Annotated in this window: 53 protein-coding genes (1 of these 53 running past the window's edge); 30 read left to right on the top strand and 23 right to left on the bottom strand. The window is 51.7% G+C overall.

Going from position 1 to position 57,671, the window contains the following annotated elements; translation table 11 throughout:
- A protein-coding gene (locus BZJ18_RS08305; RefSeq protein ID WP_069586955.1) for an MATE family efflux transporter crosses the window boundary here: on the top strand, window positions 1-752 show its 3' portion. 598 nt of this gene lie to the left of the window's left edge; only the last 752 of its 1,350 coding nucleotides appear in the window; its start codon lies beyond the left edge, outside the window; its stop codon occupies window positions 750-752.
- Here the strand turns inward: BZJ18_RS08305 and BZJ18_RS08300 are convergent.
- Window positions 722-1,210, bottom strand: coding sequence for a MarR family winged helix-turn-helix transcriptional regulator (locus tag BZJ18_RS08300; protein WP_338013069.1), 489 nt, complete (start codon window positions 1,208-1,210; stop codon window positions 722-724). The two genes, BZJ18_RS08305 and BZJ18_RS08300, sit on opposite strands and share 31 nt — an antisense overlap.
- Window positions 1,211-1,442: 232 nt before the next feature.
- On the opposite strand from BZJ18_RS08300, the gene BZJ18_RS08295 reads away from it, so the two are divergent.
- The 4 genes from BZJ18_RS08295 to BZJ18_RS08280 are packed head-to-tail and all read left to right on the top strand — an operon-like array spanning window position 1,443 to window position 6,232.
- Window positions 1,443-2,582, top strand: a complete 1,140-nt coding sequence (locus BZJ18_RS08295; protein ID WP_077456078.1) for a homogentisate 1,2-dioxygenase — start codon at window positions 1,443-1,445, stop codon at window positions 2,580-2,582.
- A 14-nt stretch (window positions 2,583-2,596) separates the two neighbouring features.
- Window positions 2,597-3,583, top strand: a complete 987-nt coding sequence (locus tag BZJ18_RS08290) for a fumarylacetoacetate hydrolase family protein (RefSeq protein WP_077456077.1) — start codon at window positions 2,597-2,599, stop codon at window positions 3,581-3,583.
- A gap of 60 nt (window positions 3,584-3,643) precedes the next feature.
- Complete coding sequence (maiA, locus tag BZJ18_RS08285) at window positions 3,644-4,264, top strand: maleylacetoacetate isomerase (RefSeq protein ID WP_077456076.1); 621 nt, start codon at window positions 3,644-3,646, stop codon at window positions 4,262-4,264.
- Between the two features lie 9 nt (window positions 4,265-4,273).
- Window positions 4,274-6,232, top strand: a complete 1,959-nt coding sequence (locus BZJ18_RS08280; protein WP_077456075.1) for an acetoacetate--CoA ligase — start codon at window positions 4,274-4,276, stop codon at window positions 6,230-6,232.
- Window positions 6,233-6,301: 69 nt separating this feature from the next.
- Here BZJ18_RS08280 and BZJ18_RS08275 read toward each other — a convergent pair whose 3' ends face one another.
- Entirely contained in the window at window positions 6,302-6,817 is a 516-nt protein-coding gene (locus BZJ18_RS08275) for an FxsA family protein (RefSeq protein WP_077456074.1), read from the bottom strand.
- 306 nt (window positions 6,818-7,123) lie between these two features.
- Between BZJ18_RS08275 and aspA the strand changes: the two genes are divergently transcribed.
- Window positions 7,124-8,575, top strand: a complete 1,452-nt coding sequence (gene aspA, locus BZJ18_RS08270) for an aspartate ammonia-lyase (RefSeq protein ID WP_371414227.1) — start codon at window positions 7,124-7,126, stop codon at window positions 8,573-8,575.
- A 71-nt stretch (window positions 8,576-8,646) separates the two neighbouring features.
- On the opposite strand, the gene BZJ18_RS08265 is transcribed toward aspA, so the two are convergent.
- Entirely contained in the window at window positions 8,647-9,957 is a 1,311-nt protein-coding gene (locus tag BZJ18_RS08265) for an anaerobic C4-dicarboxylate transporter family protein (RefSeq protein WP_077456072.1), read from the bottom strand.
- A gap of 412 nt (window positions 9,958-10,369) precedes the next feature.
- Between BZJ18_RS08265 and BZJ18_RS08260 the strand changes: the two genes are divergently transcribed.
- Both BZJ18_RS08260 and ykgO read left to right on the top strand, forming a co-directional pair.
- The gene (locus BZJ18_RS08260) at window positions 10,370-10,639 is read left to right on the top strand and encodes a type B 50S ribosomal protein L31 (RefSeq protein ID WP_077456071.1); all 270 of its coding nucleotides are present in this window, start codon (window positions 10,370-10,372) and stop codon (window positions 10,637-10,639) included.
- Entirely contained in the window at window positions 10,636-10,779 is a 144-nt protein-coding gene (gene ykgO / locus BZJ18_RS08255) for a type B 50S ribosomal protein L36 (RefSeq protein WP_046074543.1), read from the top strand. The genes BZJ18_RS08260 and ykgO overlap by 4 nt, the downstream gene beginning before the upstream one ends.
- On the opposite strand, the gene BZJ18_RS08250 is transcribed toward ykgO, so the two are convergent.
- On the bottom strand, window positions 10,776-11,069 hold the full coding sequence (locus BZJ18_RS08250; RefSeq protein WP_077456070.1) for a DUF2218 domain-containing protein: 294 nt from the start codon (window positions 11,067-11,069) through the stop codon (window positions 10,776-10,778). The genes ykgO and BZJ18_RS08250 overlap by 4 nt on opposite strands.
- Window positions 11,070-11,112: 43 nt before the next feature.
- Complete coding sequence (locus tag BZJ18_RS08245; RefSeq protein WP_077456069.1) at window positions 11,113-13,125, bottom strand: TonB-dependent receptor domain-containing protein; 2,013 nt, start codon at window positions 13,123-13,125, stop codon at window positions 11,113-11,115.
- 184 nt (window positions 13,126-13,309) lie between these two features.
- Between BZJ18_RS08245 and BZJ18_RS08240 the strand changes: the two genes are divergently transcribed.
- The 7 genes from BZJ18_RS08240 (at window position 13,310) to BZJ18_RS08210 (ending at window position 19,019) form a co-directional block, all read left to right on the top strand.
- Window positions 13,310-14,284 (top strand): helix-turn-helix domain-containing protein, encoded by a 975-nt coding sequence (locus tag BZJ18_RS08240; protein WP_158011268.1) that lies wholly within the window; start codon window positions 13,310-13,312, stop codon window positions 14,282-14,284.
- A gap of 48 nt (window positions 14,285-14,332) precedes the next feature.
- The gene (locus BZJ18_RS08235; protein WP_077456067.1) at window positions 14,333-14,848 is read left to right on the top strand and encodes a thioredoxin fold domain-containing protein; all 516 of its coding nucleotides are present in this window, start codon (window positions 14,333-14,335) and stop codon (window positions 14,846-14,848) included.
- An 87-nt stretch (window positions 14,849-14,935) separates the two neighbouring features.
- Entirely contained in the window at window positions 14,936-15,568 is a 633-nt protein-coding gene (locus BZJ18_RS08230) for a response regulator transcription factor (protein WP_077456066.1), read from the top strand.
- A gap of 37 nt (window positions 15,569-15,605) precedes the next feature.
- The gene (locus tag BZJ18_RS08225; protein ID WP_077456065.1) at window positions 15,606-16,238 is read left to right on the top strand and encodes a MarC family protein; all 633 of its coding nucleotides are present in this window, start codon (window positions 15,606-15,608) and stop codon (window positions 16,236-16,238) included.
- A 180-nt stretch (window positions 16,239-16,418) separates the two neighbouring features.
- Window positions 16,419-16,685 carry a DUF4212 domain-containing protein gene (locus tag BZJ18_RS08220; RefSeq protein WP_069586971.1) on the top strand — a complete coding sequence of 89 codons (267 nt, stop codon included), beginning with the start codon at window positions 16,419-16,421 and terminating at the stop codon, window positions 16,683-16,685.
- A gap of 12 nt (window positions 16,686-16,697) precedes the next feature.
- Window positions 16,698-18,425, top strand: coding sequence for a sodium:solute symporter family protein (locus tag BZJ18_RS08215; RefSeq protein ID WP_077456064.1), 1,728 nt, complete (start codon window positions 16,698-16,700; stop codon window positions 18,423-18,425).
- A gap of 72 nt (window positions 18,426-18,497) precedes the next feature.
- Window positions 18,498-19,019 (top strand): hypothetical protein, encoded by a 522-nt coding sequence (locus BZJ18_RS08210; RefSeq protein ID WP_077456063.1) that lies wholly within the window; start codon window positions 18,498-18,500, stop codon window positions 19,017-19,019.
- Window positions 19,020-19,031: 12 nt separating this feature from the next.
- Here BZJ18_RS08210 and BZJ18_RS08205 read toward each other — a convergent pair whose 3' ends face one another.
- The 3 genes from BZJ18_RS08205 to BZJ18_RS08195 all read right to left on the bottom strand — a co-directional run bounded on the left by BZJ18_RS08205 (window position 19,032) and on the right by BZJ18_RS08195 (window position 23,987).
- Entirely contained in the window at window positions 19,032-19,256 is a 225-nt protein-coding gene (locus BZJ18_RS08205; protein WP_077456062.1) for a hypothetical protein, read from the bottom strand.
- Entirely contained in the window at window positions 19,256-22,702 is a 3,447-nt protein-coding gene (locus BZJ18_RS08200; protein ID WP_077456061.1) for a hybrid sensor histidine kinase/response regulator, read from the bottom strand. The genes BZJ18_RS08205 and BZJ18_RS08200 overlap by 1 nt, the downstream gene beginning before the upstream one ends.
- Before the next feature lie 103 nt (window positions 22,703-22,805).
- Window positions 22,806-23,987, bottom strand: coding sequence for a 3-phenylpropionate MFS transporter (locus tag BZJ18_RS08195; protein WP_077456060.1), 1,182 nt, complete (start codon window positions 23,985-23,987; stop codon window positions 22,806-22,808).
- Window positions 23,988-24,184: 197 nt separating this feature from the next.
- Here BZJ18_RS08195 and BZJ18_RS08190 point away from each other — a divergent pair, with 197 nt between their 5' ends.
- The 9 genes from BZJ18_RS08190 to fis all read left to right on the top strand — a co-directional run bounded on the left by BZJ18_RS08190 (window position 24,185) and on the right by fis (window position 33,970).
- Window positions 24,185-25,981 carry a DUF294 nucleotidyltransferase-like domain-containing protein gene (locus BZJ18_RS08190; protein WP_077456059.1) on the top strand — a complete coding sequence of 599 codons (1,797 nt, stop codon included), beginning with the start codon at window positions 24,185-24,187 and terminating at the stop codon, window positions 25,979-25,981.
- Window position 25,982: 1 nt separating this feature from the next.
- Window positions 25,983-26,606 (top strand): 3'-5' exonuclease, encoded by a 624-nt coding sequence (locus tag BZJ18_RS08185; RefSeq protein ID WP_069586978.1) that lies wholly within the window; start codon window positions 25,983-25,985, stop codon window positions 26,604-26,606.
- Between the two features lie 244 nt (window positions 26,607-26,850).
- A complete protein-coding gene (gene acs / locus BZJ18_RS08180) occupies window positions 26,851-28,800 on the top strand; it encodes an acetate--CoA ligase (protein ID WP_077456058.1) in 1,950 nt (649 codons plus the stop codon).
- A 347-nt stretch (window positions 28,801-29,147) separates the two neighbouring features.
- Entirely contained in the window at window positions 29,148-29,603 is a 456-nt protein-coding gene (gene aroQ / locus BZJ18_RS08175; protein ID WP_069586980.1) for a type II 3-dehydroquinate dehydratase, read from the top strand.
- 25 nt (window positions 29,604-29,628) lie between these two features.
- Window positions 29,629-30,090 carry an acetyl-CoA carboxylase biotin carboxyl carrier protein gene (gene accB, locus BZJ18_RS08170; RefSeq protein WP_077456057.1) on the top strand — a complete coding sequence of 154 codons (462 nt, stop codon included), beginning with the start codon at window positions 29,629-29,631 and terminating at the stop codon, window positions 30,088-30,090.
- 11 nt (window positions 30,091-30,101) lie between these two features.
- Entirely contained in the window at window positions 30,102-31,445 is a 1,344-nt protein-coding gene (gene accC / locus BZJ18_RS08165) for an acetyl-CoA carboxylase biotin carboxylase subunit (RefSeq protein WP_077456056.1), read from the top strand.
- A gap of 123 nt (window positions 31,446-31,568) precedes the next feature.
- Window positions 31,569-32,456 (top strand): 50S ribosomal protein L11 methyltransferase, encoded by an 888-nt coding sequence (gene prmA, locus BZJ18_RS08160; RefSeq protein WP_077456055.1) that lies wholly within the window; start codon window positions 31,569-31,571, stop codon window positions 32,454-32,456.
- A gap of 229 nt (window positions 32,457-32,685) precedes the next feature.
- Entirely contained in the window at window positions 32,686-33,651 is a 966-nt protein-coding gene (dusB, locus tag BZJ18_RS08155) for a tRNA dihydrouridine synthase DusB (RefSeq protein WP_069587013.1), read from the top strand.
- A 22-nt stretch (window positions 33,652-33,673) separates the two neighbouring features.
- Window positions 33,674-33,970: a DNA-binding transcriptional regulator Fis gene (gene fis, locus BZJ18_RS08150; protein ID WP_002542007.1), complete on the top strand. Its 297-nt coding sequence runs from the start codon at window positions 33,674-33,676 to the stop codon at window positions 33,968-33,970.
- A gap of 89 nt (window positions 33,971-34,059) precedes the next feature.
- Here fis and zntR read toward each other — a convergent pair whose 3' ends face one another.
- Window positions 34,060-34,485: a Zn(2+)-responsive transcriptional regulator gene (zntR, locus tag BZJ18_RS08145; protein ID WP_394329759.1), complete on the bottom strand. Its 426-nt coding sequence runs from the start codon at window positions 34,483-34,485 to the stop codon at window positions 34,060-34,062.
- 270 nt (window positions 34,486-34,755) lie between these two features.
- Here zntR and purH point away from each other — a divergent pair, with 270 nt between their 5' ends.
- Window positions 34,756-36,345, top strand: a complete 1,590-nt coding sequence (purH, locus tag BZJ18_RS08140) for a bifunctional phosphoribosylaminoimidazolecarboxamide formyltransferase/IMP cyclohydrolase (protein ID WP_077456052.1) — start codon at window positions 34,756-34,758, stop codon at window positions 36,343-36,345.
- A gap of 21 nt (window positions 36,346-36,366) precedes the next feature.
- Window positions 36,367-37,656: a phosphoribosylamine--glycine ligase gene (gene purD / locus BZJ18_RS08135; RefSeq protein ID WP_077456051.1), complete on the top strand. Its 1,290-nt coding sequence runs from the start codon at window positions 36,367-36,369 to the stop codon at window positions 37,654-37,656.
- A 50-nt stretch (window positions 37,657-37,706) separates the two neighbouring features.
- Here purD and BZJ18_RS08130 read toward each other — a convergent pair whose 3' ends face one another.
- Together BZJ18_RS08130 and hupA are read right to left on the bottom strand one after the other, a co-directional pair.
- Window positions 37,707-38,378, bottom strand: a complete 672-nt coding sequence (locus tag BZJ18_RS08130; RefSeq protein ID WP_077456050.1) for a DUF1481 domain-containing protein — start codon at window positions 38,376-38,378, stop codon at window positions 37,707-37,709.
- A gap of 62 nt (window positions 38,379-38,440) precedes the next feature.
- Window positions 38,441-38,713, bottom strand: a complete 273-nt coding sequence (gene hupA, locus BZJ18_RS08125) for a nucleoid-associated protein HU-alpha (protein ID WP_069586989.1) — start codon at window positions 38,711-38,713, stop codon at window positions 38,441-38,443.
- Between the two features lie 224 nt (window positions 38,714-38,937).
- On the opposite strand from hupA, the gene BZJ18_RS08120 reads away from it, so the two are divergent.
- Window positions 38,938-40,032, top strand: coding sequence for a CNNM domain-containing protein (locus tag BZJ18_RS08120; RefSeq protein ID WP_077456049.1), 1,095 nt, complete (start codon window positions 38,938-38,940; stop codon window positions 40,030-40,032).
- A 52-nt stretch (window positions 40,033-40,084) separates the two neighbouring features.
- Here BZJ18_RS08120 and BZJ18_RS08115 read toward each other — a convergent pair whose 3' ends face one another.
- Entirely contained in the window at window positions 40,085-40,672 is a 588-nt protein-coding gene (locus tag BZJ18_RS08115; RefSeq protein WP_077456048.1) for a YjaG family protein, read from the bottom strand.
- Between the two features lie 92 nt (window positions 40,673-40,764).
- Between BZJ18_RS08115 and BZJ18_RS08110 the strand changes: the two genes are divergently transcribed.
- Window positions 40,765-41,670, top strand: coding sequence for a D-2-hydroxyacid dehydrogenase (locus BZJ18_RS08110; RefSeq protein ID WP_077456047.1), 906 nt, complete (start codon window positions 40,765-40,767; stop codon window positions 41,668-41,670).
- A complete protein-coding gene (locus BZJ18_RS08105) occupies window positions 41,671-42,267 on the top strand; it encodes a uracil-DNA glycosylase family protein (protein ID WP_077456046.1) in 597 nt (198 codons plus the stop codon).
- Between the two features lie 31 nt (window positions 42,268-42,298).
- Here BZJ18_RS08105 and hemE read toward each other — a convergent pair whose 3' ends face one another.
- Together hemE and nudC are read right to left on the bottom strand one after the other, a co-directional pair.
- On the bottom strand, window positions 42,299-43,363 hold the full coding sequence (gene hemE / locus BZJ18_RS08100) for a uroporphyrinogen decarboxylase (RefSeq protein ID WP_077456045.1): 1,065 nt from the start codon (window positions 43,361-43,363) through the stop codon (window positions 42,299-42,301).
- 219 nt (window positions 43,364-43,582) lie between these two features.
- Window positions 43,583-44,353, bottom strand: a complete 771-nt coding sequence (gene nudC / locus BZJ18_RS08095; protein WP_077456044.1) for an NAD(+) diphosphatase — start codon at window positions 44,351-44,353, stop codon at window positions 43,583-43,585.
- 144 nt (window positions 44,354-44,497) lie between these two features.
- On the opposite strand from nudC, the gene BZJ18_RS08090 reads away from it, so the two are divergent.
- On the top strand, window positions 44,498-44,983 hold the full coding sequence (locus BZJ18_RS08090) for an Rsd/AlgQ family anti-sigma factor (protein ID WP_069586996.1): 486 nt from the start codon (window positions 44,498-44,500) through the stop codon (window positions 44,981-44,983).
- Window positions 44,984-45,092: 109 nt separating this feature from the next.
- On the opposite strand, the gene rpoC is transcribed toward BZJ18_RS08090, so the two are convergent.
- From rpoC to BZJ18_RS08045, 9 genes are all read right to left on the bottom strand, one after another.
- Window positions 45,093-49,307, bottom strand: a complete 4,215-nt coding sequence (gene rpoC, locus BZJ18_RS08085; protein ID WP_069586997.1) for a DNA-directed RNA polymerase subunit beta' — start codon at window positions 49,305-49,307, stop codon at window positions 45,093-45,095.
- Between the two features lie 84 nt (window positions 49,308-49,391).
- The gene (rpoB, locus tag BZJ18_RS08080) at window positions 49,392-53,417 is read right to left on the bottom strand and encodes a DNA-directed RNA polymerase subunit beta (RefSeq protein ID WP_077456043.1); all 4,026 of its coding nucleotides are present in this window, start codon (window positions 53,415-53,417) and stop codon (window positions 49,392-49,394) included.
- 229 nt (window positions 53,418-53,646) lie between these two features.
- Window positions 53,647-54,015: a 50S ribosomal protein L7/L12 gene (gene rplL / locus BZJ18_RS08075; RefSeq protein ID WP_069586999.1), complete on the bottom strand. Its 369-nt coding sequence runs from the start codon at window positions 54,013-54,015 to the stop codon at window positions 53,647-53,649.
- A 57-nt stretch (window positions 54,016-54,072) separates the two neighbouring features.
- Entirely contained in the window at window positions 54,073-54,561 is a 489-nt protein-coding gene (rplJ, locus tag BZJ18_RS08070) for a 50S ribosomal protein L10 (RefSeq protein ID WP_077456042.1), read from the bottom strand.
- A gap of 228 nt (window positions 54,562-54,789) precedes the next feature.
- Window positions 54,790-55,494, bottom strand: coding sequence for a 50S ribosomal protein L1 (rplA, locus tag BZJ18_RS08065; RefSeq protein ID WP_069587001.1), 705 nt, complete (start codon window positions 55,492-55,494; stop codon window positions 54,790-54,792).
- A gap of 4 nt (window positions 55,495-55,498) precedes the next feature.
- Window positions 55,499-55,927: a 50S ribosomal protein L11 gene (gene rplK / locus BZJ18_RS08060; protein ID WP_069587002.1), complete on the bottom strand. Its 429-nt coding sequence runs from the start codon at window positions 55,925-55,927 to the stop codon at window positions 55,499-55,501.
- Between the two features lie 122 nt (window positions 55,928-56,049).
- Window positions 56,050-56,595, bottom strand: a complete 546-nt coding sequence (gene nusG, locus BZJ18_RS08055; RefSeq protein ID WP_069587003.1) for a transcription termination/antitermination protein NusG — start codon at window positions 56,593-56,595, stop codon at window positions 56,050-56,052.
- An 11-nt stretch (window positions 56,596-56,606) separates the two neighbouring features.
- Complete coding sequence (secE, locus tag BZJ18_RS08050; protein ID WP_069587004.1) at window positions 56,607-56,978, bottom strand: preprotein translocase subunit SecE; 372 nt, start codon at window positions 56,976-56,978, stop codon at window positions 56,607-56,609.
- A gap of 232 nt (window positions 56,979-57,210) precedes the next feature.
- Window positions 57,211-57,671, bottom strand: a 461-nt coding sequence (locus BZJ18_RS08045; RefSeq protein ID WP_198532217.1) for an EF-Tu/IF-2/RF-3 family GTPase, incomplete at its 5' end; no start/stop codon positions are given.

The following is a 57,671-nucleotide window of genomic DNA, read 5'->3' as shown; positions in this document are numbered from 1 at the left end:
TCGCCAGTGCCGTCAGCTGGGCCGGCGCATTAATAGCCGCACTGAGTATACTAATTCGCCGTGAGCGACTGCTGATGGCGCCGCAATGGACCAAGCTAGCGACTGACGTGCGTCAGATCCTCAAAATTGGCATGCCGGCTGGAATGACCAATGCCTTAAACCCAGCCGCAGGCGCCATTTTAATGATGATGCTCGCCTCACAGGGAACAGAAAGCGTTGCCGCCTATGGCGCCGCTCAGCGTATTGAAGCCATTTTATTAATTGTGATGATGGCGATGACGTCATCGCTCACGCCCTTAATGTCGCAAAACTTTGGTGCGCAATACCATCAACGGGCCTTTCAAGCGCTGTTTAGCGCGATGCGCTTTGCCATCTTGTTTCAGTTTGCCTTGTACTTGTCGCTGTGGCCTTTTATCGATCTGATTGCGGATGTATTCAGTGACGATGTGCGGGTTCAACAAGAAATTGCCCACTATTTAATGGTGGTCCCGGCCAGTTACGGCTTACAAGGCACCTTGATGTTATTGGTCGGTGGCCTGAATGCCATGAAGCGTTCGCTACATTCGTTCGCCTGCAACCTAGTGCGTTTGTTTGTCTTCTTAGTGCCCTGTGCATGGCTGGGCGGCATGGTCAACGGCACCCATGGCCTGTTTGCGGGAATCGCCATTGCCAATCTACTGGCCGGTATTATGGCGTACCTGTATGCCGTGGTGCTGCGCCGTCAGACACTCGCGGCGTCACTGTCCGTCTGAGCCAGCTCATGAACGCGGTGCTGCAACGCATCTAACGCCTGATAAAGCGCTTGATACTGCGCCGCACTGAGTCCCTCGAGCATGGCTTTTTCCCACTCCAGCACCTTGGGAACAATGGTCTGATAATGGGTGCGGCCTTTGTCGGTCAAATGGACTAACGCGGCGCGCTGATCACCTTGGCACGCGCGTCGCTCTACCAACTGATGCCGCTCTAAACGAGTAAGCAAGCGCGACACTTTTACTTTATCCAACCGCGTTTCTGCGGCTAAATCTTTCGCCATCACGCCATCACGTGCGCCCAAAGAGGCCAGCACGCGCCATTCTGGACGCGACAATCCAAACTCTGCTTCATAACGTGCCGCAAGACTGTCGGCAACTAACTCCGCCGTGTGGACCAACTTATAAGGCAAAAAGCTATCGAGCGCTAAATGAGGAAGGGTCATATCAGTTAGTTTCAAATGAAATCATATAACCTACTTTACGAGAGGCTTCGATAAGATGCAAAGGTAGTGCTTTGTTTACACTTATGATTTTTAGGCGGCAAAAATACTGAACACATAAGGTAAAATATTTGTTAACAGAACGTTGCTTTTTCTCGTCTCTGATCGCTAGTATAAACGGATAGATTGTTTCTTTTGAAACTATTTGGCCGTCCCGGTGAGCACGGCCGCCCAGCACAAGGAGCGAGTTATGCGAAAGTGGTTTTCATTCCCCATTCGTGAAGGGGATGCCTCACGTCAAGCCCACTGCGACTTTCCCGAGGGAACCTACGAGCGCGAGTGTGGCAAGGAAGGCTTTTTTGGCCCGGCCAGTCATATGTATCACCGCCATCCCCCGACGGGCTGGAGCGAGTGGGAAGGCCCATTGCGACCGCATGCGTTTGACACCAACCGAGTTGAAACTCAAGGCACGTCGCCAATGGATGCCCCTGTGCTGTTATCCAATGCCAACGTTCAGGTTCGCTTATGGCGCACCGATACCGCCATGTCTTATCTGGTGCGCAACAGCGATGGCGACGATTGCTTGTTTGTCCATCAGGGCGAGGGCTCGCTGTATTGCGATTATGGCCACTTGCGCTACACCAAAGGCGATTATTTGATCGTTCCTCGCGCCACCAGCTGGCGCCTGGTGCCGGATGAGGCCACCACCTTGCTGATGATTGAAGCGACACATGGCTCCTACATGAGCGCCGAACGAGGCATTGTCGGCGAACATGCGGTGTTTGACCCTGCGGTGTTAGAACATGCACGCATTGACGATAGCTTTAAAGCCCAGCAATCCGATAACGAAAGCTGGCAGGTGATGATCAAATCGCGCCAACAGCTTAACCGCGTCACTTATCCTTATAACCCACTCGATGCTGTGGGCTGGAAGGGCAACCTCACTGTATTCCGACTCAACTGGCGAGATATCCGCCCGTTGATGAGCCATCGTTATCACTTACCGCCATCCGCACACACCACCTTTGTCGCGCAAGGTTTTGTGATTTGCACCTTTGTCCCCCGCCCAATCGAGTCGGATCCTGGCGCACTGAAGGTGCCTTTCTACCACAACAACGATGACTATGATGAGGTGCTTTTCTATCACCAAGGTGACTTTTTCAGCCGCGATAACATTGATGCCGGCATGGTGACCCTACACCCTTGTGGCTTCCCACATGGCCCTCACCCAAAAGCGTTCGCCGCGGGCAAAAAACATCAGAAAAAAGAGACCGATGAAGTGGCGGTGATGATCGATACCCGCATGCCTCTTGATATGGGCGACGCGGCGAAAGCCACCGAACTGACCGATTATGTTTACTCTTGGCGCACGCCAAGTGACGCAGAATAGCGAAGGAGAAAGCAATGAAACTGGCTTCACTCAAACACGGACGTGATGGCAAATTGATTTTGGTCTCTCGTGACCTTACTCGCGCCGTCCACGCCGACGATATTGCACCCACACTACAAGCGGCACTCGATCATTGGGCGACACTGGCGCCCAAACTGACTCAGCGCTACGACGCGCTCAATGACAACCAAGTCAGTGAGTCCTTTGCCTTTGACCCAAGCGTCTGCGACTCACCACTGCCCCGCGCCTATCAGTGGGCGGATGGTAGCGCCTACGTTAACCACGTTGAACTGGTGCGCAAAGCACGCGGCGCACAAATGCCTGAGAGTTTTTGGACTGACCCATTGATGTACCAAGGCATGTCTGATGGCTTTCTCGGCCCACGTGACGAGATTGAATTGGTCGATGATGCGTGGGGCTGTGACTTTGAAGCCGAGCTTGCCGTCGTCACCGATGATGTGCCCATGCACCTAAGCGCTGACAAAGCCGGCCAACACATTAAATTGCTGATGCTGGTCAACGATGTTTCTCTGCGCAACCTGATCCCCGGCGAGCTTGCCAAAGGGTTCGGTTTTTTCCAATCTAAGCCCGCCTCTGCATTTTCACCGGTGGCGGTTACCCCCGATGAGCTGGGCGATCACTGGCGCGACCATAAAGTCCACTTGCCGATGCATGTCACTCTGAATGGCGACTGGTTTGGCTCGCCCGACGCCGGTGTCGATATGACCTTTGATTTTGCCGAACTGGTCGCCCATGTAGCGAAAAGCCGTCATGTCAGTGCCGGGACCATTATTGGCTCCGGCACCGTGTCCAATACCGATCGCAGTAAAGGCTCTTGCTGCTTAGCCGAAAAGCGCATGCTGGAAATTATCGACCAAGGCGAGGCAAAAACCCCGTTTATGACCTTTGGCGATAGCGTCACCATCGATATGCGCGACAGCCAAGATGCGTCTATTTTCGGCGCCATTGAGCAAACCGTGACCCGTTACATCGCAGAATAACCTTGATGCGCGCCTAGTACCTCTAGGCGCGCGTGACGTTGATGCCGTCTAGGAGCTTGTATGCTGCTTTATGATTACAGTAAGTCGACCGCGGCCTACCGCGTCCGCATCGCCCTTGGCCTTAAAGGCCTCTCCTACCAACGAGAAACCGTGTCTTTGCTGGATAAACACCAGCACAGCGACGCCTATCGTTCGCTCAATCCCGCCGGTTTAGTGCCTACCTTGGTCGATGGCGATGTCACCTTGAGCCAATCGCTCGCCATTATCGAATACCTCGATGAGCGCTATCCGCAGGTAAAACTGCTCCCCAGTGATCCAGTGCAAAAAGCCCAGTGCCGATCTCTGGCGCTCGATATTGCCTGTGATGTGCATCCACTCAATAACTTACGGGTTCTGCAATACTTAACCGGCCCCTTTGGCCACAGTGATGATGACAAAATCACTTGGTATCACCATTGGCTAAAACAAGGGTTCGATGGCTTGGAAGCCAAACTACAGGGATTAGACAGCCCCTTTATCGGTGGAGAAGCGCCTAATTTGGCCGATATTTGTTTGGTCGCGCAGCTGTTTAATGCACGCCGATTTGCGTTTGATTTAACGGCCTACCCAACTTTGACGCGCATTGAAGCACAGTGCCAAACGCTGGATGCATTTATACAGGCACACCCTGATAAGAGCTAAGGAGAGAACATGAAAGACGGATTGTTGTGGGCGCCGGATAAGGAACGTCAAACCCATACGTTACTCGCCGCGTTTATCCGTGCCGTGAATCAGACTCACGACACCCAACTAAGTGGTTATGACGATCTTTATGCCTGGTCAGTACGTCAAAGCGGCGATTTTTGGCAACAGTTATGGCAATTTGCTGGCGTGATCGGCGATCCGGGCGATAGTGTGTGCGATATCGACCCCGAGCACCCTAATCGTGATAGCCACTGGTTTCCCTCCGCGCGCCTCAACTATGCCGAAAACCTGCTCAAGTACGCAGAGCAATATGCCGACCAACCGGCGATGATTTTTAGCGGTGAGCATGAGGTAGCACGAATCCTCACTTGGCGTGATCTCGTCGATCAGGTCGCGGCCATCCGTCACTACTTAGAGACGCAAGGTGTTCAGCCGGGCGATGTGGTTGCGGGCTATTTACCTAACCTGCCTGAAACCGTGATTGCGATGCTTGCCACCGCGGCGTTGGGCGCGATTTGGACCTCAACCTCACCGGACTTTGGCGTCGACAGTGTGTTGGACCGTTTTGGCCAAACCGAGCCCAAAGTGCTGTTTACCACCGATCATTACCACTACAACGGCAAAACCTATGACTGCCTGAATAAAGCACAGCAAGTAGTGGATAAGGTACCGGCCATTGAGCGCCTCGTGGTGATCCCTTTTGATGGCGAGCGACCTTCTTTACCCGCTGGCGTGGATAATTGGCAAGATTTATTAGCCCACGACGCGCCGCCGCTTCGCTTTACCCGCGTGGCGTTCAATGCCCCACTGTTTGTGCTGTACTCTTCCGGCACCACGGGCAAGCCCAAGTGCATTATCCATTCAGTGGGGGGAATATTGCTCAATCATTTGAAAGAGCATCAGCTCCATTCGGATGTGCGCCCCGGCGATCGCTTTTTCTACTTCACCACCTGCGGCTGGATGATGTGGAATTGGCAGGTCAGTGCCTTGGCAAGCGGCGCGACCTTGGTGCTTTATGATGGCTCGCCGTTTTATCCCGATGCGGGGGTACTTTGGCGACTGGCCGAGCAGCACCAGCTCACCCTTTTTGGTACGGCGGCGAAATACTTAGAAGCATTGGAAAAACAAGGGGTGGCACCGAAAGATGATTACTCGCTGACGTCGCTACGCGTCCTGTGTTCGACCGGCTCGGTACTTGCGCCCGAACAGTTTGATTATGTCTATCAAAAAATAAAGTCTGATCTGCAATTAAGCTCGATTGCGGGTGGCACCGACATTTGTGGCTGTTTTGTTCTTGGCAGCCCACTATCACCGGTTTATCGCGGTGAAAGCCAAAAGCGGGGCTTGGCGCTGGATGTGCAAGTGTTTAACGCCCAAGGCCAAGCGGTCGAGGAGCAGAAAGGGGAGCTGGTGTGTTGTAATAGCTTCCCCAACCAGCCGGTTGGCTTTTGGCACGATACCGATGGCAGTCGCTATCACAACGCCTATTGGAACAAGATTGATGATATCTGGTTTCATGGTGACTATGTGCGCCTGACCGCACAAGGTGGCATGGTGTTTTATGGTCGGTCTGATGCGGTATTGAATCCAGGCGGGGTGCGAATTGGCACGGCAGAAATCTATCGCCATGTGAATCAGCTTAGCGAGATCATGGATTCAGTGGTCATCGGCCAGCAATGGCAAAATGATGTCCGCGTGGTGCTATTCGTCAAACTCGCCGCCGGCGTGACACTGGATGAGCCACTCAAGCAAGCCATCAAAAAAACCATCCGTACCCAGTGCACGCCGCGTCATGTTCCCGCCGTGATTGCCGAGGTGAGCGATATTCCACGCACAAAGTCAGGGAAACTGGCTGAGCTGGCGGTGCGCGATGTGGTTCATGGCCAAGACGTGGCACAGTTAAGCGCACTGGATAACCCAGCATCACTCGACCAATACCGTCAGCGCCCCGAGCTCAGCGAGTAAGCTGACGCCATGATCGAAAAAGGCCGCATCTTCATGCGGCCTTTTGGCTGGGCTTAATCCCGAAATGGCTTAGCGCAGGCGATGGTCATCATCGTCATCTTTGCGCTCATATTCCCCCTCAAAGGTATTGCCATCCTCACCACGGCCTCCGCGACGGAAAGGATCCTCACCAAAAGGACCTTGCGCATTGCCCCCTTGATGGAAGCTACCTTGGCTAAAGCCTGCTTGAGACACAGTGACGCGCTTCATCACTTGTTTGGCGAGCGCGGCTCGCGGCCCAGGTAAAAGCACCAACATCCCCATCGCATCGGTCATAAAACCTGGCGTTAACAGCAGCACGCCAGCGACAGCCAACATCACGCCTTCAAGGATTTGCTGAGCGGGTAATTCCCCTCGGTTGAGCCTGTCTTGCACCGAAGCCAAGGTCATAATGCCTTGGCTTCGCACCAAAGACGCACCGACAAACGCGGTAATCAAAACCAGTGCCAGTGTGGGCCACAGCCCCAGCCAGCCACCAACCTGAATAAACAGGCCAATTTCGATCACTGGCACCAAAATAAATAGCAGTAATAAAACTGGAAACACGGTTCACCTCGCACTGGAAATTCACTTTTCATCCTAACATCAAAATCACGCAAAAGCCGAATCGGGAAAGTGGATTTACTGCTTGAATCTCGCGGCAAGAAAGCGCATTTTGTTATCACCTCCTCTTAGTGCTGTGACCGGTGTCAGCCCTTTTCACCGCATCATATGCTCTAATAGCGGCGAAAGGATGTAAGAGACGATACATCCAGCCAAAATCTCTGAGGAATGGATTCTACAGCAAAATTTGTGGCGACGTTTTAATCATTATAATAACTTTGATGTTAAGGCCAACACATGTCTCAGACGATTATTACACCCAATGATACCCCTACGCTGACTACTGCAACCCGCCTTGAAGAAGACTTACTCGGTCAACGCGCTGTTCCAGCCGATGCGTATTACGGTATTCACACCTTGCGCGCCATTGAGAACTTTACTATCTCAAGTACCCGTATTTCAGACATTCCCGATTTCGTACGCGGCATGGTTTACACCAAAAAAGCCGCCGCGATGGCAAACCAAGAACTCGGCGTGATCCCCTCTGATGTCGGTGACTACATTATCAAAGCCTGTGACCAGATTTTGGAAACGGGTAAATGCATGGATCAGTTCCCTTCGGATGTCTTCCAAGGCGGCGCAGGCACCTCAGTGAACATGAATGCTAACGAGGTGATTGCCAACCTTGCGCTTGAACTAATGGGGCATGAGAAAGGTGACTATGATGTGATTAACCCCAACGATCACGTCAATAAGAGCCAATCGACCAACTGTGCGTACCCCACCGGCTTCCGAATTGCAGTCTACAACAGCATTCTCAAATTGATGGATGCGATTGATTATCTGCAAAACGAATTCAACAAAAAAGCGGAGACTTACTCTCACGTACTGAAGATGGGCCGCACCCAGCTGCAAGACGCAGTACCGATGACGGTCGGACAAGAGTTCAAAGCCTTTTCGGTACTACTGCGTGAAGAGATTAAAAACATCAAATATACCGCCGCACTGCTGCTCGAAGTTAACCTCGGCGCGACCGCGATTGGCACCAAGTTGAATGCCGCAGAAGGCTATCAGCAATTGGCGGTAAAACACCTAGCTGAGATCACAGGTCTGCCATGTATCCCGGCCGAAGATTTGATTGAAGCCACCTCAGACTGTGGCGCGTACGTCATGGTCCATGGCGCGCTGAAACGCTTGGCGGTGAAACTATCGAAGATCTGCAACGACTTGCGCCTGCTCTCCTCGGGCCCACGTGCGGGACTCAATGAGATTAACCTACCAGAAATGCAGGCAGGTTCATCCATCATGCCCGCCAAGGTTAACCCAGTGATCCCCGAGGTAGTCAACCAAGTGTGCTTTAAGGTGATGGGCAACGATACCACCATTACGTTTGCCGCCGAAGCCGGCCAACTTCAGCTTAACGTGATGGAGCCCGTGATTGGGCAGGCACTGTTTGAGTCTATTTCCATTCTGGCGAATGGCTGCCGGAACTTGGGTGAGAAGTGCGTGAGCGGGATTACCGTCAACCAAGACGTGTGCGAGCACTATGTGCACAACTCGATTGGCATTATCACTTATCTCAACCCCTTTATCGGCCACCACGAGGGCGATATTGTCGGCAAGATTTGTGCTGAGACAGGAAAGAGCGTGAAAGAAGTAGTGCTAGAACGCGGGTTAATGACCGAAGAAGAACTTGAAGACATCTTCTCCGTCGACAACCTGATGCATCCCAAGTATCGCGGTAAACGCTTTAACGCCTAAGAGGATAACGGTTATCTGATCAACAAGGGCGCTCAATGCGCCCTTTTTTATTCGCCTGTCTTTCTATTGGCTTACAGCACCTGAGTGAGTAACAAACCGCAGGCAATACTGAAGACCATACTGAGCAACCCCGGCACCATAAAGCTGTGGTTGAACACATATTTACCAATCTGAGTTGTCCCTGTTCGGTCAAAATCAATAGAAGCAATGATAGGGCCATAATTGGGGATAAAGAAGTAACCATTTACCGCCACAAAGGTCGCGATGATAATTGAGGGTGGCAGACCCAGTGTAATCGCTACTGGCACCAGCACAGCCGTTGTTGCACCTTGGCTATTCACCATGACCGATAACGCAAACAAGGCAAAGGCGAACGTCCAAGGCGCCACCTCAACCAAGCCAGACACGGCGTCTTTTACCATATCCGCATGCCCACCAATCAAGGTATCACCCAGCCACGCAATACCAAAGATAGCGACAATGGCACGCATACCCGCATGAAACACCGAACCTTGGCTAATCGCATTTCCATCCGGTTTACAGGTCAAGATGATCAGTGCACCGACTGACAGCATCACAATTTCAATGGTATGCGCCATGCCAAGAGGCACACCATCAAAGGCTGGGCGCAACGAAGGAAACGCCCCCATTAGCACCACGGTAATGGCCCCGAGTAAAAATAAGGTCACCGATTTTTTCGCTTCCGGCGTCACCTCGACCTCTTCCACGGTCGACGATGCTTCCATTTCTGCGCGAAATGCGGGGTCTTGAAGGCGGCGTTGGTACTCAGGATCGTCTTTAAGCTCTTTGCCAAGCTTATTGACGATCACACACGCAAGCGCAAGACCAATGAAGGTACTGGGAATGGTCACTGACAGCACATCGGTGAGCGTAATCCCTTGTGGCTCTAAAAAGGCCACGCAGGCCACCACAGCAGCAGCGATGGGGCTGGCCACAATCGCAAATTGCGAGGCGATAACCGCCATACTTAATGGGCGTGCTGGGCGAATGCCACTACGGCGGCTCACTTCCGCAATCACAGGCAACACGGAATAAGCAACGTGTCCTGTCCCCGCCATCATGGTAAAGACATAGGTCACTAAGGGGGCAATAAAGGTAATGTGACGCGGGTTTTTACGCAAAATGCCCGTGGCAATTTTAATCAGAAAATCGAGACCACCGGCTGCCTGCATACTGGCCGCAGCGGCAACAACAGCCATGATCATCAGCATGACATCAATCGGTGGGTGCGTGGGTTGCATACCAAACCCAAAACTTAATATCGCGAGGCCAACCCCGCCCATCACACCTAAACCAATGCCGCCAATTCGGGCACCAATCAAGATGCAGCTGAGTACTACTAAAAACTCAACCAAAAACATAACGCTCTCCTACTCTGGATAGTTGGGCCCAATTTCCTTACTAGCCAACGCCATGATCGTCTGTCATTTCGCCCTAATGTCGCCAACGTTAACCAGTGTTATTGGGATATGAGTGTCGAGACGGTTCCTTGTCTGTGCATCATCATGATGTTTGCCTTCCGTGAAGGGGATGTGCACGCATGCGCAGCATCATGGATGACAGGCTATCCGTGAGCAGTAACACGCGTGTTGATATAAGTAATAAAAACTAACACTTTTGCGTCCTTCATAACAAAAAGTTCGTAAAATGAGATCTTTAACGCAGATTGTTTCGCCAATGCCTGTTGGGTTATTGATCAATTCACCGCTTCCTCACATTTAATTGTTATGATATAACATAACAATTAAATACAACGACAAGAGGCACTCCACGGTGAAAAAAGATATCCACCCTCCGTATCAACAAGTCGTGTTTCATGACACCAGTGTCGATACCTATTTTATGGTTGGTTCAACCTTGCAAACATCACGTACCATCGAATGGCACGACGGTAAAACCTATCCCTATTTTCCACTCGACGTCTCCAGTGCATCGCATCCGGTGTTCACGGGTAAACAGCGGGTCACAAACAAAGAAGGACGCGCGGCACACTTCGCCCGCAAGTTTGGCCAAGTGGGTCGCAGTCAAAAGGAATCGTCATGAAGGTCGTGAACTCACTGAAAAGCGCCCGCCAGCGTCACCCTGATTGTCAGGTTGTCCGTCGTCGCGGGCGCATGTTTGTTATTTGCAAAACCAATCCACGTTTTAAAGCCGTGCAGGGGCGGGCAAAAAAACGCAGCTAAGCGTCGGCGACGCACTGCCACTGATGGGGCAGTGCTTCTCGGCGGGCAAACATCTCGATGTGGCTACTGACCGTTTCAGTCACTAAGGTTAAGTTCGCCTCATCGTCGGCATGGCATGTAACACGCAACTGGGTCCCTTGTACCTGCATATCGCACACACCCGCAGGGAAATGCACGCGTCCTGTTTGCTCATCCCAGCTCGCCTCGACTTTGCGACCAAAGTGACGACACAAGGTTTGCAAGTAACGCGGGGCATGCTCGGACTCAATCATCGTTGTCATACTAGGCATACGTTCTCCTTGGTAGGCTGGCATGAATGCCAGCCTCATCGCGTTAAAATTGATAAGACGCCGTCAATTTAATATTGCGGCCGGGCTCGTAATCGAGGATTTCTGCGCCTCGTTCACCTGAGGTTGACGCATGCGAGCGATAGCGACTGTCAAACAAGTTGTCGACCCCAGCCGTCAAAGTGAACCCGTCTACCGCCATCGGTTGCCACTGAGCGAACACGTTGTGTACTGTGTAGCCCGGTTTGGTCAAGTTGCTATCAGGAACAGTGGTCGAGCGCTGAATTTGGGTGTTCCACCCCAGCAGCACATCCCAGCTGTTCAACGCGTAATCCGCATTCAAGGCAAGGGTATCGCCGAGGTGGCGAGCGCGACCAAAAATTTGATCCAGTTGATACGCCTCTGAATAACTCACATCCGTGCGACTGTAACTGGCTGACGCCGTCCACTGCTGCCATGCCCAATAGGTACTGGCCTCAAAGCCACGATAGGTGGCATCGCCACGGTTGGTGGTTTCATAAGCCCAGTTACCACTGCCATCTTTGTAACTACTTACCACAATTTCATCATCGAGCTCAGTGCGAAATATCGTCAGATTGGCGGTTAACAAGTAGTCTTTTTGCGCCGCTGCGTTTGAGAGGCGCACACCAATTTCATCGGTCCGGCCATGCTCGGCTTTCAAGTCTTTATCCGCGCTTTCGCTTAGTGCTGTGGTGGTGAATGATTCATTCAACGGCGGCGCTTTGTGCAGCTCTCGACTGTTGGCAAACAGGGTGAGATAGTCGTTAGCGACAAACTCAGCACCCAACGCCAGCGACACATCATCGTAACGCTGACTCGAGCTGGTCGCTCGACGATCAAAGCTGTCATAACGTACCGCTGGCGTCACAGAAAAGCGTGAGGTCAGCGCTATCTTGTCTTCCACATACAGCGCAATCTTGTCGGCCGACTCCAAAATCTGTACACCCGGTTTGGCAAATTGGGTGTCGTTGTCTTGGTTTTCATAGTGCGCACCGTACGCGAGCTGATGATCGCCAATACGCTGCGACACACTGAGTTTTACCCCAATATTCGTGTCTTCTGCCACGTTGACGCCTTTGCGATCAGCCAGAAATGGGTGGGTCGCAAATTCGGTTTCATCACGGGTGAGTGACAGCTGGTTATAATAGGCCAGCGCTTTTAATTCGATGGTTTGTGACGGCGTGTATTCATAGTTGATCGTCGCGGTATCACGATCGTAGGTCACTGGCAGCGTCATTTCGCCCGTGCGATTGCGGTTGAAGCTCACGCCCATATCAGGACGCGGCAGGTAATCGCCCTTATCGCGGTACTTGTCATAACTGACTTCAAAGCGATGCCCACTCTCAGGCTCCCAACCTAGTTTCACTAAGCCATTAGTGACCTCACCTTCACCGCCGAAGGTACGATGCCCATTGCCGTCTTTAAAGTTGTCGCGATCAAAACGGCTGATATAAGCCATCGCATCCCATTCATCACTCAACAACCCATAAACGGTCAACGAGCCTTGCTGGTAATCGTTACTGCCCCAGCCCCCACTTAGGCGTGCCCCAAATGTCTCATTCGCACGCAAGAGATCGTACGGATCTTTGGTTTCAAACGCGACCGCGCCCCCCAGCTCGCTGGTGAGAATCGACGATGCGCCCACCGCGACATCAACACGCTGCAAAATGTCAGGATTTAAAGTGAGGTTGCTGATGTGATGGAACATTTTACCGCCTTGTGAGGCGCCATCGACGGTGATATCCAGATCTTGTTCGGTAAAGCCACGGATATTAATGCGCTGGGTGAGCGAGTGCGTGCCGCCCACATCCACACCGGGAATATCACGCAATAAGTCAGAGAGGTGATCGGGCTGCTTCACGGTAAGATCGGCCTCCCCCAGGTAACGGGAGGAGCTAGACACTTTTGTGCCCCACACGGACACCGTTTCTATGCGTTCACCTTCGGGGCTATCAGCCATCGCAGAGGGACACAAAGCACTGGCAATGCTCAGCGCAAGCAAAGCCGGACGCGCCTTGGCGGGAAGTAACAACGTCATAATTCATTTCCTTCTTGGGTAACCCAAATAACTAAATGATACTAATTCGCATTTATGTTACTGTTTAAGTGGTTTTCAGGAAGAAAAAAGAGTTATGCGCGTGCATCAAGCTTTTATGCGCAGAGCTTTTATGTGCAGAGTTTTTATGCATAACGCGTTGATGCAGCAGTTAAGGGGGAACACTATGGCAGCACCCGTGTCTGTTGTTTGCACACAACGAGAATCCAGCACAGAGGGTCACGCCGAGATCATGGCTAACCACTCGCAACGGACGCAATCTCTGGTGCGAGGGCAGTTCTCACATACCTTATGCCCGGGAGGGTTGCATATCGATGGCGGGATCACCGATGAGTTATGTGATGCCAATGTGCTCCACCGTGCCCATCTGGGGATCACGCTAGTGATAGTCCTCGAAGGCATGCTGGAGTTTGCCTACGATGGCCACACCTATCGGTGTGATGCACGCCACCAGCCCCAAGCGCTTGCCGTCTCCGTGGGTCGTGATAGCACCTTTCGCCGTCGCTTAATTGAAGGTAACCACCTGAAAAAAGTGAATATACTGCTGTCACCTGAATGGCTTAATGGCTATGCAGACGAGCAAGCCTTGCCACTGCTTAGTGGCTTGCATCGCCATCATTTAGGCAGTGTACGCTGGCAACCGAGTCCCTCCATACTTGACTCCATTCGCGCCTTATTGCCCAGTATTAATCGGCAACATGAGGCTGATCCCCTGACCCAGCATCTACATGCACTCACCATCATCAAGCATCTGTGTGACCAAGCCGCTCACCTGATCATTGAGCCTGTTGTCGAACACATCCCTACCACCCATGAACCACAAGTCGCAAAAGCCGTCGCGTATATTGAGACCAGACTGCATACCGCATTGACCTTATCGACCATCTCTCAGGCGTGCGGCCTGAGTCGCAGCACACTGCAGCGTCGTTTTCGTACCCATCTGGGCGTGCCCGTGTCTGATTACATTCGGCGCCGCCGGCTCGCGGTGGTCAAAGAAAAGTTACTGCATGAGGCAATGTCAATTGGCGAAGCGGCTTACTGGGCGGGCTACCATCATCCCTCTAATTTCGTCACCGCATTTAAGCGTCAGTTTGGTATGACGCCCGGTCAGTTGATCCAGTCGCACACCCATGCGGTGTGATCATGGTATTTGTGTATACTCATCCTATTAGCATGAAAAGGAAAAAGTATGAGACAGGGTCGCCGCTTCGCACTGACGGCTGGGGCGTTGATTGCCGCATTAGGCGCCAGTGCGCTTTATATTGTTCACTCGCAGCAAGCCACCACTCCTGCAAACGCATCGCATACCGTCGCGGCGCCAACGTTTGTGACCGTCAACAGCCAAACAGCGCTTGATGCAGAGCTCGCCAACGCAGCCGCGAGTCAGAAAATCGCCTTTGTCGATTACTACGCCGATTGGTGCATTCCGTGTAAGCAGTTCGCCACACAAACCTTTACCGATCCCGACGTGGCCCAGCAACTTAACCGCATGCACCGGATTAAAGTGAACCTTAGCCATAATCGTCCTGAAGATTTTGCCCTTATGCGTCGCCAAAATGTGGCGGGTTTGCCCACCCTCGACTTTTGGTTACCCAGTGGTGAACGGGATGAAACCGCACGCGTTACCGGCTTTTTACCTCCCGAGACATTTCTTTCCCATCTTTCTGAACACGGACTCATGGTTCGGGATAAAAGCGAGGAATGATCAATCTCTTAGTTCCTTTGTTACAAAATTGATAAACCGCACACCCAGTGGTAGCGTTGAAAGAAACACGGGAGCGGCATAAACACCATGGAAGCGCAACATACCATTGTGATCGCTGACGACCATCCGCTGTTTCGAAATGCCTTATTTCAATCAGTGCATATGGCGGTCAGCGGCGCGAATCTACTCGAAGCAGATAGTCTGGATAGTTTAAACGATCTGTTGGCACGGGATGCCGAGGTCGATTTAGTGCTACTGGATCTAAAAATGCCGGGCGCCAATGGCATGTCGGGGTTGATTGCCCTGCGTCACCAATACCCGACGCTGCCGATTGTGGTGGTCTCCGCCAGTGAAGAGCCCAGCGTGATCCGCCAAGTCCGCTCCCATGGCGCATTTGGTTTTATCCCAAAATCCAGCGATATGCGTACGCTGGTGCAATCGTTAACCCAAGTCCTTGAGGGCACTCCTTGCTTTCCTGATGACTTAGGTGACGATGACGACAGTGAATGCTTGTCGAGCAAATTAGCCGCCTTAACGCCGCAACAATACAAAGTACTACGTATGCTTTGCGATGGCTTGCTGAATAAGCAGATCGCTTACGACTTGGTAGTCTCCGAGGCCACCATCAAAGCACACATGACAGCGATTTTTCGCAAGCTCGGGGTAAAAAATCGTACTCAAGCAGTGATTTTATTGCAGCAATCGAATATCGAACTTTGATACGCTAGCGCCACATCTCGACCTTGGAGCGCCGCTTATGTTAAGTATTCTTGCTACGCAATTCGTGATTTTATGGGCCGTGATCGATCCTATCGGTAGCGTGCCCATCTATCTGTCGCAAACCAGCCACATGACCCCCAAACAAAAGCGCCGCGTGGCAGTGAAAGCGGTAGCGATCGCTTTCGCGATTTTATTGTTCTTCTTAATTGTCGGCCAGATTTTACTCGAAGCCATGCAAATCCCTTTGCCCGCCTTTCAAGCGGCAGGCGGGCTGGTATTGCTGTTATTTTCTTTAACCATGATTTTCGGCGAAGGCAAGCCTAGTCAAGAAGCCAAAATGCTCAGCGAAAACGTGGATAAGGCCGAGATAGCCGCAACTGCGGTGTATCCCTTAGCAGTGCCGTCTATCGCCTCACCCGGCGCGATGATGGCCATTGTCATGCTCACGGATAACAATCGCTATGCCATTGCTGAGCAAGCCATTACAGCCGGAGTGATGCTCTTAGTCTTAGTCGCGACCTTGGTCTTACTCCTCGGGGCCAATGTAATACACAAAGTGATCGGTAATGTCGGCGCCTCGATTGTCAGTCGTGTCATGGGGCTAATCCTCGCCTCCGTCGCCGTTGCTAATTTGCTCGAAGGGATCCAAAAGTTTTATCACCTGACTTAGACCTTTGGCGCAAGTCGTGGCTAGCTCAACCCGAGCTAGCCCAACCTAGCTCACAAAAATCCTGTCTTTTCGCCATATTGGCGCGCTTGTGGCTCGACTAAAGTTGCAATGTCGCTTTGCCCATCCACTGCTATCGTCTTCATGTAACATTCCATTAACGTGTTAAACAAGGAGATGGCGATGGCGTTTCAAAGCAAGGAACACGCGAAAGCCTACTGGGAGAGAAACGTAAAACTGATGATCAGCTTGCTGATTGTCTGGTTTGTTGTCTCATTCGGTTTTGGGATCTTATTCGTGGATGCCCTCAACACGATTCAAATCGCAGGCTATAAGTTGGGATTTTGGTTCGCTCAACAAGGGTCAATTTATACCTTCCTTGGCATCATTTTTGTGTATGCCAAACAGATGCGCAAACTCGATCGCGAGTTCGGTGTAGACGACGAGTAAGAGGACACACGCATGGATTTAAGAACCATTACTTACATTGTTGTCGGGTTCACGTTCGCCCTCTATATCGGGATTGCGATCTGGGCTCGAGCAGGGTCAACCAAAGAGTTTTATGTGGCTGGCGGTGGGGTTAACCCCGTTGCAAACGGGATGGCAACCGCTGCCGACTGGATGTCAGCGGCCTCCTTCATCTCCATGGCCGGTTTGATTGCCTTTATGGGGTATGGCGGCTCGGTCTTTTTGATGGGCTGGACCGGTGGCTTTGTGCTGCTCGCCCTACTCCTCGCGCCTTACCTGCGTAAATTTGGCAAGTTTACCGTCCCCGAGTTTGTCGGTGAGCGCTTTTATTCGAAAACCGCGCGTATCGTGGCGGTGGTTTGCTTGATTATCGCTTCGGTCACTTATGTTATCGGTCAGATGAAAGGGGTTGGGGTCGCATTTGGACGCTTCTTGGAAGTCGATTACTCCACCGGGCTGTTAATCGGTATGGTGATTGTCTTCATGTATTCCGTGATGGGCGGGATGAAAGGCATTACTTATACCCAAATTGCTCAGTATTGCGTGCTTATTTTGGCGTATACGATCCCTGCTATTTTTATCTCGCTAAAGCTCACCGGCAACCCGTTCCCGCAGTTAGGTCTGGGTAGCACCATGGCAGGTACGGATCAGTATTTGCTCGATCGGCTCGACCAAGTGGTCACTGAGCTCGGTTTTGTCGAATACACTACCGCGGTGCGTGGCAGTACGCTCAATATGTTTGCCTACACCATGTCACTGATGATCGGTACCGCAGGTCTACCTCACGTTATTATCCGCTTTTTCACCGTCCCTAAGGTGCGCGATGCGCGAACCTCTGCTGGCTGGGCACTCTTTTTTATCGCGATTTTGTATACCTCAGCACCTGCCGTCGCTGCGATGGCTCGCTTAAACTTGATGGATACCGTCAATCTACCTAATGGTGATAATTTGCTGTACGACGAGCGTCCGGACTGGTTTAAAAACTGGGAAACCACTGGCCTGCTCGGTTTTGAAGACAAAAACGGTGACCAGAAAATTCAGTACACCTCTGACCCAGAGACCAATGAGCTGCGTGTTGACCGCGATATCATGGTGCTCGCCAACCCCGAAATTGCCAAGCTACCTAACTGGGTCATTGCACTAGTGGCTGCCGGTGGTCTTGCTGCGGCACTGTCGACTGCTGCGGGATTGTTGCTTGCGATATCGTCAGCAATATCCCACGACTTAATCAAAGGGGTCGTTAACCCGAATATCAGTGAAAAAGGCGAACTCATGGCGAGCCGGATATCCATGGCATTAGCCATCGCCGGTGCTGGCTATTTGGGACTGAATCCACCTGGCTTCGCCGCTGGGACAGTGGCACTGGCCTTCGGTCTCGCCGCCTCATCAATCTTCCCAGTCCTGATGATGGGGATCTTTACCAAGACCATCAACAAGGAAGGCGCGATCGCCGGGATGGTTGCAGGGATCAGTGTCACCCTATTCTATGTGTTCCAACACAAAGGGATCCTATTTATCCCTGAATGGACATACCTAGAAGGCCTTGGCAGCAACTGGATCTTGGGGATTGAACCCAATGCCTTTGGTGCCGTCGGTGCAATCTGTAACTTTGTGGTAGCCATCCTCGTTTCTCGCGTGACTAAAGAAACCCCACAAGAGGTACAAGATTTGGTCGAACACGTTCGCATGCCATCGGGCGCAGGCGATGCGCAATCACACTAATACGGTATTAACCTATCAAGCCCCTACGGGGGCTTTTATACTGTTGGTTACTTCCAGCCAAGGAGAGGCCTGATGTCAACGGTCACACGATTATTAACGAACAAGCATGTCGTCATTGCGATGCTGGTTGCACCAGTTTTAGCCATCATCGCCTATTTTTCGGTCGATGCCAGTGTGTCTGAGCCTCCTCAAGCGGCCCAGTCAGGACAAAGTTACCCGCTTGCGGTGCGCTCAAATTGTCGCTACACCAGTGGCTTTTGTCAGCTTGAAAATGGCGATATAAAGCTAAAATTAGAGTCTGACGGCGTGCAGAATGATAGGCTAACATTGCGTTTAGCAAGCGCGTTACCCCTCGAAGGCGCGAGGATCAGCATGGCGCATACAGGCACTGAGCCTCAGCCACAGTCAATGCAAGCAACAGATGAAACCGGCACGGCTTGGCAGGTGTCGCTTCCCGCCCCCACCGATGCGCAAGCGCAAATTCGTCTCGCGGTGAGTGTGGATGGCAGCTACTACTTTGCTGAGGCACCGACCACCTTTATTGAGCATAAAACATTCTACAGCGAGCATCAGAAAACACAGGACGCGTCCTAACCTTTACCTTTGCTACGCATCACTTCCGATTAAGTAGCCACGAATGGCGTGCAAGATCGTGGCGACTTTATGCTCATAAGCCTGCTCTGTCAGCCAATGGTTCACGTCCGCCCAACCATGACTGTCCAAATGGGCAAGATCGTCGATGTCGATATGTCCATCCACGGGATTAAACCGACCGTCCACTCGGACCGTGCCAATGTCTGTGTCGAGACGAGAAATACTAAATGGATCCATTACTGTCCTCGTTGTTGTAATAAGGCGCGAAGTTTGAGTGGTTTGACTGGCTTGGAAATGTAAGCAAACCCCAGTCCAGTGACCGACTGTTGAATGTCAGCACTGCGATCTGCGCTGATAATCGCGCCACGGAAACAGCGCCCTAAACGCAACTGACATTGTTGTAAGACCTGCAATCCCGTTTGTTGATTAGCTAAATGGTAGTCACTAAGCACAAACTCTGGGTGCCAATCATCATCAATTTGTTGCATGGCACCACTGACATCAGGCGCACAACGCACATCACACCCCCAGCGCGATAACAACTGTGCCATACCGGTTAGAATATCGGTTTCATTATCCACACACAGCACGCGGCATCCTTTTAGCGCACTCGCCGAAACAGCACTGGGTGAACGCGGCTCGGCAGACACCACGGCCTCGGGCGTGCCTTGATCTACCGAGATAGAAAAAACCGTGCCTTTGCCGGGCCAAGAGCGCAACCCAAGCGGCTGCTGCAAGATCTGGCTGATCCCCCTCGCTATCGCAAGTCCCAGCCCTAACCCTTGCTCTGTACCTTGACGGTCAAGGCGAGTAAATTCTTGGAAAATATCTTGCTGACGATCATGCGGGATCCCGTCACCATCATCCCACACTTCAATACGGTATCGGTTTTCTTCGCGACGTACTCCCAATAACACCCGTCCTCTCGGGTTATAGCGAAAGGCATTGGTCAAAAAGTTTTGCAGTACGCGACGGAGCAGTTTTTTATCTGAACGTACCCAGCCTTGACAGTGTTGAACATCAAAGCGCATGCCTTGTTGGTTGGCCAATACGCCAAACTCTGCTTCTAATGCCGTGAGTACATCATTCAATGCAAAGTGTTCAATCCGCGCTTTCATCTTGCCCGACTCTAATCGCGAGATATCCAGCAAGTCACCAATCAAATCCTCCGCCCCTTCCAGTGCGCTTTCGATGTGGCCAGCAATCCGTTGCGTGTCGGCATTATGGGCAATCTCCGATAGCGAGGAGGCAAATAAGCGTGCCGCATTCAAAGGCTGCATCAAATCGTGACTGACCGCCGCGAGAAAACGGCTTTTCGACTGTGAGGCGGATTCAGCCTTGCGGGTGGCATCAATCAGCCGGCTATTGAGGGATTCAAGCTCACGGGTGCGCTCCGTCACTCGTGCTTCCAAGGTTTCATTGGATTGCTTAAGCGCCGCCTCCGCTTGGCGAAACGCAGTAATATCGGTGAAGGTCATCACGAAGCCACCGCCGGGCATGGGGTTACCTTGGAGCTCAATGACCCGTCCATCAGGGTGCACACGTGAGGAGGTATGCGGCTGACGACGCGTTAAATGATGGACTCGTTTCTCGACATGCTCTTCCGGATCGCCCGGTCCACAGAGTCCGCGTTGGGCATTAAAGCGAATCAAATCAGCGACCGGGCGTCCCACCTGAATCAATCCGGGTGGAAACTGAAACATATCAATATAACGCTGATTCCACGCCACCAGCCGTAGCTGTTTGTCGACCACCGAGATCCCTTGATTGATATGTTCAATCGCGCCTTGGAGCAAACCGCGCGAGAAATCGAACAACTCAGACGCTTCATCAACAATGGTGGCAATTTCTTCCAATTGCATATTTCGCCCTTGTAAGGCAGACGATAGCACCAACCGCGCAGACGATGCCCCGAACACCCCCGCCAACACGCGTTCGGTATGGCGAATCAAGGGAGCACTCGCCTGCTGTTGCGGGATCAAGTCTTCACCACGTTGATCGGCAAATTGGCTAAATGCCTGACGCATCCGCCGCCGGCCGACAAAACGGGCCGCGAGCATTTCCAGCTCTGCCACCGTGACTCGGCTTTGGTATAGGCGTGCATCTTCACTTTCTGGTAGCGGCATGCCTACAAACGCGGCGGCTTGCAATCGCTCACTCAAAGACGGTCGGGTTAACAGTGACACGGCCACAAAACTGGCAGCGTTCATTAACACACTAAATGCCAAGCCCCAATCGATGGGATCTAGCGTTGCAATAGGCGCAATCGCCGGTGGTGTGATCACCCAAATCAACAGGTTGCTCTGCCCATCGCCGGCAAGCATCCCGGTTTGCGTCATCATGGTGATCAGCCACAAGCTAAACCCCACCGCCAAGCCGGCATACACGCCTTTCTTATTACCTTGGCGCCAATACAAGGCACCGATCATCGCGGGGGCAAACTGCGCAATGGCCGCAAAAGAGAGAAAGCCAATTTCTGATAATGTTGGCACCGTTAAAATCAGGTGGTAAAAGCCCCAAGCGGCAATAAGAATAAGAAAAATTAAGGCGCGACGGACGTTGAGCAAAAGGCCAGAGAACTGCGTGAAATTACGCGACGTCATCTTCATCCGCCGCAGCAAAAGGGGTAACACCAGATCATTCGAAACCATAATAGCCAGCGCAATGGTCGAGACAATGACCATACCACTCGCCGCTGATGCGCCCCCCATGAAAGCCAATAACGCCATGCCTTCGGCACCCACCGATAAGGGCAAACGAATCACATACGTATCCGCTGGGGCATCCGGGATCAGCATTTGTCCGGCGTACGCGAGCGGCAAAACGAATACCAACATCAGCAACAAATAGGTCGGGAACACTTTGCGGGCAGTATTGAGGTCGCTGGCACGGGTATTCTCCACCACCATGGTATGAAACTGACGAGGTAAACAAATAATGGCTGCAGCCGTCAGTAAGGTGTGAATGATTAAATTGCCTATATCTGGCCGCCCGATCACTCCGGACTCTTCGAGACTCATGGGCAAACTCGGCGCTTGAAACAAGAGCACCACCACAAATACGCCAATGCCCAAAAACGCGACCAGTTTGATCACCGATTCAAACGCAATCGCCATCATCATACCGCGATGGTGCTCGGTGCTATCGATATGGCGTGTGCCGAATAACACGGTGAACATCGCGAGCGAGATGCATACCAACCATGCTATTTGGGGCTGCTCTAAGCCAATGCTGGCTCCGAGCTCAGGCGAAAGCACATCTAACCCCATGGCGATACCGCGTAGCTGCAGCGCGATGTAAGGCAGAACACCGATGACTGCAATCAAAGTGACGGCTACCGCCAATCCTTGTGATTTGCCATAACGTGCCGCGATAAAGTCGGCAATCGAAGTGATGTGCTCTCGTTTGGCAATTAAGATCATGCGGGCGAGAAAGCGCCATCCCAGCGTGAACACTAAAATGGGCGCTAAATAGATAGGTAAAAACGACCACGGCGAGCTAGAGGCTTGACCGACCGTACCGAAGAAAGTCCACGAGGTACAATAGACCGCGATAGAAAGGCTATAGATCCAAGGGCGCCACGTTCGTAGCCAACGCGGGCGGCTGTCGCCATACCATGCGATGGCAAACAGCGTCCCCATGTACAATAGTGAAACCGAGACAATTACCCAGCCTTGTGTCATGACTCCCTTCCTGACCCCTGCGTATTTTTCGTCCGCCTAGAAGGGTGTAACACGCGACAGACACCGGCTCAATCTTCCTGTCTCGGCTTTGTGGGCCTCGTGGCTAACTTTGCTGCAAGCGGGCCTTTCTTGCTTGTTGGTACTGAGGTTCATGCAAAGGCAGTAACAGCGCCGGCAGTGCCAGCAACGCCATCGCATAGAAGGTCCACGCTGGAGAAAAGTCATACACCCAACCGCTAGCTGCCGTCAGCGCCGCAACCACCGCGCCCATGGGGAGGGCGTTATAGGCGGCTTGTACCGCGACAAGGCGCGTCCCACATTCGCGCTGAATGTATTGCATGGCACCCAAATGGGCGGCGGCAAAGGTGATCCCGTGGAGCAGTTGCACCATTATCACTGGCGCCAAGGCTGTCGTCGAGCCAGTGATCCCCCATCGCACTAACACGCCGAGCGCGGCAAGACGGAACAAGGCTTTGGCAGACCACCCACCAAAAAGACGTGCGCCCAGCGCAAAAACCGCCACTTCCGAGACCACACCCAGACTCCACAAATAGCCCACGATACTCTCGCTGTAACCGGCATGCTTCCAATAGATAGCGCTAAAACTGTAATACGCGGCATGACTGCCTTGTAGCAAGGAGGCGATCAGCAGGAATACCACGATGTGAGGGTCACGAAAAAGTTGGCGCATCGACACCTTACTGTGGGCCGCGTCATGCTCACTTTCCGGCATCACTGTCGGGCGACGTAAGGTTAACAGCAAGCAAGCCGACAAGCCTCCAATCGCAACCCAAGGGATAATCGCGGCGGTTTCCTCGGTCACCAGCCATCCCGTCAAACTTGATCCGACAATAAAAGCAATCGATCCCCACAAGCGTGTTCGACCATAGTCGATAATCTGATGGCGCGCATAATAGTTCGCTAACGCGTCGGACAAAGGCACCGATGGCCCAATCGCCAGATTAAAGAGCACAGTCACCAACGCGAGCCACGCAATGTTCGCACCCATCACAGGATGCAACGCACAGGTCAACAACGCCATTAAGGTTAAGCCACGCAGTGCAGGCAGTAACGACTCCACCCGCTGCACTTTGGGAGTAAACACTAAGTTGGCCACACAACGGGTCGCAAAGCCCAAGCCAATCAGCGTACCAATCACCCCGGCATGCAACCCCATGTAATCAAACCAAACCGCCCAAAACGGCAAGTAGACACCGTAAGAGAAAAAGAAACCGCCAAAGTACTCTGACAGCCAACGAAAAGGAGAACAGTGGGACAAGCTCATTTCATTACTTCACATCAAGATAGATTCGCGGCTAAGTGTCTCAACTCTTTGACATGAAAAAAAGCCCTACTCAGCGAATATCCTCATCACTTCGTTGATCTCCGCCTAGGTTTCGTCGCAACTGGCTAGACTAAAGTCGGCTAGCCGGAACAGATAACGTGCGACACACTAGAAATATTATTGTGGGGAGTGCGATTATGCCTGAACCGTTTGACACCTCTCATGCACCGTTTGATTGCCTGACGGCGTCCCAAGTCAAACAATGCCGCCAAGCCATAGACGTTGCCTACTTCCGACGTGGTGATACGCTGCTCGCCGCCGGTGATAGTGGCGATCAGCTCTTTATCATTATCAAAGGCAGTGTGGAAGAGGTGTCGGAAGACGGCAAAGAAACCTTTTCGCACTACACCACGGATGATCTATTTGATGTCCCAGCGATATTAAACGGTACCGCCAAGCACCAATATCGCGCCCTAGAAGATACCTTATGTCACTTACTGCCGGCCGACGTGTTCCTCGCCATTTATCATACCAATCAAGATTTTAGTGCTTACTTTGATACTAACTTGCAGCGTCGTCAGCAGTTAATCGCACAGGCTCGCCAGCAACAGAACTTAGCCGAGTTCATGCTCACTCGCATTGACGACACCAATATTCAACCGGCGCTGCGTGTGACCCCCGATGTTCCTCTTAGGGACGCCACCGCAAAAATGAAAGCACAACGCTGTGATTGCGCCTTGGTCGATTACGAGGACGGAAGTTGCGGCATTATTACCCGCACCAATCTGCTGCATGCCTTGGTACTCGACGGCCATGATCAATCGGTCCCGGTGGGAAATATCGCTACCCGCCCTGTGATCAGTGTCGAGCGAGGTGACTTTCTCTTTCATGCCATGATCACCATGACGCGTCAGCGAGTGAAGCGTGTCCGTGTCGTCGATGATCAGGAACAGACCGTCGGCACGCTCGACCTGCCGCAAGTATTGAGCTTATTCTCCACCCATTCTCATGTGCTCAACTTACGCATTGCGCGCGCACAAACCGTCGATGAACTGGTGTTAGCGGCAAATAGCCAAAGCAAATTGGTTCATACCCTGTTTAACAACGGTATTCACACCCGCTTTGTGATGAAGCTCATCGCGACCGTGAATGAACAAATCATGGAAAAAGCGTTTCGCCTCATCGTGCCCGAGCCCTATCAGCAGCAATGCTGTTTGGTGGTGATGGGCTCGGAAGGGCGCGGCGAGCAAGTACTTAAAACCGATCAAGATAACGCACTCATTTTGGCCAATGATCTCACCTGGCCCGAGTGCCAAACCGTGATGGAGGCCTTTTCACATACCTTAAATCTACTCGGCTATCCGCCCTGCCCTGGGCAGGTGATGGTCAGCAATCCCAAGTGGGTGAAAAGCGCGTCTCAATGGCAACAAACCATTCGTAACTTAGCGCAAAGTGCTAATCATCAAAGCGTGATGGATTTAGCCATTCTCGCCGATGCGCATCCTGTTGCGGGCGACAGCCAGCTTATCGACGCGATTCAAACGCCACTTAAAGCCTCGCTCACCGATAATATGCTGACCTTAAATACCTTTGTGCGCCCGGCATTAGCGTTCAAAGTCCCTTTGACGGTGTTTGGCTCATTAAAGAGTGGTAAAGAAGGGCTCGACATCAAAAAAGGCGGCATCTTTCCGATTGTGCACGGCATTCGCACCATGAGCCTAGAAAAAGGGGTCAGCGAAACCAATACCTTTGAGCGGATTGAGAGGCTGGCTAACATAGGGACACTGGCCGAAGAAACGGCAGAGAATCTCGCCGAGGCGCTGAAGCTATTTATCCGACTGCGGTTACGCCAACAATTAAGTGGTGAGCAACAGAGTAACTATATCGATGTCTCTGCGCTTCCTTCCAGCGAGCGAGATCTTTTACGCCACGGCCTCCACGTGGTAAAAAAATTCAAAGAATCCCTCGCCTACCACTACCATGTGAGGGACTAGAGTGAACTGGTTGTCACGTCAATGGTACCGCTACCGATTGCGGACATCGTCCTACCGCGCGCTCTTCTTACCCTCGGATCGCAGCACAGTGATCTCGCTCGACTGCGAAACCACCAGCTTAGATCCAGAGCGTGCAGAACTCGTTACTATCGCCGCCACTCCAATTCAAGGGAATCGAATACTCACCAGCCAAGCGCTCACCTTGACCTTAGTGGCGCCAAAAAGCTTGAACGCTGGCTCGGTTCGTATTCATCAGTTGCGCCATCAAGATCTTGAACAGGGTGTCAGCGCTGAGCAAGCCATGACGACGTTAATCGCCTTCATCCATAACCATCCTTTGGTTGGCTATCATATTCGCTACGACAAAACGATCTTAGATCGCTACGCACGGCGTTTTTTAGGCTTTCCGTTACCCAATCCCGTGATTGAAGTTAGCGATATTTATCAACGTCAATTAGAGCGTTTACTGCCCAATGCCTACCATGACATCAGTATGGAAGCGATCAGTCGCCATTTAGACCTCCCTTTGCCTGCCCGTCATGATGCACTGGACGATACCATCGCCGCCGCTTTGATTTACGTGCGCTTGCAATATGGCGACATGCCTATGCTACGTTCGCAATAGCCAACAGCGATCCTGCCTTACGACACGTATTGCACAAAAAGTGAGATCAATCCCCCAATCTATGGTCCAATAAGCGCACAAACCACTTATAAATCAATGGCCTCATCCTAAAGTCTAATTGCCGGATCCCACGAACTATCACACCTTTAAGGGCATGGTTTTCATTTGCCAGGCAGCGGTACAGCCTGACATCTCACGACATGGAAGCGCCGCATGAGATTACGCGGACACGAGGAGAAACAGGATGAGCGATAGTCACGTATACCCCGTCATGCCTTCAATTGCACAAAAGGCACACGCGGATGAAGCCACCTACCAAGCGCTTTATCAGCAATCAGTGACCGACCCCGAAGGCTTTTGGCGCGAACACGGGCAAATTCTTGATTGGATCAAACCCTATACCAAGGTGAAACATACCTCTTTCGATACCGGCCACGTCGATATTCGTTGGTTTGAAGATGGTACCTTGAATGTGGCCGCCAACTGTATCGATCGTCATCTGCAAGACAAAGGCGATCAGGTTGCCTTAATTTGGGAAGGAGACGATCCAAAGGACGATGCCATGCTGACCTACAAGCAGCTCCACCAACAGGTGTGCCAATTTGCTAATGCGCTTAAAGACAATGGGGTCAAAAAAGGCGATGTAGTCTGTCTTTATATGCCGATGGTCATGGAAGCCGCGGTCGCGATGCTCGCTTGTGCCCGTATTGGCGCTGTGCACACAGTGGTATTTGGCGGTTTCTCACCTGAAGCGCTGGCAGGACGTATTATCGACTCCAACGCTAAAGTCGTGGTTACCGCGGATGAAGGCGTTCGTGGCGGCCGTGCAGTGCCATTGAAAAAGAACGTCGATGAAGCCCTTGCCAACAGCAAAGTCACGTCAGTCAATAACGTGCTGGTTTTCAAACGCACAGGGGGACAAGTTGATTGGCACGAAGGTCGCGACGTGTGGTGGCATGAAGCCACCGCAAACGCATCAACCGATTGCCCTCCCGAAGAAATGAATGCCGAAGACCCTTTATTTATCCTCTATACATCTGGCTCAACCGGGACGCCAAAAGGGGTACTACATACCACAGGCGGCTACCTCGTGTATGCCGCGATGACCTTCAAATACGTTTTTGATTATCAAGACGGCGAGGTGTTCTGGTGTACCGCCGATGTGGGTTGGATCACCGGCCACAGCTATCTCATTTATGGCCCGCTAGCTAATGGCGCGAAGACGATTTTATTTGAAGGCGTGCCCACCTACCCATCCACTGCACGTATGAGCGAAGTGGTTGATAAACACCAAGTGAATATTTTATACACCGCACCGACCGCCATCCGCGCGTTGATGGCCAAAGGCAATGAAGCCGTTGAGGGAACGACACGTAGCTCGCTGCGCATTATGGGCTCGGTGGGTGAACCCATTAACCCGGAAGCCTGGGAGTGGTACTACACCACCATTGGTAATCGGAAAAGCCCGATTGTGGATACGTGGTGGCAAACAGAAACCGGCGGCATATTGATCACCCCCTTGCCCGGCGCGACCGCCCTCAAACCCGGTTCTGCCACCCGACCCTTCTTTGGCGTACAACCTGCATTGGTCGATAACGTCGGCAACATTGTCGACGGTGCGGCTGAAGGGAATTTGGTGATGTTGGACTCGTGGCCGGGACAAATGCGTACCGTGTTTGGCGACCACGACCGCTTTGAGCAAACGTATTTCTCAACCTTCAAGGGCATGTACTTTACCGGTGACGGCGCGCGTCGCGATGAGGACGGCTACTACTGGATTACAGGTCGTGTCGATGATGTCCTTAACGTATCCGGCCACCGAATGGGGACAGCAGAAATCGAATCCGCGTTAGTGGCCTTTGATAAAATTGCCGAAGCCGCCATCGTGGGTGTGCCACACGACATCAAAGGCCAAGCGATTTATGCCTACATCACTCTGAACGCCGGTGAGGTGCCCAGCGCCGAGCTGCATAAAGAGGTGAAAGAGTGGGTACGCAAAGAGATTGGCCCTATTGCGACGCCCGATTTTATCCATTGGACCGACGCCTTACCCAAAACTCGCTCTGGAAAAATCATGCGCCGTATTCTGCGCAAAATCGCCACCGGTGATACCGGTAGCCTTGGCGACACCTCAACGCTGGCCGATCCGAGTGTGGTCGATAAGCTCATTGCCGAGAAAGAAAACGTGGTATAGCGCAATGACACGATTGCTTAGCAACCTTTGCCGCCTACGGGCGGCTTTTTTTGTTTTTATGATCTGTACCACTGAACTGTCTGGGCACACACCACTCCTATCCTTATTGTCGATAAAAAACACACAACCTTGACAGTGCAGCAATCGACAATCGCGACAGTTTTTGCTACACCATAAAGGGAAAGTGTGCTGATTAGACCAGTATTTTGCTGCGATTTGCGGTGAATTCTCTATAATTGAGCCCGCTAAGGACAAATCGGCGTGCTTGAAGCCCATTCAGCATGCCATCAGGCTGGAATCCACAAAATGCTGCTCATTGACAGCAAATAGGAGAAGTAAGCGTCAAGATGTCTACAAATAACCGTGTTTTAGTCTTAAATGGCCCAAACCTCAATTTGCTAGGCCAACGTGAACCCGATCATTACGGTAGCCAAACGCTCGATCAAATCGTCGCCGCGTTGCATGCCCAAGCGGCAACCTTAGGGCTTCACCTTGAGCACTTACAATCCAACAGTGAAGCCAACCTGATCGATGCCATTCACCAAGCCATGGGTGAGGTGGATTTTATCATTATCAATCCTGCCGCTTTTACGCACACCTCCGTCGCCCTGCGCGACGCGTTGCTCGGTGTTGGGATCCCGTTTATCGAGGTGCACCTTTCCAATGTGCATGCTCGAGAACCCTTCCGTCATCATTCCTACCTCTCTGACAAGGCTGTCGGTGTAATTTGTGGGTTGGGAGCAGATGGCTACGAATTCGCATTAACGGCAGCTGCGCGCCATTTGGCGTTTGCAGCTCAGTAAAACAAACACAAGAAGAGACGACACCATGGATATCCGTAAAATCAAAAAATTGATCGAACTGGTTGAAGAGTCAGGCATTGCTGAGCTCGAAATTTCTGAGGGCGAAGAGTCGGTACGTATCAGCCGTTCGTCACCTGCCGCGCCTCAGTTTGCTGCACCACAGTATGCCATGCCAGCCCCTGCGCCTGCCGCTCCAGCAGCAACGGCCGCAGAAGCGCCAGCCGCAGCGCCGGCAAGCGCACCAGAGCCGACGGGTCACCAAGTTCTTTCGCCAATGGTGGGTACTTTCTATCGCGCGCCAAGCCCAGATGCAGCACCGTTTGTTGAAGTTGGCAGCCAAGTCAATGCAGGTGATGCCTTGTGTATCGTTGAAGCAATGAAGATGATGAACCAGATCCAAGCAGATAAGAGCGGTGTGGTAAAAGCGATTCTGTGTGAAGACGGCCAGCCAGTTGAGTTCGACGAACCACTCGTAATCATCGAATAAGCGAGGGCCGTATGTTAGATAAAATTGTTATCGCCAACCGCGGTGAAATCGCGCTGCGGATCTTGCGTGCTTGTAAAGAACTCGGCATTAAAACGGTGGCGGTACACTCCACTGCAGACCGCGATTTAAAGCACGTCCTGTTAGCGGATGAAACGGTTTGTATCGGCCCAGCGCCGAGCAACCAAAGCTACCTAAATATTCCTCGTATCATCAGCGCCGCTGAAATCACCGGCGCGGTGGCGATTCACCCAGGTTATGGCTTCCTGTCGGAAAACGCCGATTTTGCTGAGCAAGTAGAGCGCTCTGGCTTTGTCTTTGTCGGCCCCAAAGCCGAAACTATTCGTCTGATGGGTGACAAGGTCTCTGCAATCGAAGCGATGAAAAAAGCAGGCGTCCCTTGTGTCCCTGGCTCTGACGGCCCATTGGGTAGCGATCAGGAAAAGAACAAAACCATCGCCAAACGTATTGGCTACCCGGTGATCATCAAAGCGTCAGGCGGCGGCGGTGGCCGTGGTATGCGTGTGGTTCGCTCTGAAGCCGAACTGGTGGATGCCATTGCGATGACCCGCGCCGAAGCCAAAGCCGCGTTTAGCAACGACATGGTGTACATGGAGAAATTCCTTGAGAACCCACGCCACGTCGAAGTGCAAGTCTTGGCGGACGGCCAAGGTGGCGCCATTCATCTCGGTGAGCGTGATTGCTCGATGCAACGCCGTCATCAAAAGGTGGTTGAAGAAGCGCCAGCGCCGGGTATTACCGCTGAAATGCGTAAGTTTATCGGCGAGCGTTGCTGCCGTGCCTGTATCGAAATCGGTTATCGCGGCGCAGGTACCTTTGAATTCTTGTACGAAAACGGCGAGTTCTTCTTTATCGAGATGAACACCCGTATCCAAGTTGAACACCCTGTCACCGAAATGGTTACCGGTGTTGATCTGGTCAAAGAGCAACTGCGCATTGCAGCGGGTCAGCCTCTGTCGTTTACCCAAGATGACATTCGTATTCGCGGCCATGCCGTCGAATGTCGTATTAATGCCGAAGACCCAGAGCGCTTTATTCCAAGCCCGGGTAAAATCGAGCGTTTCCACTCACCAGGCGGTATGGGTGTGCGTTGGGAGTCACATGTTTATGCGGGCTACCGTGTTCCCTCTCACTATGACTCCATGATTGGTAAGCTGATTTGTTACGGTGAGAATCGCGATGTTGCTATTGCTCGCATGCGCAATGCGCTGGCCGAAACCGTGATTGATGGCATTAAAACCAATATCCCGCTGCAAATCGATATTATGAACGATGAGCACTTCCAACACGGTGGTGCCAACATTCACTATCTCGAGAAGAAACTCGGATTGTCTTAATCTGCTTTTGAAAACGGATAGACGTAAAACGACCTACATCCTCGTAGGTCGTTTTTGTTTACGGCATACACAACACGGATCTGATAAAATCATCGTCATTCGTTGATCAACTCGAGATTCACCATGCCTTGGATCCAATTAAAACTAAATGCAACTGCTGAAAATGCAGAAGCCATTGGCGACCTACTAATGGAAGAAGCGGGCGCCCTTTCCGTCACCTTTTTAGATGCCAAAGACACGCCTGTTTTTGAACCTTTGCCTGGTGAAACCCGTCTGTGGGGCGAAACCGACATCATGGCGTTATACGACGCCCAAGCGGACATGTCGACCGTGTTGGCAGTGTTAAACGCAAGCCCATTGTTGGCGGACAACTTTGCCCACAAGATCGAACAGCTTGAGGATAAAGACTGGGAACGCGCTTGGATGGATAACTTCAAGCCAATGCAGTTTGGTGAGCGCTTATGGATCTGCCCAACTTGGTGTGAAGTCCCTGATGATAATGCCGTCAACGTGATGCTCGACCCAGGCCTCGCCTTTGGCACAGGATCACACCCGACCACCGCGCTTTGCCTCGAGTGGCTCGACGGACTCGACCTCAGCGGTAAAACGGTAATCGACTTCGGTTGTGGCTCTGGGATCCTTGCGATTGCTGCCATCAAACTCGGTGCCGAGCGTGTGATTGGCATTGATATCGATCCTCAAGCTCTACTGGCGTCCAAAGATAACGCAGAGCGCAACAGTGTCGCCGACCAACTGCACTTGTATTTGCCTAAAGACCAACCGGCCGATCTCCAAGCCGATGTGGTGGTGGCCAATATTCTGGCCGGTCCACTCCGTGAGCTGTCTGGCGTGATCAAAGGACTCATCAAACCTGGCGGCCAATTAGCGATGTCTGGTGTCCTCGATACCCAAGCTGAAGACGTTGCCAATCACTACCGCGACAGCCTCACTATCGACCCGATCGTAGTGCGTGAAGAATGGTGCCGAATTAGCGGTCAGTTACCCGCTTAATCGTTCACATCGTCGTACAAACAGCTTACCGTACCCTTAACAAGGTCGGTAAGTCATTGTTGACGTGCTACTCGAAATGCTTGATTAATCAGCGAAACGCGACTGATACAAAAAGTGCTGTAAAAATCAAGCCATCAATGCTCAAATATTGTCCTTTTCAGACGCGTCAAAAATGCGTAAAATGCGCGCCCTTGCTGACTCAGAGCGGCTGACAGAGGATTTAGAGCTTTTGCGTATCGGACCTTATAACCTGGATGTCCCGTTGATCGTTGCCCCAATGGCAGGTGTCACGGACCGACCTTTTCGTGAGTTATGTCTTGCGCACGGCGCAGGCATGGCTGTCAGTGAAATGATGTCGTCTAATCCAGCCTTATGGCGAACGAACAAATCGCAAAAGCGCATGGTTCATATTGACGAGTCTGGCCTTCGTTCGGTTCAGATCGCCGGTGCCGAGCCAGAGCTAATGGCCGAGGCGGCCCGCTTTTGTGTCGAAAACGGGGCACAAGTCATCGACATCAACATGGGTTGCCCAGTGAAAAAGGTCAATAAGAAGTTAGCCGGCTCTGCCTTGCTAACGCGACCGGACCTCATTGAGCAAATCCTCAAAGCCACGGTAAACGCGGTGGATGTGCCGGTGACATTGAAAACCCGTACAGGTTGGGACCCGGACAATAAGAACTGTGTAGAGATCGCCCGGATGGCGGAAGATTGTGGTATCCAAGCCCTTGCCCTGCATGGCCGCACGCGCGCCTGTATGTACAAAGGGGAAGCGGAGTACGACAGCATTAAAGCAGCCAAAGCGGCTGTGTCGATCCCGGTGATAGCCAATGGCGACATTGATTCTCCGGAAAAAGCACGTTATGTGCTGGATTACACAGGTGCTGATGCATTGATGATTGGTCGTCCTGCTCAAGGACGCCCGTGGATTTTTCGCGAAATCCACCACTATCTCACCACTGGTGAGTACCTGCCTGCCCCTTCACTAGAAGAGGTTAGGACGATTTTGTTGGGTCATGTTCAAGAGCTTCATCACTTTTATGGGGAGCTCAAAGGATTACGTATCGCCCGTAAGCACGTGGGTTGGTACCTGAAAGAGCATGATCAAATTGGCGATTTTCGCCGAACCTTCAACGCAATCGAAGATGCACAACAGCAGATCGATGCGCTGCAAGGCTACTTCGACAACGTTGCATAAATACGAGAAGAGCTGACAGAATATGTTCGAACAAAACCTGACTTCCGAAGCATTGACAGTAACGACTGTAACTTCACAAGATCAAATTACGCAAAAGCCACTTCGTGACTCTGTAAAAGCATCCCTGAAGAACTACCTAGCGCAATTGAATGGCCAGGAAGTCAACGATCTGTATGAGCTTGTCCTCGCAGAAGTTGAGCAGCCACTGCTGGATACCATCATGCAATACACCCGCGGTAACCAAACCCGCGCAGCCACCATGATGGGCATCAACCGCGGTACATTGCGTAAGAAACTGAAAAAATACGGCATGAACTAATCAATCATTGGTTTGGCTGTTATAAAACGGGCTAGCCGTCAATCGGTTAGCCCGTTTTTGTTTTCTCTGATGGTGCAACGCACCTTCCCTTAACAGCATGAGTTGGAATCTTCGCTGTCCGCTAGGGTTTCTAATATTGAGCAATGGGTCGCGTCATCGTCGTCCATACCGCAGCAGGCGGCATTTAAACGTGTCAGTGCATGCTTGACCCGCTCAAGTGCGGCTATCTTCTCTGAGACCTCATTCAGGCGCCGCTGGGTGATCCCTTTGACTTCTGCACAGGTGTGTAACGTCGCTTCTTCGCGAATGTCAGACAGCTCGTGAATTTCATCAAGCGATAACCCCATTTCTTTACCGCGCAAAATGAACATTACTTGGCTGATGGCATCATCAGCATAAAGCCGGTATCCACCCTCTGTGCGCGCACTCGGTGCTAGCAAGCCTGATTTTTCATAAAAACGCAGCGTATCGGTGGAGACACCACAGTGCTTGGCAAGCTCACCGATTTGCAGCAACTTGGTCATCACCGCTCCTTTTCATGTTGGATGAACCTTCTTTTTGTAGCAAAGGCGAGCTCTTATGACCAGCGTTGCATGAAGGCGAGCAACAGCAGCCGGACAAAAACAATAAAAATGTCGCCATCAGCAAATAGCAATCGATTGCGCAAACAAAATCAGATAGAATGTCGCCGCTTTGACAATTGGCGGTTTAATAAAGCTCATCCGTGTTAATAGACACGATGGGCTTTGATAAGCATTCAATCTGTCAGTGAAGAGAACTAAGCCATGGAAAATCTGCGTCCTATTCGTCGCGCGTTAATCAGCGTGTCTGATAAAACCGGTGTGGTCGAGTTTGCCCAAGCACTCGCCCAACGCGGTGTCGAACTGCTATCGACCGGCGGTACTGCCCGTTTACTCGCAGAAAACGGCCTCGCGGTCACCGAAGTCTCCGAGCATACCGGCTTCCCAGAAATGATGGATGGCCGCGTGAAAACCCTCCACCCGAAAATTCACGGCGGCATTTTGGGCCGACGCGGTCAAGACGATGCGGTGATGGAACAGCATCAAATCGCACCGATTGATATGGTGGTGGTGAATCTCTACCCGTTCGCACAAACCGTTGCTAACCCAGATTGCACACGCGAGCAAGCCATCGAGAATATCGATATCGGCGGCCCAACCATGGTGCGCTCAGCGGCGAAAAACCATGCCGACGTCACCATTGTGGTGAACAGCCAAGATTATGATCGCGTGCTTACCGAGATGGATCAGCACCAGCAGTCTTTGACACATGCCACGCGCTTTGATTTAGCCATTGCCGCGTTTGAGCACACCGCAGCCTACGATGCCATGATTGCGAATTACTTTGGTACCCAAGTGCCTGCCTATCATCAGGCAGAAGAGAGCCAAGACTCGCCATTCCCACGCACCCTGACCCAACATTGGGTTAAAAAGCAAGACATGCGCTACGGCGAAAACAGCCACCAGGCGGGCGCGTTTTACACCGAAGTCCAACCGCAAGAAGCCTCGGTGGCAACGGCGACCCAACTACAGGGCAAAGCGCTGTCTTATAACAATATCGCTGACACCGATGCGGCATTAGAGTGCGTAAAAGAGTTTGAACAGCCTGCCTGTGTGATTGTAAAGCACGCCAATCCCTGTGGCGTTGCCATCGGTGAAGACTTACTCAGTGCCTATCAACGTGCTTATCAAACCGATCCAACCTCAGCGTTTGGCGGCATTATTGCTTTTAACCGAGAATTGGACGGCGACACGGCACAAGCCATTGTTGAACGTCAATTTGTTGAAGTGATCATCGCACCTCGTGTCAGTGAGGCCGCCAAAGCAGCGGTTGCGGCAAAGAAAAACGTCCGTCTTCTCGAATGTGGCCAATGGCAAGCGCGCACCACAGGGTGGGATAGCAAGCGCGTCAATGGCGGCTTGTTAGTCCAAGCACGCGACCAAGGTATGGTCGGTTTAGACGATTTGCGTATTGTCACTGAGCGTCAGCCCACAGACAAAGAGCTAAGCGATGCGCTATTTTGCTGGAAAGTGGCAAAATACGTGAAATCAAACGCGATTGTGTATGCCAAAGACAGCATGACCATCGGCGTGGGCGCCGGCCAAATGAGCCGCGTCTACTCGGCGAAAATAGCCGGCATTAAAGCGGCCGATGAGCAGCTCGAAGTGGCCGGTAGCGTGATGGCCTCCGATGCCTTCTTCCCTTTCCGTGACGGCATTGATGCCGCAGCAAAAGCTGGGATCACCTGCGTGATCCAACCGGGCGGTTCGATGCGTGATGACGAAGTGATTGCTGCCGCCAATGAGCATGGCATGGCGATGGTCTTTACCGGTATGCGCCATTTCCGCCACTAAGTGGGCGATGAAGGAGAACACATGAAGGTATTAGTTATTGGTGGCGGTGGCCGCGAACATGCGCTGGCGTGGAAAGCCGCCCAGTCATCCAACGTTGAGCTCGTGTATTGCGCGCCGGGAAACGCCGGCACCGCGCATGAAAATCAGTTGAGTAACATTGCGATCGCGGCTGATGACGTTGAAGGGTTACTGGCCTTTGCCCGAGAGCAACAAATTGATTTGACCATCGTGGGCCCTGAAGCCCCCTTGGTGTTAGGCGTGGTCGATGCCTTCCGTGAGCACGGCTTGGCCATCTTTGGTCCTACTCAAGCGGCCGCGCAACTTGAGGGCTCGAAAGCCTTCAGTAAAGACTTTTTAGCGCGCCACGGCATTCCCACCGCTGACTACCAAACCTTTTCGACGGTAGAGCCCGCGCTAGCCTACATCGCCGAAAAAGGTGCGCCCATTGTGGTCAAAGCCGACGGCCTTGCCGCTGGGAAAGGGGTCATTGTGGCGATGACCGAGCAAGAAGCCACCGAGGCAGTGCGCGATATGCTCTCGGGCAATGCGTTTGGTGAGGCCGGTCACCGCGTGGTCATCGAGGAATTTCTGCAAGGTGAAGAAGCAAGCTTTATCGTCATGGTCGATGGTGAGCATGTGCTGCCAATGGCCACCAGCCAAGACCACAAACGTGTCGGAGAAGGCGATACCGGCCTTAATACCGGCGGTATGGGTGCATACTCGCCCGCTCCAGTGGTCACCGATGCAATCTATCAACGTGTGATGGACGAGGTGATCATGCCAACAGTAGAAGGCATGCGTGCCGATGGTGTGACGTATACAGGCTTTCTGTATGCAGGCTTGATGATCAGTGCCGATGGGACGCCAAAAGTGATCGAGTTTAACTGTCGCTTTGGCGACCCGGAAACCCAGCCGATTATGATGCGCTTGCAATCTGACTTGGTGGAGCTTTGCCTGGCAGGCACGCAAGGACGCCTTGATAAGGTCGAGTCCAAGTGGGATCCGCGTGCAGCAGTGGGCGTGGTATTGGCAGCAGGCGGCTATCCGGGTGACTATCGCAAAGGAGATCGTATCTCTGGGTTACCCACCGATAGCGAGACCGCCAAAGTATTTCATGCCGGTACCGCGCTGAAAGACGGCGACATCGTCACCGCTGGCGGGCGGGTGCTTTGCGCTACGGCATTAGGCGAGAGTGTCACTATCGCAAAACAAAGAGCTGATGCGCTGGCTGCCATGATCCAGTGGCCGGGCTGCTTTTATCGCCGTGATATTGCCCATCGCGCCATCGCACGCGAAAACGCTACATCATAAGTAAATCAGTGACCGAGACTCTGCCACAATGCGCCCTCGGGGCGCATTTTTTATTCTGCCAATAGCTGAGGACGGGTTAAGCACGCCTTTTCACGGCGCACCAAGACCAAGGCATCGATGGTATCTTTGCCAATACCGGGATTCCCAGCGCCAATCACAAAGGTACCCGGCTGGAGCAGCTTGCTCACCACCACGGGCGGGATCGCATCATCAAAGACCCAACGCTGCCGTTCGCCACGGCAATCTACCCAATATTCACCTATTCGCTGTCCCTGCAAGACAGACACATTGCGCGCGATTTGGCCTTGGACTTGGTCGAGGATCTGATTGGACTCTTGATACAGGCGCGTTAACGCAGCACTGTCGAGGGGAATAATCGCGCCATCTTGGCGATAGCGTTGAAATACAGGTTCGCCACTGGCATCAAAACGGACGTGGAGAGAAAAAGGGACACGCGTATTATCTGCGAGCTGTTCACCTTCACGCTTTAAGGCACGTAATTGGCCATCTCGCCACACATATTCGCCGCGGTACTCGCCGTAATCCCCTTGCCAAACATGCTCTGACAAGCTGATTGGGCGCCCCTGTTGGCTATCGAGCCAATAGACCGCACTGTGGTCACCCGCAACAGAGGCTGTTACCCGTGTGACAGGCTTAGGGGGTTCGCCACGGCTACAGGCCGTGAGCAGTATGATCAGCGATAACGCCCATACTCTTCGCATTTTGCGTCACCCAGAGACAAAAACGCCATAGCAGAGGCTATGGCGATAATGACGATTGACGCTTACTTAACCGCGTCTTTCAGTGCTTTACCTGCCACAAAGGCTGGCACGTTAGCCGCTGAAATTTGGATCTCTTGACCCGTCTGTGGGTTACGACCCGTGCGCGCTGCACGGTGGTTTACTTTAAACGTACCGAAGCCAATCAGTTGTACCTGCTCGCCTTCTTTTAGGGCACCTTCAATTCCGCCCAAAGTCGCTTCCAGTGCTGCTTTTGCTTGCGCTTTTGAAAGGTCGGCTTTTTCAGCGATCAGGTCGATCAGTTGGGTCTTGTTCATTATGTCTTCCCTTCTAGGTTTTTTTAGAGACGAGCTCACTCTAATTCAAAAGAAGCCCGACTGGCAAAGGTTTGTGGCGCTTGGTGAGACTATATGGAGGCTCTTTAACCACAAACTGAGCGCGATCTCACAATTTGTTGCGCTTTTTCTCATTTGAATGGTTGTAAAAGCCCGCCACTGGCCTGATCTTTAAGGGGACGACTGGCTTTCATACTCGGAAATATATGCTGACTCTTGTCCTATTTATCTCATTATCTATTGGTGTATCTTTCATTTGTTCTGTGCTTGAAGCAATCCTATTGAGTATTACGCCAAGCTATTTGGCGAATCTCCGTCAGCAAGAACACCCAGCCGCGGCGAAACTGACCGCCTTAAAAGATAATATCGACCGACCACTGGCTTCGATCCTCACCTTAAACACCATTGCGCACACCGTGGGGGCAGCAGGTGCAGGGGCACAAGCGGCCAATGTGTTTGGCGATGCATGGGTTGGGGTATTCTCCGCAGTACTCACACTGGCTATTTTATTACTCTCCGAGATTATCCCAAAAACCATAGGTGCAAACTTCTGGCCGCAATTGGCGCCAGGGGCGGCGATTGTATTGAAGTGGATGGTATGGGGCCTGACCCCCTTTGTGTGGGTATCCGAGCAAATAACCAAGCGTCTTAGCTCTGACGCGACCCATGTCAAACTGCGTGATGAAATCTCGGCCATGGCGATGCTCGCCTCAGAAAGTGGTGAAATGGGTGAAGATGAAACCCAGATGCTCAACAACATGTTGAAACTGCGTGAGCTCCCTGCCACGCAGTTGATGACCCCACGACCGGTGCTTTTTCGTGTCCCTGCGGAGATGAGCGTAGATACCTTTTTAACCGAACACAGTGACTGTCCCTTCTCGCGCCCGTTGATTTATGGCGAACAGCGTGATGATATTTTAGGTTTTGTCCACAAATCCGATATCTATGCCGCTAAGACACGCGGGGCTCGGCGCACCACCTTGGGTGACCTGATGCGCCCACTCGCGGTGATTTTACCCGGCAATAGCGTATTACAAGCGTTCGATATTTTAATGATCCGCCGCGCGCAATTGGCGATGATTGTGGACGAGTACGGGACGGTACAAGGGATTATCACGCTGGAAGATATTTTTGAATACTTAACCGGTCGCGAGATCATTGATGAAGCGGACACCGTCACCGATATGCAGCAGTTGGCCTACCAGCGTTGGGAGTCATGGAAAAAGCAGCATAAGATGATTGAGAGCCAAGACGACGATGAGCCGCCCGTACAGCGTCAATCGGATGAGTCATCGGGGTAACCTAAACACAAAAGGCGGCCGAAGCCGCCTTTTTTATCTCATTTTCCGCCGTTCAAAGGCTTAATCCTAAGTTGCTCACACCCGCTTCGCGTAACTCTTGGCGAATGCCTTTGAGCATCTCAACGTCGCGGGTATCCGCACTTTTCAGTACACGGAAGATCGCCCACTGCGCGTCCCATTCGTCACACACAGCTTCATTCGCTTTCTGGTTTTCATCGGTGACCGCATCGCCGGTTTGTGCTTCTTCCAGTTGCGCGACACTCATCACCGACTGCTGACTCACTTTCAGCGTAATGGTCAGCATTTCATCACGGTCAAGCAAGGCGTGAAGAAGGTGTGATAACGCCGCACAGGCATCAATGGCTGGATACGTGAGGTAAATCGCGTCATCGGTGAGCGCAGGGATCAATGGCTCCAGCTTTTCTAGCTGTCGCTCAAAGTCAATTTTGGCCCCTTTCACTGTTTGTGATTCCCACACTGCATCAAGAATATTGCGAAACGCTTGAGGGTCAGCAAATTCAGTTTGCGCACAGTAAAGGGCATAGTTAGGGTACATACGCTCCACCAGCGCAGCCATAAAACTGACGTGCTGCCAAGTCTCACATTTTTCCAAACGCAGTTGTAAGGGGTTTCTTAACATAGCCAATTGATCTTAAATAACGGGGGACAATTGTCCGTCGGTAAATTGGGTGCAAGTGTACTTGATTCACCGTCCCATAAAAAGGAGCCTTTGTGGATAAAGTTTATGTGATCAGTGAGCATGCTGCGACCTACCATCAATTACTGGCAGCGGCCCAACTCCCCGATCTCGCCCTTACCCATAACGCAGAAGAGGCCACGATCTGGCTAGCTGACCCACCGCTTGCCGCGTCAAAGCTGCCTCATGCCAACGCGTTGCGCTGGTTGCAATCCACCTTCGCTGGGACCGATGCGCTGATTCAGGCGCCGTTCCGCCACTATCAGCTCACCAATGTGCGAGGTATTTTTGGCCCCTTGATGGCCGAATATGTTTTCGGACACCTACTGACGAATACTCGCCATATTACTCAGTACGCCAAACAGCAAGCGCAGTGTCACTGGCAGCCTCAGCCCTATCAGTCATTGCATGGACAAACGCTCGCCATTTTAGGCACAGGAGCGATTGGCCAGCATATCGCGACCGTCGCTCACGCGTTTGGCATGACGGTACTGGGCACCAACCAAACCGGCCGGCCTGTCGAGGCGTTTGATCACACCATGACACTGCCCGAATTGCAGCAACGGTTGCATGAGGTTGATGTGTTAGTTAGCACCTTGCCCGCCACAGACAAAACACACCAATGCCTGAATGCAGCTTTTTGGCAGCATGCACAGGATCTTTTCTTTATTAACGTCGGGCGTGGTGCCACCGTGGATGAGCCCGCCCTGATCCACGCACTGGAGGCAAAGCAGCTTCGCGGCGCAGTCTTGGATGTGATGCAACAGGAGCCACTGCCCGAGTCGCATCCGTTTTGGACACATCCCAAGGTGACAGTGACACCGCATATTGCTGCCGTTAGCTTCCCCGATCAGGTCTTTACGCTGTTTGCGGATAATTACCGACGCTGGCATGCTGGCAAGCCTTTGGTTCACCACGTCGATTTTGACAAAGGGTACTAGATGACGTTTTCGGATTTGGAGACGGCGTTATCCGCAGCACAAGCATGCCAATTGTGCCAACATTGGCTATCCGATGGACCTCGTCCCGTGATCCAAGCCAGTACGGATGCGCGGGTACTGATTATCGGCCAAGCACCCGGTAGGCGCGTCCATGACAGTGGCCTGCCTTTTAATGATCCCAGTGGCGACCGCTTACGAGAATGGCTGGGGGTCACGCGCGAGCAATTCTATCAGCCCGACTTATTTGCCATTATGCCGATGGGGCTCTGTTATCCGGGCAAAGGTAAATCGGGCGATCTGCCGCCTGCCCGCATTTGTGCGCCTGTGTGGCACAAGGCAATCAAAGCGCTCCTCCCTAACGTTGCGGTGACCTTGCTGATTGGCCAGTATGCTCAGCAGTACTATTTAGCCAATAAGCCCAAAACATTGACCGAAACCGTCAAACACTGGCGGCGGTGGGCACCGCACACTTTTGTGCTGCCTCACCCCTCGCCCAGAAATACGTTATGGCTACGTCGTCACCCATGGTTTGAAGAACAGGTAGTGCCAGCCTTGCAAACGCAGATCCAACAGGCGTTGTTCACTGCACCGAGGTAAAAAAACGCTCGCCATTGGCGAGCGTGCTAGCTTAGTCGTGATACGGACGGGACAGCTCATGCACCGTATCGACAAACACACCGGCGTTTTCCGGCGGGACATCAAGGTGGATCCCGTGGCCGAGATTAAAGACATGGCCTGTCCCTTCGCCAAATCCTTCTAGGATAGTCGCAACCTCTTGACGGATACGATCAGGCTGAGCATAGAGGATGGACGGGTCCATATTGCCTTGCAAGGCCACTTTATCGCCAATCCGTGCTTTGGCATCGGCAATATCGATTGTCCAATCTAACCCCACACCATCACAACCGGTCGCCGCGATTTTCTCAAGCCACATTCCGCCGTTTTTGGTAAACAAGGTCACAGGGACACGACGGCCTTCATGCTCACGGATCAGGCCATCCACAATTTTATGCATGTATTGGAGTGAGAAGTCGTGATAATCACGCGGGGTTAATACCCCACCCCAAGTATCAAAAATCATCACCGATTGGGCGCCCGCTTTGATTTGCGCATTCAAATAGCTGGTCACGCTATCGGCAAGCTTATCGAGTAATGCATGCAGGGTTTGTGGCTCGGCATACATCATCTTCTTAAGCTTGGTAAAGGCTTTCGAGCTGCCCCCTTCCACCATGTAGGTGGCGAGCGTCCAAGGGCTGCCGGAAAAACCAATCAAGGGAACGTCTCCGTTCAATTCGTGACGAATGGTGCGTACGGCATTCATCACATATTGCAGCTCACCTTCAGGATCGGGAATGCCGATTTTATCGACGTCCGCCTTACAGGTGATCGGGCGCGCAAACTTCGGCCCCTCTCCGGTCTCAAAATACAAACCCAGTCCCATCGCATCGGGGATGGTCAAAATGTCGGAGAACAGAATAGCGGCATCGAGATCAAAGCGGCGTAATGGTTGTAAAGTCACTTCACACGCCAGTTCTGCATTTTTACACAATGACAGAAAATCACCGGCTTGCGCACGTACTTCGCGGTATTCTGGCAGATAGCGACCAGCTTGACGCATCATCCACACGGGGGTGCAATCCACTGGCTGTTTGAGTAAAGCGCGTAAATAGCGATCGTTTTTCAGTTCAGTCATTGTGTTAAAGCCTGTGAGCGAAAAGAGGCGTCATTGTATCACTGTCGAGTCGCAACAAAAGCCAACCTTTGTTAACAGGATCATAAAACTGTCATCCTAAGGGTGGGCGATGATTGCTGCTTTTCTCACCACATGATACAACCAACGCATAACGACAATAGGTCTGCGAAAGACAATTATGTTCGCATCTTACCCCGGCTTCCCTACGGCCGGGTTTTTTTATTCCTGCGCAAGCGCGCAACTTGCGTCAATCAAGCGCCGCGCAATGGTCCCTTGAGGTGCAACTGGCGGGAGTGATTGGCAATCAAACCATTGTGCATCCGTCAATTCCTCATAATCTGGCCGTAGCTGACCGCCTGCATAGTCGGCCAAAAAACCCATCATGACATTGGAAGGAAAGGCCCACGGCTGGCTATCCATATAACGGATATTTTTCACCTCAATCCCCGTTTCCTCTTTGACCTCGCGCGCCACGCACTGTTCGAGGGTTTCACCGGGTTCAACGAATCCGGCAATCACGGTATACATACCGGTTTTATGCCGTGGATGCTGTGCCAGCAGCAGTCGCTTGTCATCACGTACCGCCACAATCACACAAGGCGAGACACGCGGATAATCGTGACGCTGACAGTCGGCGCACCACATCGCCACCGACTGTGTATCCAATACCGCACGGTGGCCACAGCGGCCGCAAAATGCTTGCTGCTTTTGCATCACATCAAGCTGAACGACTCGTCCCACTAGCGCAAACAAGTCAGCCGGTAAATCCGATAATAGCGCTCTCAAGCCCGCCATCTCATCACTCGGTAGCATGGTGTTACAATTCCATGCCCCCACCACTGGGATGTGTTGATAATGACCAACGGTGATCGTCGTCTGCACCGCAAACGGCAATTCTGATAGGGATAACAAAGGCAATGTACCGTGAGGAAGCCAGAGTTTTCCGTCGACAACCGCACACAAATAGGCGGCTTGTTGATTCTGAGACATGGTCACTTCCTTAGCCTTGCAGCTATACTTGAATACTGGCAATCTAACTTCATAACGTGATGCAAAGGATTGAGCAGCCCGTTAATTTTAAGTTGGCCGTATATAGTGCCACCCATTCGCTGATCGATCACGAGGACGCCGATCATGCTGAAAAAACTTGAACGTACTAAAGCACAATGGAGCGGTTACGATGACGTCATCGATTACTGGCTCGAGTTACGTCGTCAGCTGCTGGTTGAATACTACAACGTGGCAGGTGTCGCGGTAAAAAAGAAGCAGAATCTGCCCAGCAAAGAAGAAATTGACCGCTTCTGCGATCACTTGGTCGATTACATCTCCACGGGGCATTTTAAGATTTATAACATGGTCATGGAGCGATGGCAGTCTACCGGCTTCTCGGCAACACAAGAAACCGATAACTTGTATTTCCGCATTGTTGACACCACGGATCCCCTGCTCGATTTCAACGACAAGTTTAGTGAGCTTGATTGGGACGATGAGGACTATCACTTCCCCGACTTTGATGAAGACATCTCATCGGTCGGTGAACTGCTGGAACAACGTTTCGAGTTAGAAGACACGCTGATTCGTGTCATTGCAGACAGTTTGGCCCACCCGCCGGGCGCCTAAAAATAAGCACCGAATCCGTCGCCTCTTGGCGGCGTTTTTTTTTGCTCTAGGGCAGAAAAACAAAAGGCACCTCCGAGGAGGTGCCTTTTCAATGGTGCGAGACAATCAATTAATTGTCGTCGTTCAGTCCTGCATTCAACAGTGCTGCCAGATCTTGTGAGGCTTGCTCAGCATCAATCTGTGGTGCAACAGGCTGTTCAGGCTCAGCACGTTTAGCTTGACGATCTTTATGATACGCGAAACCAGTACCGGCTGGGATCAAACGACCCACAATCACGTTCTCTTTCAGACCACGTAAGTCATCACGTTTACCCGCTACGGCTGCTTCTGTGAGCACGCGCGTGGTTTCCTGGAACGATGCCGCTGAGATGAATGACTCAGTCGCCAACGAGGCTTTAGTGATACCCAGCAGGTCACGACCATAGGTCGCTGGACGCTTGCCTTCCGCTTCAAGTTCACGGTTAGCAATGGTCACACGTGAGTATTCCACTTGCTCGCCTTCCAAGAAGTCGGTATCACCTGCAGACTTAATGGTCACCTTACGCAACATCTGACGCACGATGGTCTCGATGTGCTTATCGTTGATCTTAACGCCTTGCAAACGGTAAACGTCTTGAACTTCGTTGGTGATGTACTCAGCCACTGCGTGAACACCACGCAGACGCAAGATGTCGTGCGGTGATTCTGGACCATCAGCGATCACATCACCTTTCTCGACTTTTTCACCTTCGAATACGTTGAGCTGACGCCATTTTGGAATCATCTCTTCGTAGGCTTGGCCTTCTTCTGGGGTGATGATCAGGCGACGTTTACCTTTGGTTTCTTTACCGAAGGAAACAGTACCTGTGATCTCCGCCAAGATAGCTGGCTCTTTTGGCTTACGCGCTTCGAACAGGTCAGCAACACGTGGCAGACCACCGGTGATATCCTTGGTACCGCCGCTTTCTTGCGGGATACGCGCCAAGGTGTCACCAATGCCAACGTTCGCGCCGTCATCCAGCTGAACAATTGCGTTACCCGGCAAGAAGTATTGAACCGGCATATCAGTGCCTGGGATCATCATGTCATTGCCTTGCGCATCAACCAGTTTCACTGCAGGACGCTTATCTTTACCGGATGATGGGCGCTCAGAGGCATCCATTACCACGATAGAAGACAGGCCAGTCAGTTCATCAGTTTGACGCTGCATGGTGACGCCATCAATCATGTCTACGAAGCGAACGCTACCTTCTACTTCGGTGATGATTGGCATGGTGTGCGGATCCCAGTTAGCAACAACGTCGCCAGCTTCAACCGCTTCACCATCTTTCTTGCTCAGCAAGGCACCGTAAGGCACTTTGTAGCTTTCTTTCGTACGACCGAACTCATCAACAATGGTCATCTCTGACGCACGCGAGGTAATCACTAGCTTACCGTCGCTATTGGTCACGGATTTCACATTGTGCAGGTGCATAGAACCTTTGTTCTTCACCTGGATGTTGTTTTCTGCCGCCGCACGCGATGCCGCACCACCGATGTGGAACGTACGCATGGTCAGCTGTGTACCTGGCTCACCGATAGACTGTGCCGCGATAACGCCCACAGACTCACCGTGGTTCACCAAGTGACCACGTGCCAAGTCACGACCGTAACAGTGTGCACAACAACCGAAGTCAGTTTCACAGGTTACGACAGAGCGTACTTTTACCTTATCGACAGAGTGCTGCTCAAGAATGTCACACCACTTCTCATCCAACAGGGTGTTACGTGGTGCAAGCACCTCGTCAGTACCCGGCTTCAGTACGTCTTCAGCGACGACACGACCCAGCACACGCTCACGCAGTGCTTCTTTCACGTCACCGCCTTCGATAACCGCCATCATGTGGATACCGCCTTCGGTGCCACAATCGGTTTCAGTCACGACCACGTCTTGGGCTACGTCAACCAGACGACGAGTCAGGTAACCTGAGTTCGCTGTCTTCAATGCGGTATCTGCAAGACCCTTACGCGCACCGTGCGTAGAGATAAAGTACTGAAGAACGTTCAGGCCTTCACGGAAGTTCGCCGTGATTGGCGTTTCGATGATAGAGCCATCTGGCTTCGCCATCAGACCACGCATACCGGCTAGCTGACGAATCTGTGCCGCAGAACCACGTGCGCCTGAGTCGGCCATCATGTAAACACTGTTGAACGACTTCTGGGTTTCTTCTTCACCGTCACGGTTAATCACTGTCTCGTTAGACAGGTTATCCATCATGGCTTTTGCAACTTGTTCGTTCGCTGCAGCCCAGATATCGATCACTTTGTTGTAACGTTCGCCCGCGGTAACCAGACCAGATTGGAACTGCTCTTGGATTTCCGCAACTTCTGCTTCTGCTGCTTCGATCAAGTCGTACTTGGCTTGTGGGATCACCATATCGTCGATACCGACAGAGGTGCCCGACAGTGCCGCGTAGGCAAAACCGGTGTACATGATTTGGTCAGCAAAAATAACGGTGTCTTTCAGACCCAGCTTACGGTAACAGGTGTTGAGCAAGTTAGAGATTTGCTTTTTACCCAACGGCTGGTTAACCAAGTCAAATGACAGGCCTTCCGGTACGATGGTCCATAGCATGGCACGACCGACGGTGGTATCAACCAGTGATACTTTCTCGGTACGAGCGCCCATCTCATCGATATCAACTTGCTTGATACGCACTTTTACACGCGTATGCAGTTCAGCATGGCCAGTGCGGTAAACCTTTTCGGCTTCGCCTGGGCCTGCCAAGTACATGCCTTCGCCTTTGCCGTTCACCTTCTCACGGGTCATGTAGTAAAGACCCAGTACCACGTCCTGAGACGGTACGATGATAGGATCACCGGATGCTGGCGATAGGATGTTGTTGGTCGACATCATCAACGCACGCGCTTCGAGCTGGGCTTCCAGCGTCAGCGGTACGTGAACAGCCATCTGGTCACCATCGAAGTCGGCGTTATAGGCCGCACACACCAATGGGTGTAGCTGAATCGCTTTACCTTCGATAAGCACAGGTTCAAACGCTTGGATACCCAAACGGTGAAGTGTTGGTGCACGGTTTAGCAGGACAGGGTGTTCACGGATGACTTCATCCAAGATATCCCATACCACAGCTTCTTCGCGCTCAACCATCTTCTTGGCGGCTTTGATGGTGGTCGCGAGACCACGAGTCTCAAGCTTGCCGTAGATAAACGGTTTAAATAGCTCTAGTGCCATTTTCTTTGGCAGACCACACTGATGCAGACGCAAGTATGGACCTACGGTGATTACCGAACGGCCAGAGTAGTCAACACGTTTACCCAGCAGGTTCTGACGGAAACGACCCTGCTTACCTTTGATCATGTCGGCCAGCGATTTAAGCGGACGCTTGTTCGAGCCAGTGATGGCACGACCACGACGACCGTTATCAAGCAGGGCATCCACAGACTCTTGCAGCATGCGTTTTTCGTTACGCACGATGATGTCTGGTGCAGCAAGATCAAGCAGGCGCTTCAAACGGTTGTTACGGTTGATCACACGACGGTAAAGGTCGTTCAGATCCGAGGTCGCAAAACGACCACCGTCCAACGGTACCAATGGACGCAAGTCTGGCGGCAACACAGGCAGCACAGTCAGGATCATCCACTCAGGGTTGTTACCTGATTGCAAGAAGGCTTCCACCAGCTTCAGACGCTTAGTGATCTTCTTACGTTTGGTTTCAGAGTTGGTTTCTTCCAACTCTTCACGCATTTGCTCTGTCTCAACTGACAGATCCATGTTCGCCAGCAGTGCTTTCACTGCTTCTGCGCCCATGCGCGCATCAAATTCGTCGCCCCACTCTTCCAACGCGTCCAAGTACTGCTCTTCAGACAGCATCTGACCACGCTCAAGGTTGGTCATACCTGGCTCAATCACCACGTAGGATTCAAAGTAAAGCACACGCTCGATGTCACGTAGCGGCATGTCCATCAGCAAACCAATGCGTGATGGTAGCGACTTCAGGAACCAAATGTGGGCAACAGGTGAAGCCAGCTCAATGTGACCCATACGCTCACGGCGCACTTTGGTCTGAGTAACTTCAACGCCACATTTTTCACAAATGACGCCACGGTGCTTCAGGCGCTTGTATTTACCACAAAGACATTCGTAGTCTTTGACCGGGCCGAAGATACGTGCACAGAACAAACCGTCACGCTCAGGCTTAAAGGTACGGTAGTTGATGGTTTCTGGCTTTTTCACTTCACCAAACGACCATGAACGGATCATGTCTGGTGAGGCTAGACCGATTTTGATCGAATCAAATTCTTCGGTCTTATGCTGTGCTTTCAGAAACTTAAGTAAGTCTTTCACAATCGGCTCCTGTGAGGAGTTGACCCATAAAGGCGCTGACAGGCAGCGCCTTCATATTCTTACCGGAGAGAGTCAGCCAGCGGCTTACTCGTCTTCCAGCTCGATGTTGATACCCAACGAGCGGATTTCTTTCAGCAATACGTTGAAAGATTCCGGCATGCCCGGCTCCATACGATGGTCGCCATCCACGATGTTCTTATACATCTTGGTACGGCCATTGACGTCATCCGACTTCACGGTGAGCATTTCTTGTAGGGTATAGGCAGCACCGTATGCTTCCAGTGCCCATACTTCCATCTCACCGAATCGCTGACCACCGAACTGTGCCTTACCACCCAGCGGCTGCTGAGTTACAAGGCTGTACGAGCCAGTTGAACGGGCGTGCATCTTGTCATCAACCAAGTGGTTCAGTTTCAGCATGTACATGTAACCCACGGTTACTGGACGCTCAAACTTCTCACCCGTGCGGCCATCATAAAGCGCTAGCTGACCTGACTCTGGCAGATCACCCAGTTTGAGTAGCTCTTTGATCAACGGCTCTGGTGCACCGTCAAAGACAGGCGATGCCGTTGGAAGACCGTCACGCAGGTTGTTCACCAAGGTGCGTACTTCGTCGTCAGTCAGTTTACTGATGTCCACTTTCTGACGGGTATCGCCCAGACTATAGACCTTCTGCAGGAACTCGCGGAATTTCGCCAGCTCTTGCTGCTCTTTGAGCATGCGGTTGATCTTGTCACCGATACCTTTCGCCGCCAGACCCATGTGTGTTTCTAGGATCTGACCGATGTTCATACGTGAAGGTACACCCAGCGGGTTAAGTACCAGATCCACAGGAACACCGTTTTCGTCGTAAGGCATGTCTTCAACTGGGTTAATCTTCGAGATTACACCTTTGTTACCGTGACGACCGGCCATCTTGTCACCCGGCTGGATGCGACGTTTAACGGCCAAGTAGACTTTAACGATCTTCAGTACGCCAGGAGCCAAATCATCACCTTGAGTGATCTTACGGCGCTTGGTTTCGAACTTCTTATCGAACTCGGCTTTAATTTCGTCGTATTGCTCAGCCAACTGCTCTAGCTGGGTTTGCTGTGCTTCATCATCCAGTGTTTGTGTCAACATGGTCTTACGATCCATGCTGTCTAACTGGTTGTCGGTATAACCAGCTTGAGAAAGCAGTGAGCGAACACGCGCTAGCAGACCACCTTCAAGGATAGAGAACTCCTCGGTCAGGTCTTTCTTCGCTTCTTTCAGCTGCATCTCTTCGATTTCGAGTGCACGCTTGTCTTTCTCTACACCATCGCGAGTAAAGACTTGTACATCGATAACCGTACCTGATACACCGTTCGGCACACGCAGTGACGAGTCTTTCACGTCAGAGGCTTTTTCGCCGAAGATTGCACGCAGCAGTTTCTCTTCTGGTGTCAGTTGCGTTTCGCCTTTTGGCGTCACTTTACCAACCATGATATCGCCGCCTTTCACTTCGGCACCGATATACACAACCCCTGACTCATCCAGTTTCGATAGCGCTGCTTCACCCACGTTTGGAATGTCCGCGGTGATTTCTTCGCTGCCCAACTTGGTATCACGCGCCACACAAGAAAGCTCTTGAATGTGGATAGTGGTTAAACGGTCTTCCTGCGCGACGCGCTCAGAAATAAGGATGGAATCCTCAAAGTTATAACCGTTCCACGGCATGAACGCGATACGCATGTTCTGACCCAGTGCTAGCTCGCCCAAGTCAGTCGATGGGCCGTCAGCCAGTACGTCACCTTTTGCCACTTGGTGGCCCGGCATCACAGTTGGACGCTGGTTAATACAGGTGTTCTGGTTAGAACGGGTGTACTTAGTCAGGTTGTAGATGTCGATACCCGCTTCGCCAGGTACCAGCTCATCTTCATTCACTTTCAGTACGATGCGCGAAGCATCAACTGACTGGATGATACCGCCACGTTTCGCAACCGCGGTAACACCTGAGTCAACCGCCACATTGCGCTCGATACCCGTACCAACCAGCGGCTTTTGCGCACGCAATGTTGGAACGGCCTGACGTTGCATGTTCGCACCCATCAAGGCACGGTTCGCATCGTCATGCTCAAGGAATGGGATCAGAGAGGCTGCCACCGATACAACCTGGTTGGTTGCAACGTCCATGTACTGAACATGGTCACGTGGGTGCAGACCTGATTCCCCTTTCTCACGCGCAGTGATCAGTTCATCAGTGAACGAGCCATCTTCGTTCAGCGCGGCGTTCGCCTGCGCAATCACGTAGTGGCCTTCTTCAATCGCTGACAGGTAATCGATTTGATCGGTCACTTTACCGTCAACCACTTTACGGTATGGGGTTTCCAAGAAGCCGTAAGGGTTACAACGCGCAAACGCTGACAGTGAGTTAATCAGACCGATGTTCGGACCTTCAGGGGTTTCGATCGGACAGAGACGACCGTAGTGCGTCGCGTGTACGTCTCGAACTTCAAAGCCGGCGCGCTCACGCGTCAAACCACCTGGACCCAATGCAGAGATACGACGTTTGTGCGTCACCTCAGACAACGGGTTGTTTTGGTCCATAAATTGTGACAACTGAGATGAACCAAAGAACTCTTTCACCGCGGCCGAAATTGGCTTAGCGTTGATCAGGTCTTGTGGCATCACATTGTCAAGGTCACCCAGGCTCAGACGCTCTTTAACCGCACGCTCAACACGTACCAAACCAACACGGAATTGGTTCTCGGCCATTTCGCCAACCGAACGAATACGACGGTTACCTAGGTGGTCGATGTCGTCCACTTCACCGATACCGTTACGGATATCGATCAGTTTACGCATCACTTCAATGATGTCTTCTTTGCTCAGTACGCCAGGACCGGTTAGTTCATCACGCCCTAATGAGCTGTTGAACTTCATACGGCCCACCGCTGATAGATCGTAACGATCTTCAGAGAAGAAGAGGCTTTCGAACAGTTGTTCTGCCGCTTCTTTTGTTGGTGGCTCGCCTGGGCGCATCATGCGATAGATTTCAACCAACGCAGTCAAACGATCCGTGGTGTTGTCGATACGCAAGGTATCTGACATGTACGGACCATGATCTAAGTCGTTGGTGAACAGGGTTTCGATTTTCTTGTGACCCGCTTGCGACAATTGCGCCAGTGTCTCCAGGCTTAACTCTTGGTTAGCCGAGACAATCACTTCGCCTGTGTCTTGGTTAACGTAATCACGTGCAGAAATCTTGCCTGCGATGTACTCAACCGGCACTTCGATGTGATCGACGTTATCTTTCGCCAACTGACGGATGTGGCGAGCGGTAATACGGCGACCCTGTTCAACATAAACGGTGCCGTTGGCTTCAATGTCAAAGCTGGCTGTTTCGCCACGTAGACGATCAGGCACCAGTTCCATGACTAGCGCTTTACCTTTGACTTCAAAGACAACTTTATCGAAGAACAGATCCAGGATCTCTTCCGTTGTATATTCCAGCGCACGCAGAATAATCGATGCAGGCAGCTTACGACGACGGTCGATACGAACGTAAACGATATCCTTAGGATCAAATTCGAAATCCAACCATGAACCACGGTATGGGATCACGCGTGCGTTATATAGCACTTTTCCTGAGGAATGGGTTTTACCCTTATCGCTGTCGAAAAAGACGCCCGGACTACGGTGCAGCTGGGATACGATAACCCTCTCAGTACCATTGATGACAAAGGTACCATTTTCAGTCATGAGCGGAATTTCGCCCATATAGACTTCTTGTTCTTTGATGTCTTTAACGGTACCAGCCGGGGCATCTTTATCAAACATCACCAAGCGCAGTTTCACGCGTAGTGGTGCCGAATAGGTTACGCCGCGAATTTGGCATTCTTTGACATCGAAAACTGGCTCACCGAGACGATAGCTAACGTATTGCAGCTCGGAATTGCCGTTGTAGCTCTGAATTGGAAAGACAGAGCGAAAGGCAGCTTCAAGACCGTATTGCCCTTCTGGATCCTGCTCGATAAACTTCTCAAAAGATTCAAGCTGGATCGACAGCAAGTATGGCACGTCCAGAACTTGAGGACGCTTACCAAAATCCTTACGGATACGCTTTTTCTCGGTATAAGAGTAAACCATAGGGTTCCTCAGCTCGCTGATAAGTGACCCAAACTGTCCAGTACAAGGGACAGTGACTAAACAACCACCGTTTAGTGTAGGAAAATCAAAGCGCTTGCTTTGATTTTTTTTGCATGGTCAGCAGTGATAAAACGGGGTGGAAATTTCACTACCGCCCTACAGCGCAAAAAGGCCGGTGGCTATTTAGCCACCAGCCAATGCCCTTTCAGGCTAAGAAATTAAGTATAAATTACTTAACTTCAACAGAAGCACCAGCTTCTTCTAGCTGAGCTTTAAGCGCTTCAGCTTCTTCTTTCTCAACACCTTCTTTCAGAGGTGCAGGAGCGCCGTCAACCAGAGCTTTCGCTTCTTTCAGGCCTAGACCAGTTGCGCCACGAACCGCTTTGATAACTGCTACTTTGTTAGCACCAGCTTCTTTCAGGATTACGTCAAATTCGGTTTGCTCTTCAGCAGCACCGCCTTCAGCAGCACCACCAGCAACAACTGCTGCTGCAGCTGATACGCCGAATTTTTCTTCCATTGCTTCGATTAGCTCAACAACTTGCATTACAGACATGTCTGCAATTGCGTCTAGGATTTGCTCGTTAGTGATAGACATAACAATTCTCTTTAAAGTCAACAATAATTAGATTAAGCAACCAATGTAAAAGGGCAATTACGCCGCTTCTTTTTGGTCGCGAACAGCGGCAATAGTACGAACCAGCTTGCCTGCAGATGCTTCTTTCAGACCCATCATCAGGCGTGCAATTGCTTCGTCGTACGTTGGCAGTGTTGCCAATACCTCTGGGTCAGTGATCGCACCTTCGAATGCAGCAGACTTGATCTCAAACTCTTTGTTATCTTTTGCGAAGTCTTTGAAAAGACGCGCAGCGGCACCAGGGTGCTCGTTAGAAAACGCAATCAGAGTTGGACCAACGAAAGTGTCTTTTAGACACTCGTAGTCAGTGCCTTCAACTGCACGGCGAGCCAGTGTATTACGAACAACTTTCATGAAAACGCCCGCTTCACGCGCTTGTTTACGTAGAGAAGTCATCGCATCCACGGTTACACCGCGAGAATCAGCAACTACTGCAGACAGGGCACCACTGGCAGCTTCGTTGACTTCAGCAACAATTGCTTTTTTGTCTTGAAGGTTTAAAGCCATTTGGATTTGCTCCTGGATTGTTTAACACCACTCTCTACAGCTTTGCAGAGAGAGCTTGTACGGTGCAGATCCAAGAAAGACGAGAAATCTATCATGTTCTGGCACCGTCTACGTAGGAAATATTAAGTTCGTAATGAACGCCTACGGTCTTGGACGAAGTCTGTTAAACAGACTCAGCCATAAAATTGTGAAGCGAGAGAGTATAAACTACTCACTCGCTTCTGGCAATTAGCTTGCGCTGGTTTCCAGAGTGTTCTGGTCCAGAGCAACACCTGCGCCCATGGTGGTAGACAGGCTAACTTTCTTAATGAAAGTACCTTTTGCTGAAGTTGGCTTCGCCTTCTTCAGAGCAACCAACAGCGCTTCCAGGTTTTCTTTCAGGCTGTTCGCGTCAAAGTCTACTTTACCGATGGTGGTGTGAACGATGCCGTTCTTGTCGTTACGGTAACGAACCTGACCTGCTTTCGCGTTCTTAACCGCTTCAGCAACGTTAGGCGTTACAGTACCCACTTTCGGGTTTGGCATCAGGCCGCGAGGACCTAGGATAGTACCCAGTTGGCCAACAACGCGCATAGCGTCTGGTGAAGCGACAACGACGTCAAAGTTCATTTCGCCTTTCTTCACTTGCTCAGCCAGGTCTTCCATACCAACGATGTCGGCACCCGCTTCTTTCGCGGCTTCAGCGTTCGCACCTTGTGTGAACACAGCAACACGGATATCACGGCCAGTACCGTGTGGCAGTACAGTTGCGCCACGAACGTTCTGGTCTGATTTACGTGCATCGATGCCAAGGTTGACAGCAACGTCAACGCTTTCAACAAATTTAGCAGTCGCCAGTTCCTTCAGTAGAGCAACGGCTTCGTTGATGTCGTACTCTTTGGTCACATCAACTTTTTCGCGGATTACGCGCATGCGCTTAGTCATTTTAGCCATTGTCTTAACCCTCTACGTTCAGGCCCATTGAACGGGCAGTACCCGCAATAGAGCGTTTCATCGCTTCGATGTCCGCACCGGTCATGTCTGCCGCTTTGGTTTCTGCGATCTCTTGGATCTGAGCGTCAGTGACGGTACCCACTTTTTCAGTGTTTGGACGACCTGAACCAGACTTAACGCCTGCTGCTTTCTTAAGAAGAACTGCCGCTGGCGGAGTCTTAGTAACGAAAGTGAAAGAACGATCGTTGTATACAGTGATAACAACAGGAATCGGCAGACCTTTCTCGATAGATTCGGTCTTCGCGTTAAACGCTTTACAGAATTCCATGATGTTCACACCGTGTTGACCTAGAGCAGGACCAACCGGTGGCGATGGGTTAGCTGCACCCGCTGCAACTTGCAGCTTGATGTAAGCTTCTACTTTCTTTGCCATTATTCAATTACCTAATTTTGGGTACTAACGTCTACCTGACGATAGACTCCCCGTTTAACAAAAGGGCGCGAAATTATAGTCAAATTTCGCGCCCTTGCCAACCGTTGATGATGCTTTTTTGATCAGGTTTTTTCTACCTGGCCAAACTCAAGCTCAACTGGGGTTGCACGGCCAAAGATAGACACAGACACCTTAAGGCGGTTCTTGTCATAGTCCACTTCTTCAACCACACCGTTAAAGTCTGCAAATGGTCCTTCCGTCACGCGAACCACTTCACCAGCCTCAAAGACGGTTTTGTGTACGGGTGACTCACTCGCTTTTTCAAGACGGTTGAGAATCGCATCGGCTTCTTTGTCTGAAATCGGCGCAGGACGATCTGAGGTGCCACCGATGAAGCCCATCACACGAGGAACACTGCGTACCAAGTGCCAAGATTCATCGTTCATCACCATTTGTACTAGCACGTAGCCTGGGAAGAATTTGCGCTCACTTTTACGGCGCTGGCCTTGACGCATTTCAACCACTTCTTCGGTTGGCACCAAGACTTCACCAAAGTGATCTTCCATTTCGTGCATTTTGATATGTTCACGCAATGACTGCGCAACACGGCTTTCAAAACCAGAGAAAGCCTGAACCACATACCAACGTTTTTTGGGAGCTTCGCTCATGTACTTTTACCTCACACGCCAGTGATTAGGCGGACTAGACGGACCATAATCCCGTCAACGCCCCACAGGATGAGCGCCATAACGACAGTAACAGCCAGAACGATGAGAGTGGTTTGTAAGGTCTCTTGACGCGTAGGCCATACAACTTTACGCACTTCCATACGCGATTCGCGTGCAAACGTGATCGCAGCTTTTCCTTTCATCGTGAGTGCAGCAATACCACCAGCAGCGGCAACTAACACCACTACAGCAGCAGCTCGCACTACCACAGACACGTCACTGTACAGGCTATTCCCTACCACGGCTGCGGCCAACAGGACAAAAACAACACCCCATTTAAGGATGTCCATCGAACCGGATTGGGTCTCAGCGTTCGCTTTCATACATTCTACCTGTAACAAGTCTACATAGACGGCAATGTCTTTGCAGCCAAAACACCATAATGCCTTGGCAATGACACGCGGTGCTCGTATTTATCACACCTAAGGGTATCAATACGAGCACCAACACGCTGCATTTGTTCACTAAGACTGGGCAAAATAGCAACAATATAAGTGTCAAACGCAGAAAAAGGGCATCAAATGATGCCCTTTTTACTAGTGTTTCGTCAAATCATTATTCAACGATGTTGGCAACAACACCAGCGCCTACGGTACGGCCACCTTCACGGATAGCGAAACGTAGACCTTCGTCCATCGCGATTGGCGCGATCAGGGTAACAACCATCTTGATGTTGTCACCAGGCATTACCATCTCAACGCCTTCTGGCAGTTCGATAGTACCGGTCACGTCAGTTGTACGGAAGTAGAACTGTGGACGGTAGCCTTTGAAGAACGGAGTATGACGGCCGCCTTCGTCTTTAGACAGTACGTATACTTCTGACTCGAACTTAGTGTGCGGGGTGATTGAACCAGGCTTCGCCAGTACTTGACCACGCTCAACTTCGTCACGCTTAGTACCACGCAGAAGAACACCAACGTTCTCACCAGCACGGCCTTCGTCTAGAAGCTTACGGAACATTTCAACACCAGTACAAGTGGTCTTGGTGGTGTCTTTCATGCCAACGATCTCTACTT

This window comes from Salinivibrio sp. IB872 (assembly GCF_001995345.1).
GTDB classification, from domain to species: Bacteria; Pseudomonadota; Gammaproteobacteria; order Enterobacterales; family Vibrionaceae; genus Salinivibrio; species Salinivibrio proteolyticus.
This window is presented reverse-complemented; position numbering and strand designations above follow the sequence as displayed.

Excerpts from the sequence above, each read along its gene's own strand:
- BZJ18_RS08295 (WP_077456078.1), top strand. The coding sequence starts at position 1,443 with ATGCGAAAGTGGTTTTCATTCCCCATTCGTGAAGGGGATGCCTCACGT.
- BZJ18_RS08290 (WP_077456077.1), top strand. The coding sequence starts at position 2,597 with ATGAAACTGGCTTCACTCAAACACGGACGTGATGGCAAATTGATTTTG.
- maiA (WP_077456076.1), top strand. The coding sequence starts at position 3,644 with ATGCTGCTTTATGATTACAGTAAGTCGACCGCGGCCTACCGCGTCCGC.
- BZJ18_RS08280 (WP_077456075.1), top strand. The coding sequence starts at position 4,274 with ATGAAAGACGGATTGTTGTGGGCGCCGGATAAGGAACGTCAAACCCAT.
- BZJ18_RS08265 (WP_077456072.1), bottom strand. The coding sequence starts at position 9,957 with ATGTTTTTGGTTGAGTTTTTAGTAGTACTCAGCTGCATCTTGATTGGT.
- ykgO (WP_046074543.1), top strand. The coding sequence starts at position 10,636 with ATGAAGGTCGTGAACTCACTGAAAAGCGCCCGCCAGCGTCACCCTGAT.
- BZJ18_RS08250 (WP_077456070.1), bottom strand. The coding sequence starts at position 11,069 with ATGCCTAGTATGACAACGATGATTGAGTCCGAGCATGCCCCGCGTTAC.
- BZJ18_RS08245 (WP_077456069.1), bottom strand. The coding sequence starts at position 13,125 with ATGACGTTGTTACTTCCCGCCAAGGCGCGTCCGGCTTTGCTTGCGCTG.
- BZJ18_RS08240 (WP_158011268.1), top strand. The coding sequence starts at position 13,310 with ATGGCAGCACCCGTGTCTGTTGTTTGCACACAACGAGAATCCAGCACA.
- BZJ18_RS08235 (WP_077456067.1), top strand. The coding sequence starts at position 14,333 with ATGAGACAGGGTCGCCGCTTCGCACTGACGGCTGGGGCGTTGATTGCC.
- BZJ18_RS08230 (WP_077456066.1), top strand. The coding sequence starts at position 14,936 with ATGGAAGCGCAACATACCATTGTGATCGCTGACGACCATCCGCTGTTT.
- BZJ18_RS08225 (WP_077456065.1), top strand. The coding sequence starts at position 15,606 with ATGTTAAGTATTCTTGCTACGCAATTCGTGATTTTATGGGCCGTGATC.
- BZJ18_RS08220 (WP_069586971.1), top strand. The coding sequence starts at position 16,419 with ATGGCGTTTCAAAGCAAGGAACACGCGAAAGCCTACTGGGAGAGAAAC.
- BZJ18_RS08215 (WP_077456064.1), top strand. The coding sequence starts at position 16,698 with ATGGATTTAAGAACCATTACTTACATTGTTGTCGGGTTCACGTTCGCC.
- BZJ18_RS08210 (WP_077456063.1), top strand. The coding sequence starts at position 18,498 with ATGTCAACGGTCACACGATTATTAACGAACAAGCATGTCGTCATTGCG.
- BZJ18_RS08205 (WP_077456062.1), bottom strand. The coding sequence starts at position 19,256 with ATGGATCCATTTAGTATTTCTCGTCTCGACACAGACATTGGCACGGTC.
- BZJ18_RS08200 (WP_077456061.1), bottom strand. The coding sequence starts at position 22,702 with ATGACACAAGGCTGGGTAATTGTCTCGGTTTCACTATTGTACATGGGG.
- BZJ18_RS08195 (WP_077456060.1), bottom strand. The coding sequence starts at position 23,987 with ATGAGCTTGTCCCACTGTTCTCCTTTTCGTTGGCTGTCAGAGTACTTT.
- BZJ18_RS08190 (WP_077456059.1), top strand. The coding sequence starts at position 24,185 with ATGCCTGAACCGTTTGACACCTCTCATGCACCGTTTGATTGCCTGACG.
- acs (WP_077456058.1), top strand. The coding sequence starts at position 26,851 with ATGAGCGATAGTCACGTATACCCCGTCATGCCTTCAATTGCACAAAAG.
- aroQ (WP_069586980.1), top strand. The coding sequence starts at position 29,148 with ATGTCTACAAATAACCGTGTTTTAGTCTTAAATGGCCCAAACCTCAAT.
- accB (WP_077456057.1), top strand. The coding sequence starts at position 29,629 with ATGGATATCCGTAAAATCAAAAAATTGATCGAACTGGTTGAAGAGTCA.
- accC (WP_077456056.1), top strand. The coding sequence starts at position 30,102 with ATGTTAGATAAAATTGTTATCGCCAACCGCGGTGAAATCGCGCTGCGG.
- prmA (WP_077456055.1), top strand. The coding sequence starts at position 31,569 with ATGCCTTGGATCCAATTAAAACTAAATGCAACTGCTGAAAATGCAGAA.
- fis (WP_002542007.1), top strand. The coding sequence starts at position 33,674 with ATGTTCGAACAAAACCTGACTTCCGAAGCATTGACAGTAACGACTGTA.
- purH (WP_077456052.1), top strand. The coding sequence starts at position 34,756 with ATGGAAAATCTGCGTCCTATTCGTCGCGCGTTAATCAGCGTGTCTGAT.
- purD (WP_077456051.1), top strand. The coding sequence starts at position 36,367 with ATGAAGGTATTAGTTATTGGTGGCGGTGGCCGCGAACATGCGCTGGCG.
- BZJ18_RS08130 (WP_077456050.1), bottom strand. The coding sequence starts at position 38,378 with ATGCGAAGAGTATGGGCGTTATCGCTGATCATACTGCTCACGGCCTGT.
- hupA (WP_069586989.1), bottom strand. The coding sequence starts at position 38,713 with ATGAACAAGACCCAACTGATCGACCTGATCGCTGAAAAAGCCGACCTT.
- BZJ18_RS08120 (WP_077456049.1), top strand. The coding sequence starts at position 38,938 with ATGCTGACTCTTGTCCTATTTATCTCATTATCTATTGGTGTATCTTTC.
- BZJ18_RS08115 (WP_077456048.1), bottom strand. The coding sequence starts at position 40,672 with ATGTTAAGAAACCCCTTACAACTGCGTTTGGAAAAATGTGAGACTTGG.
- BZJ18_RS08105 (WP_077456046.1), top strand. The coding sequence starts at position 41,671 with ATGACGTTTTCGGATTTGGAGACGGCGTTATCCGCAGCACAAGCATGC.
- hemE (WP_077456045.1), bottom strand. The coding sequence starts at position 43,363 with ATGACTGAACTGAAAAACGATCGCTATTTACGCGCTTTACTCAAACAG.
- nudC (WP_077456044.1), bottom strand. The coding sequence starts at position 44,353 with ATGTCTCAGAATCAACAAGCCGCCTATTTGTGTGCGGTTGTCGACGGA.
- BZJ18_RS08090 (WP_069586996.1), top strand. The coding sequence starts at position 44,498 with ATGCTGAAAAAACTTGAACGTACTAAAGCACAATGGAGCGGTTACGAT.
- rpoB (WP_077456043.1), bottom strand. The coding sequence starts at position 53,417 with ATGGTTTACTCTTATACCGAGAAAAAGCGTATCCGTAAGGATTTTGGT.
- rplL (WP_069586999.1), bottom strand. The coding sequence starts at position 54,015 with ATGTCTATCACTAACGAGCAAATCCTAGACGCAATTGCAGACATGTCT.
- rplJ (WP_077456042.1), bottom strand. The coding sequence starts at position 54,561 with ATGGCTTTAAACCTTCAAGACAAAAAAGCAATTGTTGCTGAAGTCAAC.
- rplA (WP_069587001.1), bottom strand. The coding sequence starts at position 55,494 with ATGGCTAAAATGACTAAGCGCATGCGCGTAATCCGCGAAAAAGTTGAT.
- rplK (WP_069587002.1), bottom strand. The coding sequence starts at position 55,927 with ATGGCAAAGAAAGTAGAAGCTTACATCAAGCTGCAAGTTGCAGCGGGT.
- nusG (WP_069587003.1), bottom strand. The coding sequence starts at position 56,595 with ATGAGCGAAGCTCCCAAAAAACGTTGGTATGTGGTTCAGGCTTTCTCT.
- secE (WP_069587004.1), bottom strand. The coding sequence starts at position 56,978 with ATGAAAGCGAACGCTGAGACCCAATCCGGTTCGATGGACATCCTTAAA.